At 67.1% G+C, this 54,481-nt stretch carries 54 protein-coding genes and 1 pseudogene (2 of these 55 running past the window's edge); 31 read left to right on the forward strand and 24 right to left on the reverse strand.

Annotated elements, in window-relative coordinates; genetic code table 11:
• Both dapB and AC1Q6V_RS07420 read right to left on the reverse strand, forming a co-directional pair.
• On the reverse strand, window positions 1-224 hold the beginning of the coding sequence (dapB, locus tag AC1Q6V_RS07415; RefSeq protein WP_010813214.1) for a 4-hydroxy-tetrahydrodipicolinate reductase. It extends 574 nt beyond the left edge of the window; 224 of the gene's 798 nt are visible here — the first part of the coding sequence; it begins with the start codon at window positions 222-224; its stop codon lies beyond the left edge, outside the window.
• A 111-nt stretch (window positions 225-335) separates the two neighbouring features.
• On the reverse strand, window positions 336-959 hold the full coding sequence (locus AC1Q6V_RS07420) for an outer membrane protein assembly factor BamE (RefSeq protein WP_454749660.1): 624 nt from the start codon (window positions 957-959) through the stop codon (window positions 336-338).
• A 245-nt stretch (window positions 960-1,204) separates the two neighbouring features.
• Between AC1Q6V_RS07420 and fur the strand changes: the two genes are divergently transcribed.
• On the forward strand, window positions 1,205-1,636 hold the full coding sequence (gene fur, locus AC1Q6V_RS07425) for a ferric iron uptake transcriptional regulator (RefSeq protein ID WP_010813212.1): 432 nt from the start codon (window positions 1,205-1,207) through the stop codon (window positions 1,634-1,636).
• Between the two features lie 93 nt (window positions 1,637-1,729).
• Here fur and AC1Q6V_RS07430 read toward each other — a convergent pair whose 3' ends face one another.
• Window positions 1,730-2,725, reverse strand: a complete 996-nt coding sequence (locus tag AC1Q6V_RS07430) for a LysR family transcriptional regulator (protein WP_037023510.1) — start codon at window positions 2,723-2,725, stop codon at window positions 1,730-1,732.
• A 296-nt stretch (window positions 2,726-3,021) separates the two neighbouring features.
• Here AC1Q6V_RS07430 and AC1Q6V_RS07435 point away from each other — a divergent pair, with 296 nt between their 5' ends.
• A complete protein-coding gene (locus AC1Q6V_RS07435) occupies window positions 3,022-3,633 on the forward strand; it encodes a flavin reductase family protein (protein ID WP_037023508.1) in 612 nt (203 codons plus the stop codon).
• A gap of 69 nt (window positions 3,634-3,702) precedes the next feature.
• On the opposite strand, the gene gap is transcribed toward AC1Q6V_RS07435, so the two are convergent.
• Complete coding sequence (gene gap / locus AC1Q6V_RS07440; protein ID WP_010813209.1) at window positions 3,703-4,701, reverse strand: type I glyceraldehyde-3-phosphate dehydrogenase; 999 nt, start codon at window positions 4,699-4,701, stop codon at window positions 3,703-3,705.
• An 84-nt stretch (window positions 4,702-4,785) separates the two neighbouring features.
• Window positions 4,786-6,819, reverse strand: coding sequence for a transketolase (gene tkt, locus AC1Q6V_RS07445; protein WP_011616013.1), 2,034 nt, complete (start codon window positions 6,817-6,819; stop codon window positions 4,786-4,788).
• Between the two features lie 320 nt (window positions 6,820-7,139).
• On the opposite strand from tkt, the gene AC1Q6V_RS07450 reads away from it, so the two are divergent.
• From AC1Q6V_RS07450 to AC1Q6V_RS07460, 3 genes are read left to right on the forward strand one after another with little or no spacing between them, the layout of a single operon-like run.
• Window positions 7,140-7,568, forward strand: coding sequence for a VOC family protein (locus tag AC1Q6V_RS07450; RefSeq protein WP_010813207.1), 429 nt, complete (start codon window positions 7,140-7,142; stop codon window positions 7,566-7,568).
• The gene (locus tag AC1Q6V_RS07455) at window positions 7,568-8,320 is read left to right on the forward strand and encodes a 16S rRNA (uracil(1498)-N(3))-methyltransferase (protein ID WP_058698820.1); all 753 of its coding nucleotides are present in this window, start codon (window positions 7,568-7,570) and stop codon (window positions 8,318-8,320) included. Before AC1Q6V_RS07450 ends, AC1Q6V_RS07455 begins: the two co-directional genes overlap by 1 nt.
• Before the next feature lie 59 nt (window positions 8,321-8,379).
• Window positions 8,380-8,988 carry a YidB family protein gene (locus AC1Q6V_RS07460; RefSeq protein ID WP_010813205.1) on the forward strand — a complete coding sequence of 203 codons (609 nt, stop codon included), beginning with the start codon at window positions 8,380-8,382 and terminating at the stop codon, window positions 8,986-8,988.
• Window positions 8,989-9,071: 83 nt separating this feature from the next.
• On the opposite strand, the gene AC1Q6V_RS07465 is transcribed toward AC1Q6V_RS07460, so the two are convergent.
• The 3 genes from AC1Q6V_RS07465 to AC1Q6V_RS07475 all read right to left on the reverse strand — a co-directional run bounded on the left by AC1Q6V_RS07465 (window position 9,072) and on the right by AC1Q6V_RS07475 (window position 12,759).
• A complete protein-coding gene (locus AC1Q6V_RS07465; RefSeq protein ID WP_010813204.1) occupies window positions 9,072-9,689 on the reverse strand; it encodes a barstar family protein in 618 nt (205 codons plus the stop codon).
• A complete protein-coding gene (locus AC1Q6V_RS07470) occupies window positions 9,686-10,057 on the reverse strand; it encodes a guanyl-specific ribonuclease (RefSeq protein WP_011616017.1) in 372 nt (123 codons plus the stop codon). Before AC1Q6V_RS07470 ends, AC1Q6V_RS07465 begins: the two co-directional genes overlap by 4 nt.
• A gap of 377 nt (window positions 10,058-10,434) precedes the next feature.
• Window positions 10,435-12,759 (reverse strand): NADP-dependent malic enzyme, encoded by a 2,325-nt coding sequence (locus AC1Q6V_RS07475; protein WP_010813202.1) that lies wholly within the window; start codon window positions 12,757-12,759, stop codon window positions 10,435-10,437.
• 399 nt (window positions 12,760-13,158) lie between these two features.
• On the opposite strand from AC1Q6V_RS07475, the gene thiL reads away from it, so the two are divergent.
• From thiL to AC1Q6V_RS07490, 3 genes are all read left to right on the forward strand, one after another.
• Window positions 13,159-14,139, forward strand: coding sequence for a thiamine-phosphate kinase (gene thiL, locus AC1Q6V_RS07480; RefSeq protein WP_010813201.1), 981 nt, complete (start codon window positions 13,159-13,161; stop codon window positions 14,137-14,139).
• Between the two features lie 125 nt (window positions 14,140-14,264).
• The gene (locus AC1Q6V_RS07485) at window positions 14,265-14,831 is read left to right on the forward strand and encodes a phosphatidylglycerophosphatase A family protein (RefSeq protein ID WP_010813200.1); all 567 of its coding nucleotides are present in this window, start codon (window positions 14,265-14,267) and stop codon (window positions 14,829-14,831) included.
• A gap of 55 nt (window positions 14,832-14,886) precedes the next feature.
• Window positions 14,887-15,384 carry a CinA family protein gene (locus AC1Q6V_RS07490; protein ID WP_010813199.1) on the forward strand — a complete coding sequence of 166 codons (498 nt, stop codon included), beginning with the start codon at window positions 14,887-14,889 and terminating at the stop codon, window positions 15,382-15,384.
• 76 nt (window positions 15,385-15,460) lie between these two features.
• Here AC1Q6V_RS07490 and pyrF read toward each other — a convergent pair whose 3' ends face one another.
• Window positions 15,461-16,279 carry an orotidine-5'-phosphate decarboxylase gene (gene pyrF / locus AC1Q6V_RS07495; RefSeq protein ID WP_010813198.1) on the reverse strand — a complete coding sequence of 273 codons (819 nt, stop codon included), beginning with the start codon at window positions 16,277-16,279 and terminating at the stop codon, window positions 15,461-15,463.
• Window positions 16,280-16,465: 186 nt separating this feature from the next.
• Between pyrF and AC1Q6V_RS07500 the strand changes: the two genes are divergently transcribed.
• Together AC1Q6V_RS07500 and corA are read left to right on the forward strand one after the other, a co-directional pair.
• Entirely contained in the window at window positions 16,466-17,365 is a 900-nt protein-coding gene (locus AC1Q6V_RS07500) for a DMT family transporter (RefSeq protein ID WP_010813197.1), read from the forward strand.
• Window positions 17,366-17,939: 574 nt separating this feature from the next.
• On the forward strand, window positions 17,940-18,905 hold the full coding sequence (corA, locus tag AC1Q6V_RS07505; RefSeq protein ID WP_010813196.1) for a magnesium/cobalt transporter CorA: 966 nt from the start codon (window positions 17,940-17,942) through the stop codon (window positions 18,903-18,905).
• 61 nt (window positions 18,906-18,966) lie between these two features.
• Here corA and mtgA read toward each other — a convergent pair whose 3' ends face one another.
• The 8 genes from mtgA to mpl form a co-directional block, all read right to left on the reverse strand.
• Window positions 18,967-19,617: a monofunctional biosynthetic peptidoglycan transglycosylase gene (mtgA, locus tag AC1Q6V_RS07510; RefSeq protein WP_051398538.1), complete on the reverse strand. Its 651-nt coding sequence runs from the start codon at window positions 19,615-19,617 to the stop codon at window positions 18,967-18,969.
• A gap of 137 nt (window positions 19,618-19,754) precedes the next feature.
• Complete coding sequence (gene aroE / locus AC1Q6V_RS07515) at window positions 19,755-20,642, reverse strand: shikimate dehydrogenase (protein ID WP_010813194.1); 888 nt, start codon at window positions 20,640-20,642, stop codon at window positions 19,755-19,757.
• Window positions 20,642-21,574 carry an energy transducer TonB family protein gene (locus tag AC1Q6V_RS07520; protein ID WP_010813193.1) on the reverse strand — a complete coding sequence of 311 codons (933 nt, stop codon included), beginning with the start codon at window positions 21,572-21,574 and terminating at the stop codon, window positions 20,642-20,644. The genes aroE and AC1Q6V_RS07520 overlap by 1 nt, the downstream gene beginning before the upstream one ends.
• Before the next feature lie 130 nt (window positions 21,575-21,704).
• Window positions 21,705-23,807 (reverse strand): ribonuclease catalytic domain-containing protein, encoded by a 2,103-nt coding sequence (locus AC1Q6V_RS07525; protein WP_454749661.1) that lies wholly within the window; start codon window positions 23,805-23,807, stop codon window positions 21,705-21,707.
• A 252-nt stretch (window positions 23,808-24,059) separates the two neighbouring features.
• On the reverse strand, window positions 24,060-24,800 hold the full coding sequence (gene fabG, locus AC1Q6V_RS07530; RefSeq protein WP_010813191.1) for a 3-oxoacyl-ACP reductase FabG: 741 nt from the start codon (window positions 24,798-24,800) through the stop codon (window positions 24,060-24,062).
• A complete protein-coding gene (locus tag AC1Q6V_RS07535) occupies window positions 24,797-25,459 on the reverse strand; it encodes a chorismate--pyruvate lyase family protein (RefSeq protein WP_010813190.1) in 663 nt (220 codons plus the stop codon). Before AC1Q6V_RS07535 ends, fabG begins: the two co-directional genes overlap by 4 nt.
• The gene (locus AC1Q6V_RS07540; protein WP_011616022.1) at window positions 25,456-26,070 is read right to left on the reverse strand and encodes a YqiA/YcfP family alpha/beta fold hydrolase; all 615 of its coding nucleotides are present in this window, start codon (window positions 26,068-26,070) and stop codon (window positions 25,456-25,458) included. The genes AC1Q6V_RS07535 and AC1Q6V_RS07540 overlap by 4 nt, the downstream gene beginning before the upstream one ends.
• A gap of 18 nt (window positions 26,071-26,088) precedes the next feature.
• Complete coding sequence (mpl, locus tag AC1Q6V_RS07545; protein WP_010813188.1) at window positions 26,089-27,474, reverse strand: UDP-N-acetylmuramate:L-alanyl-gamma-D-glutamyl-meso-diaminopimelate ligase; 1,386 nt, start codon at window positions 27,472-27,474, stop codon at window positions 26,089-26,091.
• A gap of 202 nt (window positions 27,475-27,676) precedes the next feature.
• On the opposite strand from mpl, the gene AC1Q6V_RS07550 reads away from it, so the two are divergent.
• The 10 genes from AC1Q6V_RS07550 to AC1Q6V_RS07595 all read left to right on the forward strand — a co-directional run bounded on the left by AC1Q6V_RS07550 (window position 27,677) and on the right by AC1Q6V_RS07595 (window position 36,506).
• Window positions 27,677-28,366 (forward strand): UDP-N-acetylmuramate--alanine ligase, encoded by a 690-nt coding sequence (locus tag AC1Q6V_RS07550; protein ID WP_439668247.1) that lies wholly within the window; start codon window positions 27,677-27,679, stop codon window positions 28,364-28,366.
• Window positions 28,367-28,403: 37 nt separating this feature from the next.
• On the forward strand, window positions 28,404-28,952 hold the full coding sequence (locus tag AC1Q6V_RS07555; RefSeq protein WP_010813186.1) for a TlpA family protein disulfide reductase: 549 nt from the start codon (window positions 28,404-28,406) through the stop codon (window positions 28,950-28,952).
• A 196-nt stretch (window positions 28,953-29,148) separates the two neighbouring features.
• The gene (gene aroQ, locus AC1Q6V_RS07560; RefSeq protein ID WP_011616025.1) at window positions 29,149-29,646 is read left to right on the forward strand and encodes a type II 3-dehydroquinate dehydratase; all 498 of its coding nucleotides are present in this window, start codon (window positions 29,149-29,151) and stop codon (window positions 29,644-29,646) included.
• 167 nt (window positions 29,647-29,813) lie between these two features.
• A complete protein-coding gene (accB, locus tag AC1Q6V_RS07565; protein WP_010813184.1) occupies window positions 29,814-30,281 on the forward strand; it encodes an acetyl-CoA carboxylase biotin carboxyl carrier protein in 468 nt (155 codons plus the stop codon).
• A 246-nt stretch (window positions 30,282-30,527) separates the two neighbouring features.
• Window positions 30,528-31,880 (forward strand): acetyl-CoA carboxylase biotin carboxylase subunit, encoded by a 1,353-nt coding sequence (gene accC, locus AC1Q6V_RS07570; protein WP_454749662.1) that lies wholly within the window; start codon window positions 30,528-30,530, stop codon window positions 31,878-31,880.
• A 48-nt stretch (window positions 31,881-31,928) separates the two neighbouring features.
• On the forward strand, window positions 31,929-32,831 hold the full coding sequence (prmA, locus tag AC1Q6V_RS07575; RefSeq protein ID WP_010813182.1) for a 50S ribosomal protein L11 methyltransferase: 903 nt from the start codon (window positions 31,929-31,931) through the stop codon (window positions 32,829-32,831).
• Between the two features lie 9 nt (window positions 32,832-32,840).
• A complete protein-coding gene (locus AC1Q6V_RS07580) occupies window positions 32,841-34,310 on the forward strand; it encodes a DUF3426 domain-containing protein (protein WP_454749663.1) in 1,470 nt (489 codons plus the stop codon).
• Window positions 34,311-34,409: 99 nt separating this feature from the next.
• Entirely contained in the window at window positions 34,410-34,910 is a 501-nt protein-coding gene (tpx, locus tag AC1Q6V_RS07585; protein WP_010813180.1) for a thiol peroxidase, read from the forward strand.
• Window positions 34,911-35,053: 143 nt separating this feature from the next.
• On the forward strand, window positions 35,054-36,001 hold the full coding sequence (locus tag AC1Q6V_RS07590; protein ID WP_010813179.1) for a carbohydrate kinase family protein: 948 nt from the start codon (window positions 35,054-35,056) through the stop codon (window positions 35,999-36,001).
• Window positions 36,002-36,038: 37 nt separating this feature from the next.
• The gene (locus tag AC1Q6V_RS07595; protein WP_010813178.1) at window positions 36,039-36,506 is read left to right on the forward strand and encodes an outer membrane lipoprotein; all 468 of its coding nucleotides are present in this window, start codon (window positions 36,039-36,041) and stop codon (window positions 36,504-36,506) included.
• 284 nt (window positions 36,507-36,790) lie between these two features.
• Here AC1Q6V_RS07595 and AC1Q6V_RS07600 read toward each other — a convergent pair whose 3' ends face one another.
• The gene (locus tag AC1Q6V_RS07600) at window positions 36,791-37,360 is read right to left on the reverse strand and encodes a histone H1-like DNA-binding protein (RefSeq protein ID WP_454749664.1); all 570 of its coding nucleotides are present in this window, start codon (window positions 37,358-37,360) and stop codon (window positions 36,791-36,793) included.
• Window positions 37,361-38,887: 1,527 nt separating this feature from the next.
• On the opposite strand from AC1Q6V_RS07600, the gene AC1Q6V_RS07605 reads away from it, so the two are divergent.
• Window positions 38,888-39,352, forward strand: a complete 465-nt coding sequence (locus tag AC1Q6V_RS07605; RefSeq protein WP_010813175.1) for a DUF2147 domain-containing protein — start codon at window positions 38,888-38,890, stop codon at window positions 39,350-39,352.
• A gap of 135 nt (window positions 39,353-39,487) precedes the next feature.
• Here the strand turns inward: AC1Q6V_RS07605 and AC1Q6V_RS07610 are convergent, their stop codons facing one another.
• Both AC1Q6V_RS07610 and AC1Q6V_RS07615 read right to left on the reverse strand, forming a co-directional pair.
• Window positions 39,488-41,611: a TonB-dependent receptor gene (locus AC1Q6V_RS07610; RefSeq protein ID WP_492298215.1), complete on the reverse strand. Its 2,124-nt coding sequence runs from the start codon at window positions 41,609-41,611 to the stop codon at window positions 39,488-39,490.
• A gap of 192 nt (window positions 41,612-41,803) precedes the next feature.
• Window positions 41,804-42,676 carry a LysR family transcriptional regulator gene (locus AC1Q6V_RS07615; RefSeq protein WP_010813173.1) on the reverse strand — a complete coding sequence of 291 codons (873 nt, stop codon included), beginning with the start codon at window positions 42,674-42,676 and terminating at the stop codon, window positions 41,804-41,806.
• A gap of 130 nt (window positions 42,677-42,806) precedes the next feature.
• Here AC1Q6V_RS07615 and AC1Q6V_RS07620 point away from each other — a divergent pair, with 130 nt between their 5' ends.
• The 3 genes from AC1Q6V_RS07620 to AC1Q6V_RS07630 all read left to right on the forward strand — a co-directional run bounded on the left by AC1Q6V_RS07620 (window position 42,807) and on the right by AC1Q6V_RS07630 (window position 45,727).
• Window positions 42,807-43,199, forward strand: a complete 393-nt coding sequence (locus AC1Q6V_RS07620) for a tautomerase family protein (protein WP_454750392.1) — start codon at window positions 42,807-42,809, stop codon at window positions 43,197-43,199.
• A 203-nt stretch (window positions 43,200-43,402) separates the two neighbouring features.
• A complete protein-coding gene (locus AC1Q6V_RS07625; RefSeq protein WP_454750391.1) occupies window positions 43,403-44,794 on the forward strand; it encodes a GntP family permease in 1,392 nt (463 codons plus the stop codon).
• A gap of 99 nt (window positions 44,795-44,893) precedes the next feature.
• The gene (locus tag AC1Q6V_RS07630; RefSeq protein ID WP_454750390.1) at window positions 44,894-45,727 is read left to right on the forward strand and encodes an aldo/keto reductase; all 834 of its coding nucleotides are present in this window, start codon (window positions 44,894-44,896) and stop codon (window positions 45,725-45,727) included.
• Between the two features lie 22 nt (window positions 45,728-45,749).
• Here the strand turns inward: AC1Q6V_RS07630 and AC1Q6V_RS07635 are convergent, their stop codons facing one another.
• A complete protein-coding gene (locus AC1Q6V_RS07635; RefSeq protein WP_011616033.1) occupies window positions 45,750-46,172 on the reverse strand; it encodes a hypothetical protein in 423 nt (140 codons plus the stop codon).
• Between the two features lie 204 nt (window positions 46,173-46,376).
• Here AC1Q6V_RS07635 and AC1Q6V_RS07640 point away from each other — a divergent pair, with 204 nt between their 5' ends.
• Both AC1Q6V_RS07640 and AC1Q6V_RS07645 read left to right on the forward strand, forming a co-directional pair.
• Entirely contained in the window at window positions 46,377-46,955 is a 579-nt protein-coding gene (locus AC1Q6V_RS07640; RefSeq protein ID WP_010813168.1) for a BPSL1445 family SYLF domain-containing lipoprotein, read from the forward strand.
• Window positions 46,956-47,064: 109 nt separating this feature from the next.
• The gene (locus AC1Q6V_RS07645; RefSeq protein WP_454750389.1) at window positions 47,065-47,964 is read left to right on the forward strand and encodes a recombination-associated protein RdgC; all 900 of its coding nucleotides are present in this window, start codon (window positions 47,065-47,067) and stop codon (window positions 47,962-47,964) included.
• 55 nt (window positions 47,965-48,019) lie between these two features.
• Here the strand turns inward: AC1Q6V_RS07645 and AC1Q6V_RS07650 are convergent, their stop codons facing one another.
• Complete coding sequence (locus tag AC1Q6V_RS07650; protein ID WP_454750388.1) at window positions 48,020-48,463, reverse strand: thioesterase family protein; 444 nt, start codon at window positions 48,461-48,463, stop codon at window positions 48,020-48,022.
• A 283-nt stretch (window positions 48,464-48,746) separates the two neighbouring features.
• On the opposite strand from AC1Q6V_RS07650, the gene AC1Q6V_RS07655 reads away from it, so the two are divergent.
• A complete protein-coding gene (locus tag AC1Q6V_RS07655; RefSeq protein WP_010813165.1) occupies window positions 48,747-49,739 on the forward strand; it encodes a Bug family tripartite tricarboxylate transporter substrate binding protein in 993 nt (330 codons plus the stop codon).
• 23 nt (window positions 49,740-49,762) lie between these two features.
• On the opposite strand, the gene AC1Q6V_RS07660 is transcribed toward AC1Q6V_RS07655, so the two are convergent.
• Complete coding sequence (locus tag AC1Q6V_RS07660) at window positions 49,763-50,662, reverse strand: LysR family transcriptional regulator (RefSeq protein ID WP_010813164.1); 900 nt, start codon at window positions 50,660-50,662, stop codon at window positions 49,763-49,765.
• A gap of 246 nt (window positions 50,663-50,908) precedes the next feature.
• Between AC1Q6V_RS07660 and AC1Q6V_RS07665 the strand changes: the two genes are divergently transcribed.
• The 4 genes from AC1Q6V_RS07665 (at window position 50,909) to AC1Q6V_RS07680 (ending at window position 54,124) form a co-directional block, all read left to right on the forward strand.
• Window positions 50,909-51,901: a tripartite tricarboxylate transporter substrate binding protein gene (locus AC1Q6V_RS07665; protein ID WP_011616034.1), complete on the forward strand. Its 993-nt coding sequence runs from the start codon at window positions 50,909-50,911 to the stop codon at window positions 51,899-51,901.
• Window positions 51,902-51,928: 27 nt separating this feature from the next.
• Entirely contained in the window at window positions 51,929-52,699 is a 771-nt protein-coding gene (locus AC1Q6V_RS07670; protein ID WP_010813162.1) for a class II aldolase/adducin family protein, read from the forward strand.
• 36 nt (window positions 52,700-52,735) lie between these two features.
• Entirely contained in the window at window positions 52,736-53,773 is a 1,038-nt protein-coding gene (locus AC1Q6V_RS07675; RefSeq protein ID WP_058698438.1) for a TauD/TfdA family dioxygenase, read from the forward strand.
• A gap of 138 nt (window positions 53,774-53,911) precedes the next feature.
• Entirely contained in the window at window positions 53,912-54,124 is a 213-nt protein-coding gene (locus AC1Q6V_RS07680; protein ID WP_041687519.1) for a hypothetical protein, read from the forward strand.
• A gap of 158 nt (window positions 54,125-54,282) precedes the next feature.
• On the opposite strand, the pseudogene AC1Q6V_RS07685 reads toward AC1Q6V_RS07680, so the two are convergent.
• A pseudogene (locus AC1Q6V_RS07685) lies at window positions 54,283-54,481 on the reverse strand (nuclear transport factor 2 family protein) (its annotated part continues 32 nt past the right edge of the window); the annotation flags it as partial.

Raw genomic sequence — 54,481 nt, forward strand, 5'->3', positions numbered from 1 at the left:
CGGGTGAAATCGATCAGGCAGTCCGCGCCGGCCAGCACCGCTTCCACATCGGAACTGATCGCCACACCGGTCTGCCGGCCCAGCAGCAGGCCCGCATCCTGTCCCAGCGCCGGCGAGCCCGGCACGTCGAGCGCGCCCGCGAGGCTCACGCCCTCGGTGTTCAGCACTTGTTCGATCAGCATGCGGCCCATGCGGCCCGATGCGCCTGCAATGGCGATGTTCATGGTGTCTGGCTCAGCGGAATATGCGCAATGCGCGGAAAGTGATCGAGCCGGCCATGCCTGACCGGCCCGGAAAACTGGTGGCGCGCCGCTGCCGGCGCGCCGTGCGGCCGATCAGTTGGCGGCCGGTTTGGGGGCCTGGGCCGGCGCCGCTGCCTCGGCGGGAGCGGCCGGCGATGCCGCAGGGGCGGGTGCCGCCTCCGGCTGCTGCGCCTGCCGCGGCACAAAGTTCTCCACCGTGGTCTGCGCTTCGGCCGGGGCGGCCGCGGCGGCTGTCGCGCCGGTGGAGATCTTGCCCGGCGTCTGGTCCTTCAGCGCCTTTTTCATGCCGTCGATCTCGGCAATCAGCTCATACTCGGACGGCAGTTCATCGCCACTGAACTTGACCAGCCGGTCGCCTTCGAAAAACACCGTGAAGCGGCGCTGCTGCACCACCGGGGTATTGCCGCGGCGGAACGAGAACACATAGTCCCAGCGGTTGGCGTGGAACACGTCATTCAGCAGCGGCGTGCCGAGCAGGAACTTGACCTGGTCGCGCGTCATGCCTTCGCGCAGTTGCGATACGGCCTCGCGCGAGACGAAATTGCCCTGCACGATGTTGATCCGGTACGGCGTGATGGCGTTGGCTACCTTGCGCGAGGTGGAATCGTAGGCTGAGCAGGCGCCGGCCAGCAGGGCCGCGGCCAGCAGGGAGACAACCAGCGTCGGGCGCATGGCGGACGAACGGATAGAACGCATGTATCTCGCTTCCGGGAGGGAAAGAAAAGTACCGCGGCACGGTACCGCAAAGCGGGCACAAAAACGGCGCAATATGCGCCGATTGCACCACACACGCCTGTTGCGCCTGCCGCGACAACCACATGGGACGGCAACCGTGCCGGGCGCGTGACGTCGACCTGGGACATCACTACCGCGAGCGACTTTTGCTGCCAAAACCCTTATGATTCAACTATCCAGTCATTGTACTCTAGGGAGTCACCCACATGCCGAGTCCGGCGGACCTCAAGAACATCGGCCTGAAGGCGACCGTGCCCAGGCTGAAGATTCTTGAAATTTTTCAGACCAGTGAGCAGCGGCACCTGAGCGCGGAAGACGTCTACCGTATCCTGCTGAACGAGCATATGGACATCGGCCTGGCCACCGTCTACCGCGTGCTGACCCAGTTCGAGCAGGCGGGCCTGCTCTCGCGCAACAACTTTGAATCCGGCAAGGCGATTTTCGAACTCAACGAAGGCAAGCACCATGACCACCTGGTGTGCCTCGACTGCGGCCGCGTCGAGGAGTTCTTCGACTCTGAAATCGAGCACCGCCAGCAAAGCATCGCGCGCGAGCGCGGCTTTACGCTGCAGGAACATGCACTGTCGCTGTACGGCAATTGCACCAAAACAGACTGTCCCCACAGACCCAAACGATAAGCCTGCACGCTCCACCGCGGAGCGCAGACGGGCAACAAAAAAGCGGCGCCTGGCGCCGGTTTTTTGTTTGGGCTGCTCGCCGCAGGATGCTGCTCAGGGTGCCTGCAGGTCTTGCAGGTCCTGTTCGGTGACCACCCGTGCCGGGCGTGCCGGCGGCAGTCCGACAAACTCGCCCACCACCTGGCGGAACAGGTTGCGCGCCCACACCAGCATCGGATGGGTGTTGCGGCTGCGGTGCCAGAACATGTTCAGGCCGAGCGTGGTGTTCAGTTCCGACGGCAGCGGGAAGGCCTTCAGGCCATAGGTCTCGCAGGCCATGTCCTTGGTCAGCGCATTGACGGTGAAAATCATGTCGGTCTGCGAGGCCAGTTCGGCCTGGGCACGCCATGAATGTACCGTCAGCGTCGCATTGCGCTTGAGCCCGCGCTGCTGCAGCGCGTAGTCGAGCGGAATCAGCGACGGCGCCGGGCGGCCGGAGCCGCCGGAATGCGCCATGAAGATATGGCCGCAATCCAGGTATTGCTCCAGCGAGCAGTGGTTCTTGAGCACCGGATGGCTCTTGCGCGCGCAAACCCACAGGTTCAGCGACGTCACCATTTCCTCGACGATTTCCGGGTGGCGTGTCGGGAACGGCGAAAAGGCCAGGTCAAGTTCATTGGCGCGCATCGAGGCGACGTCCGTTTCCCACGAATGGGATTCGACCAGCTTGATATGCAGGTCCGGCGCCAGCTGCTTGATACGCAGCACAAAACGGTTGAATACCGTGTCGCCCAGTTCAGCAGCGAAGCCGATGCTCAGCGTGCCGGTGGCAATGGCCGGATCAAAATTGTCGGCATCGCCCTCGTTGATCGACGACCACAAGTCCAGCATGTCGCGGATCTTCGGGCCCAGTTCCAGCGCACGCGGCGTTGGCGTCAGGCCATGCGGGACGCGGATGAAGAGCGGATCGTCAAAGATTTCACGCAGCCTGCCCAGCGAGTGTGATACGGCCGGTGCGGTCATATGCATCTTTTCCGCTACATAAGTGGCGTTTCGCTTGCTCAGTAGTTCGGTGAAGATCACTAAAAGCTTCGTGTCTACGTTCACCATGATCAGGCCTCGGTCAGATTATTCTTAGCTAGATGGCCCCACCACTTGCACTGGCTGCACATCAGATTTCAACGGCGTCTTAATAGTGTAAGAGGAAAAAACAAGCTCGGAAAGCAAATTCGGCATTTCTGAAATGGCCGTCTACGCCATATTTCTGAAAAATTGCGCTCTTTTTCCACAATTGACCGCATATGTGAACATTTCCCGCGCCGCAACATGCACTCGTACATCCGGGTATAGTGGGTCCGCCGTTCCCATTTTTATCATTCTTTTCTGACGGCTCGATCCCGGCCATCATGCCTGAACATTTCCGCCTGCCCGTATCACTCCCGAAAGCCTACCGCTTGCTGAACCACGGCCCCACTGTGCTGGTCAGCGCCGCCGCCGGCGGCAAGCGCAATATCATGGCCGCCGCCTGGGCCATGCCGCTCGACTTCGCCCCGCCCAAGGTGGCAGTGGTGCTGGACAAGAGCACCTGGACCCGGCACCTGCTGGAAGACAGCGGCGAGTTCGTGTTGCAGGTCCCCACCGTCAGCCAGGTCGACCTGACCGAGGCACTGGGCTCCAGCTCGGGCCTGGCGCTGATGGAGCAGGAAGGCACCGACAAGTTCGACGCCTACGGCCTTGGCACCTTTGCCGGCACGGCGGTGAGCGCGCCGCTGCTGGAGGGCTGCGCGGCCTGGCTGGAATGCCGGCTGCTGCCGGAGCCGGCCACGCAGCAGACCTACGACCTGTTCCTTGGCGAAGTCGTGGCCGCTCATGCGGACTCGCGCGTGTTCAGCAACGGGCGCTGGCATTTCGACGGCCATGATGCGCTGCGCACCATCCACCATGTGGCTGGCGGCCATTTCCTGGTGGACGGCGACGCAATCGACGCGCGCCCACTGGCGCCCCGCCCGGCTGGCTGAATATCACAGCGCCGGAAAATGAGAAACGCGCCCGAAGGCGCGTTTTCCTTTACTGCGGAAGCTGCCGGATTACTTGGCCGCGACGCGGACCATTTCCAGCACCTTGTTCGAGTAGCCCCACTCGTTGTCGTACCAGCTCACGACCTTGATAAAGGTGCCGTCCAGCGCGATGCCGGCTTCGGCGTCGAAGATCGAGGTGCGGGCATCGCCGCGGAAGTCGGTGGCGACGACCTTGTCTTCGGTGTAGCCCAGCACACCCTTGAGCGCGCCCTGGCTCTGGGCCTTCATCTCGGCGCAGATTTCTTCGTACGTCGCCGACTTTTCCAGCTCGACGGTCAGGTCGACCACGGACACGTCCGAGGTCGGCACGCGGAACGACATGCCGGTCAGCTTCTTGTTCAGCTGCGGAATCACCACGCCTACGGCCTTGGCGGCGCCGGTCGACGACGGGATGATGTTTTCCAGGATGCCGCGGCCGCCGCGCCAGTCCTTGTTGGACGGGCCGTCAACGGTCTTCTGGGTGGCGGTGGCAGCGTGCACGGTGGTCATCAGGCCGCGCTTGATGCCCCACTTGTCGTTCAGCACCTTGGCCACCGGTGCCAGGCAGTTGGTGGTGCAGCTGGCGTTGGAGATGATCGCCTCGCCCTTGTACGACTCGTGGTTCACGCCGTACACGAACATCGGGGTGTCGTCCTTGGACGGGGCCGACATGATCACCTTCTTGGCGCCCGCGTCGAGGTGCTTCTGCGCGCCTTCCTTGGTCAGGAAGATGCCGGTCGATTCGACCACCACATCGGCGCCGATCTCGCCCCACTTCAGTTCGGCCGGATCCTTGACCGCGGTCAGGCGAATCTTCTTGCCGTTGACGACCAGGGTGTTGCCGTCGACCGACACTTCGCCGTCGAAGCGGCCATGCACCGAGTCGTACTTCAGCATGTATGCCAGGTAGTCGGGCTCCAGCAGGTCGTTGATGCCAACGACTTCGATGTCCTTGAAGTTGGCGACTGCGGCGCGGAACACCATGCGTCCGATGCGGCCGAAGCCGTTGATGCCGATCTTGATGGTCATGACTGTCTCTCCTGAGGATCGATTGAAACCGGTGGGCGCCGCACGGGCCGCGCGGCGCACCACGCGGCTCCAGCGCCCGGATGCTTAGATAAGGGTGTCCTTTACCGTTCGGACAACGTTGTCGACGGTAAAGCCGAAGTGCTTGAACAGCACGCCGGCCGGGGCCGACTCACCGAAGGTGTCAATGCCCACCACCGCCTGGACCTGGTACTTCCACCAGAAGTCCGTCACGCCCGCCTCGACCGCCACGCGCGGCACGCCGGCCGGCAGCACGCTGGCCTTGTAGGCGGTGTCCTGCTTGTCGAACACGGTGGTCGCGGGAATCGACACCACGCGCACGTGCACGCCTTCGGCGGCCAGTGCATCGGCGGCGCCGACGGCCAGGCCGACTTCCGAGCCGGTAGCCAGAATCACGGCGTCCGGACGGTTGGTCTTCGGGTTCACGCTGTCGCGCAGCACGTAGCCGCCGCGCGCGATATTGGCGCGCGTGACGTCGTCGCGGCGCTGGAACGGCAGGTTCTGGCGGCTGAAGATCAGGCAGCTCGGGCCGTTCTCGCGGCGGATCGCCTCGGCCCAGGCCACGGCGGTCTCGGTGGTGTCGGCGGTGCGCCAGACATCCATGTTCGGGATCAGGCGCAGGCTGGCAACGTGCTCGATCGACTGGTGGGTCGGGCCGTCTTCGCCCAGGCCGATCGAGTCATGGGTGAACACGAACAGCGAGCGGATCTTCATCAGCGCCGCCATGCGCAGCGCATTGCGGCTGTAGTCCGAGAAGGTCAGGAAGGTGGCGCCGTAGGGGATGTAGCCGCCGTGCAGCGTGATGCCGTTCATGACGGCGCTCATGCCGAACTCGCGCACGCCGTAGTTGATATGGTTGCCCCAGGCATCCACGCGCACGGCCTGGCTGCCCGACCAGTTGGTCAGGTTCGAGCCGGTCAGGTCAGCCGAACCGCCGAGGAACTCGGGCAGCACCGGGCCGAAGGCCTCGATGGTGTTCTGGCTGGCCTTGCGGGTGGCGATGGTCTCGGCCTTTTCCTCGCACTTGGCGATAAAGGCCTCAACTGCGGCGTCGAACGAACCCGGCAGTTCGCCCTTCATGCGGCGGCGGAACTCTCCGGCCTCATACGGGTGGCGCTCGGCGTAGGCATCGAACAGCGCGTTCCAGGCACGCTCCAGCGCCTGGCCGTTGGCCTTGGCGTCCCAGGCGTCGTAAACCTCGGCCGGCACTTCGAACGGAGCGTGGGCCCAGCCCAGCGCCTCGCGCGTGGCCAGCACTTCGGCGCCGCCCAGCGGGGCGCCGTGCACGTCGTGGCCGCCTTCCTTGTTCGGGGCGCCCTTGCCGATCTTGGTGCGGCAGCAGATCAGGGTCGGCTTGTCGCTGGCCTTGGCCTGCGAGATCGCCATGTCGACGGCGGTCACGTCATGGCCGTCGATGCCGCGGATCACGTTCCAGCCGTAGGCCTCGAACCGCTTCGGGGTATCGTCATTGAACCAGTGCACCACGTCGCCGTCGATCGAGATGCCGTTGTCGTCCCACAGTGCGATCAGCTTGTTCAGCTTCAGCGTGCCGGCCAGCGAGCAGGCCTCGTGGCTGATGCCTTCCATCAGGCAGCCGTCGCCCAGGAACACATAGGTGTGGTGGTTGACGATGTCGTAGCCGGGGCGGTTGAATTCTTCACCCAGCAGGCGTTCGGCCAGCGCCATGCCGACTGCGTTGGTGATGCCCTGGCCGAGCGGGCCGGTGGTGGTTTCCACGCCCGGGGTGATGCCGTATTCCGGGTGGCCGGCGGTCTTGCTGTGCAGCTGGCGGAAATTCTTCAGCTCTTCCACCGGCAGTTCATAGCCGGTCAGGTGCAAGAGCGAATAGATCAGCATCGAGCCGTGGCCGTTGGACAGCACGAAGCGGTCGCGGTCGGCCCACTGGGGGTTGCCCGGGTTGTGCTTCAGGTGCCGGCCCCACAGCGCCACGGCGATGTCTGCCATGCCCATCGGTGCACCGGGGTGGCCGGAATTGGCCTGCTGGACGGCGTCCATGGCAAGCACGCGGATGGCGTCGGCCATCAGCTTGGCGGGCTGGGAAGCAAAAGGGCTTGTGGCGGGATGGGCAAGGGCGGACATGCGGGCGGTCTTGGACGTGAGCGGGCGTGAGCCTGACGGTGACGGCAGGAAAACCGCAATTTTAGCAGAAGCTAGGGGGTTTTCCGGACTCCCGGACAGCCCCCGCGGCGCAGTCCGCGCGATCACCGCAGGCCGCCTGGCACGGCCCCGCCCACGGCACCGGAACTATCCGGCCCCTCACATGCCTGATGCTTCACCCCGACAGCGCCAGCTTCACCGCTGCGCCGCACTTCGACAGCGTAGCGCGGCACGCGTAAGATGCACTCTCGCACCGCGCGGCACGCCAGCCGCGCCGGGTTTCCCGCACTCAGGAGACGATCATGACCAGACCGGCCAACACCCCCTGGCTCACCCCCTACCTGACCGTCGCCAACGGGCGCGCCGCACTGGACTTCTACAGCCGCGCCTTCGGCTTCACCGCCGGCAACGTGGTCGACGAAAACGGCGTGCCGACCCACGCCGAGATGCACTACCAGGGCCAACTGGTGGTGATGTTCGCGCCCGAGGGCGCCTGGGGCAGCACCGCGCGCACGCCGCGCTCGCTGGGCGTCGAGTGCCCGCAGACCTTCTATGTCTATTGCGACGATGTCGACGCCATGCACCAGCGCGCGGTCGACGCCGGCGCGGTCAGCCTGATGGCGCCGGCCGACCAGTTCTGGGGCGACCGCTACTGCATGGTTGAAGATCCCGACGGCTACCGCTGGGGCTTCGGCAAGCCGCTGGAACAGGCAGCAGGCCAGGCAAGCTGATGGCACCACGCTTCTTCGTCGGCGGCACGGACACCGTCCTGGCCGCCGAATCCGATTTTCCGCTGCCTGAGCCGGTGGTGCGCCACGTGCAGGTGCTGCGCCTGGTGCCGGGCGACGCCATGACGCTGTTCGACGGCCGCGGCGGCAGCCACGCGGCCACGCTGGTCGAGCTGGGCAAGCGCCACGCGCTGGCGCGCATCGGCGCGCATGACGCGGCCGAAGCCGAGCCGCCCTTCCGTGTCACGCTGGCCCAGGGCCTGGCCGGCGGCGACAAGATGGACTGGCTGATCGAAAAGGCGGTCGAACTGGGCGTCACGGCAATCCAGCCGCTGCAGGCCAGCCGCTCGGTGGTGCGCCTGTCGGGCGAGCGCGCGCACAAGCGCCACGCGCACTGGCAGGCGCTGGTGCAGGCCGCCTGCGAGCAATGCGGCCGCAATCGCTTGCCGGAGGTTGCGCCGGTCGCTAACTTTGAGACATGGCTGGCGCAGTCCGCGGCTGGCGGTGCCAGGCTGCTGGTATCGCCGCGCGCCACGCATTCGCTGCCAGCGTTCATCGCCGAACAGCGCGAAAGCTTGCTGGCCGGCGGCGTTACGCTGCTGATCGGCCCCGAAGGCGGCCTGGCGCCCGACGAAGAGCAGGCGGCAAGACAGGCGGGTTTCACCGGCGTGTCGCTCGGCCCCCGCATCCTGCGCACTGAAACCGCCGGGCTGGCATGCCTGGCAACCCTTAACGCCTTGCTTGGCGGATTCTGACGGCGGCGGCCATCCGGTCATCGCGTCAACCTTGCAACCCTGACTGAAAGGAGTCGACCATGGGACTACTCGATAGCGTGCTGGGCGGTGTGCTCGGACAACTCGGCGGCGCGCGTGGCGAGGCAGGCAGTACCGGAGGGCTCGACCCCAAGCTGATGATGGCGCTTGGCCTGCTGGCAACGCTGGCCATGCGTAGCCGCGGACAAGCAGGCGATGCGGCGCCTGTCGATGACGGCCTGGGCGGACTGGGCAGCCTCGGCGGGCTGCTGGGCGGCATGCTCGGCGGCGGCGGTGCCGGCGCAGCGCCCGGCGGCGCCACCGGCGGCCTGGACCTTGGCTCGCTGCTGGGCGGACTGCTTGGCGGCCAGGGTGGCGCCCCGGCCAACAGCCAGGCACTGGGCGCGGCCGCCGGCGGCATCGGCGCGCTGCAGCAGATCCTGGCGCAGGCCGGGCTGGGCGAACAGGTGAACTCGTGGATCGGCAGCGGCGCCAACCAGCCGGTCACGCCGTCGGCGCTGAGCAGCGCGCTGGGCGACACCGGCGCGCTCGAATCGCTGGCACAGACCACCGGCATGTCGCAGGATGACGTGGCCGCGCAACTGAGCGAAGGATTGCCGGAACTGATCGACCGCCTCACGCCGCATGGACATCTGCCGGCGCAGGAATAGGACCAGCACCTCGCCGGAAAGCAAAAAGCCCGCAATTGCGGGCTTTTTGCTTGATTCGCCTTGCAAGGGCTCAGGCAGTGCTCTCAGGCGAACGAATAAAACACCCGGAACTGCACCTTGCGCTCGCCCCAGAACTCGGCAGCGTCGCGGAATACGTCGAGCAGCACCTCGCGCCCTTCCTTGTCGAACTTCTGCGCGATCGGCAAGCCTTCCAGCACGATCACAAAGCCCGGCTGCGGGCCTGCCTTGTAGATCATGTCGGTCAGGCAGTCAGCCAGCGCGTCGAAGTTCTTGCCGAAGTGCTTCGGGAAGGTGAACGACGTGGCGATGGTTTCCAGGACCTCAGCCTTGCTCGCGCAATGGGCGCAATTGGCATAGAGGAAATGCTGCCCGAGATCGGCGGCCGCCTGGGCCAGCTCAGGCACGCGGAAGGCGCGGATCGACTGGACGATGTTCGGACGCACCGTCTTGAACAGGTTCATGGCCCCCTCGCTGGTGCCGTCGTTCCAACCGGGACCGGCGGGCATGGCCACGGGCGCGGTCGCGGGCGGGAGTTTTTGCATGAGCTCCTGGCTCGGCATCATCAGCACGTTGTCGTATAGGTTCTGGGCCTGCTGCTGAGCCCGCTGCCAGCCATCTCCGGCGCCGCGCTCTTCGCGGGCGGCAAGGGCGTCGCCCAATCCGAAAATGTCAGTCATCATTTGAGTATCCGTTTGAAGCTGTTGTAGTGATCTTCCGTGTAGTAACAATCGTTGGCAGCGCGTTGTTCTCCGCCGCAGACGATCCGCTTGGCTCCCCGGTTCCGGCTCCTGGCGCTCTTGACCGTGTATTCGCGGTAATACCCGCGTTCACGTTGAGGCAGGATGCGTTCGTAGTTGCCGAATCTCGATCCGTCCTTGTCATACAGGAACGGGCCGCCGGCTTCGATGCGCTCCAGGGTCTGCCGTGCATCGTTGGGCAACTGCTGCACTGCAATGGTTCCCATCCCTTCGGTCTGCACCTGCCGCGCCAGCGTCGGCTGCGCCAGGGCCAGCACCAGCGCCGCGCCGGTCATGGACCGGGCCAGCATGCGCGATGCGTGCCGCATCAGAGAAACTTGGAAACCCACGTTGCTTGTCTTGGTTGAACCGGAAATCGAGCCTGCCGCTGGTTGGGTAGACGATCTGTCCGGGCCACCCTGGCCAGCGCCCTGCGCCACCCGTAGAGGAGCGCGATGGATGCCGGCCGCACCGGGGCGCTCATGGCGAGCGCCTGTATCAAAGGTGTAAGGTTACGCGCATGCACGCAATTAATCAATCCCGGCCCGGCGGCAGCGGTAATTCTTCAATTGTTTCAATATGTTAAGCGTATGTGTGCGCATACTAACCATGCACATATGGACGCAAAAAAAGCCGGGCGAACCCGGCTTTTCGTCACATTGGCCGGCTACCGGCCATACCAAGCGGTTTAGCGCTTGGCAGAGGCATCCACCACGACCAGCGAGGTCATGTTGACGATGCGGCGCACCGTGGCCGACGGCGTCAGGATGTGCACCGGCGCCTTCACGCCCAGCAGGATCGGCCCGATCGCGACGTTGTTGCCCGCGGCAACCTTGAGCAGGTTGTACGAGATATTGGCCGCGTCGATGTTCGGGCACACCAGCAGGTTGGCTTCGCCCTTGAGCGCGCCATCCGGCACCAGCTGGTCGCGCAGCTTCTGGTCGAGCGCGCTGTCGCCGTGCATTTCGCCGTCGATCTCCAGGTCCGGGGCGCGATCGCGCAGGATGGCGAGGGTTTCGCGCATCTTGCGGGCCGAAGGCGCTTCGGACGAACCGAAGTTCGAGTGCGACAGCAGCGCGACCTTGGGCTCGATGCCGAAGCGCTTCAGTTCCTCGGCGGCCATCAGCGTGATCTGGGCCAGCTCTTCGGCGCTCGGGTCGACGTTGACGTGCGTATCCACCAGGAAGATCTGGCGGCCCGGCAGCACCAGGCCATTCATCGCCGCGTAGACCTTGTTGGTGCCGCCCAGCACCTGGTCGATATAGCGCAGGTGCGCCGCGGTGTTGCTGACGGTGCCGCAGATCATGCCGTCGGCCTCGCCCTTGCTCACCAGCATCGCGCCGATCAGCGTGGTGCGGCGGCGCATTTCCAGCTTGGCGTACTCGGGCGTGATGCCCTCGCGCGCCATCATGCGGTAATAGGCGTCGGAATAGTCGCGGAAACGCTCATCGTGCTCGGGGTTGACCACGGTGAAGTCCACGCCGGCGCGCAGGCGCAGGCCGAAGCGCTCGATGCGGTGCTGCAGCACGGCCGGGCGGCCGATCAGGATCGGGTTGGCCAGCTTTTCGTCGACGATCACCTGCACCGCGCGCAGCACGCGCTCTTGCTCGCCTTCGGCGAAGACGATGCGCTTCTTATCCATCTCGACCTTGCGCGCGGCGGCGTAGATCGGCTTCATCAGCGTGCCCGAGTGGTACACGAACTGCTGCAGCTGCAGGCGGTAGGCGTCCATGTCCTCGATCGGACGGGCGGCCACGCCAGACTTCATCGCGGCCTCGGCTACGGCCGGCGCCACCTTGACGATCAGGCGCGGGTCGAACGGCTTCGGAATCAGGTACTCGGGGCCGAACGACAGGTCCTGGATGCCATAGGCGGTGGCGACGATGTCGCTCTGCTCCTGGCGCGCCAGTTCGGCCAGGGCATTGGCCGCGGCGATTTCCATCTCGCGCGTGATGGTGGTGGCGCCGCAATCCAGCGCCCCGCGGAAGATGAACGGGAAGCACAGGACGTTGTTGACCTGGTTCGGGTAGTCGGTGCGTCCGGTGGCCATCACGGCGTCGGGGCGCACTTCCTTGACCAGCTCCGGCGCGATTTCCGGGTTGGGGTTGGCCAGTGCCAGCACCAGCGGCTTGTCGGCCATGCGCTGGACCATGTCCTGCTTGAGCACGCCCGCGGCGGACAGGCCCAGGAAGATGTCGGCACCGTCGATCACTTCGGCCAGCTTGCGCTTGTCGGTCTTTTGCGAGAAGCGCGCCTTTTCCGGGTCCATCAGCTCGGTACGACCCTCATAGACCACGCCGGCCAGGTCCGTCACCCAGATGTTCTCGATCGGCAGGCCGATGTCGACCAGCAGGTCCAGGCAGGCCAGCGCGGCCGCGCCGGCGCCCGAGGCCACCAGCTTGACCTTCTTGATGTCCTTGCCGACCACCTTCAGGCCGTTGATGATGGCCGCGGACACCACGATGGCGGTGCCGTGCTGGTCATCGTGGAAGACGGGGATCTTCATCTTCTCGCGCAGCTTGCGCTCGACGTAGAAGCACTCCGGTGCCTTGATGTCTTCGAGGTTGATGCCGCCGAAGGTGGGCTCCAGCGCGGCGATGATCTGGACCAGCTTTTCCGGGTCCTTCTCATCGACTTCGATATCGAACACGTCGATACCGGCAAACTTCTTGAACAGGCCAGCCTTGCCTTCCATCACCGGCTTGGAAGCCGCGGCGCCAATGTCGCCCAGGCCCAGCACGGCGGTGCCGTTGGTGATCACCGCGACCAGGTTGCCGCGGGCGGTGTAGCGGAAGGAATTGGCCGGATCGGAAACGATCTCTTCACAAGCGGCGGCCACGCCCGGCGAATAGGCCAGGGCCAGGTCGCGCTGGTTCGACAGCGGCTTGGTCGGCGTGACCGAGATCTTGCCGGGGGTGGGAAACTCGTGGTACTCGAGCGCCGCTTTGCGCAGCGCCTCACGCTGCTGCTGTTTCAGATCGTCTTGGGACGGGGACTGCTGAGGGCTGGTCATCGGCGCATCTTCCAATCGGTGGAGCCGTCATTGACGAGGCGGGGGACGATCGGCGGACCGGCTCCACGTGTCCGCCCTTCTCTTCCTTTGGAACCCAGCATTTTATATAGTGAAATACTATTTCACAATAAGCCTTTTACTTGGGGCACCTTTGCGATTCGGTACAATATGCCCCATCCCCCCGGGCAATACCAGCAAGCGTAGCGCCTGCCGGCAGAAGCGGCGTACCGCGCGATGGTCATGGCTGTCGTGCGCGGCAGTATCTTGCTGAAATGCCGGACGCGCCCCATCCTGACGCGCTGCGCACGCGCCGCGGGATTGCCCCGGATCGCCATTCATCTTCGCGCAACGCGCAGCCCCCGATCCGTCCCACCCGGCGGGCGAATCTTCCTGACGACGATGTCCCACGCCCAGCCAGCCCCGCTTTCCGAGTTCGACCTGATCCGCCGCTTTTTCACGCGGCCGGTGCGCAAGGCCGCGCTCGGCGTGGGCGATGACTGCGCGCTGATCGAGGGCCGCCCCGGCCACCACCTGGCCATCAGCACCGACATGCTGGTGAGCGGCCGGCATTTCTTCCCGGACGTGGCGCCGCGCTCACTCGGCCACAAGGCCCTGGCCGTGAACCTGTCCGACCTGGCCGCCATGGGCGCCGAGCCGCGCGCCTTCACCCTGGCACTGGCCCTGCCCGAGGCCGACCCCGCCTGGCTGGCCGAACTGGCCGACGGCATGCTGGCGCTGGCCGACGCCCACGGCTGCGAACTGGTCGGCGGTGACACCACGCGCGGCCCGCTGACGCTTTCGCTGACGGTATTCGGCGACGTGCCGCTGCGTGCCGCGCTGCGCCGCGACGCCGCCCGGCCCGGCGACGATATCTGGATTTCCGGCACGCTTGGCGACGCCCGCCTGGCGCTGGGCGACTGCCGCGGCGAATGGCTGCTGCCTGAGCCCGAGTTCAGCCAGGTGCGCCCGCGCATGGACACGCCCACACCGCGCGTGGCGCTGGGCATGGCTCTGCGCGGCGTGGCGCATGCCGCACTCGACATTTCCGACGGCCTGGTCGGCGACCTCGGCCATATCCTGGAACGCTCGCAGGTCGGCGCGCTGGTCGACGTCGATGCGCTGCCGCGCTCGGCAGTGCTGGCCAGCCAGCCCGATGCCATCCAGCGCGAATGCGTGCTGGCCGGTGGCGACGACTACGAATTGTGCTTCACCGCGCCCGCCGGCAGCCGCGACGCCATTGCGGCGATTAGCGAACGCCTGGCGCTGCCGCTCGCACGTGTCGGCGCGATCACGCCCGAGCCCGGCCTGCGGCTGGTCGACAGTACCGGCAACCCGACCCGGTACCAAGGCGCCAGCTTCGACCACTTCGCTGCCCCCTGACACCGGGTCGCGGGCATGTCATGATGCCGGCATCGGCGCGCTGCGCGGGCACGGGAGTCCCGCAAGCATGGCAGCGCAAGCCGGCCATAACCATAAGCAGTATCTGCACACACGAGCCAATTTTGATGTCCACCTTGCCTCCCGGGGCCGCGCCGCGCGACCCCGCCCTGACCCTGGAAGCCGGCCAGACCGTCAAGGTCACGCGCCCGAGCGCGCGCTTCATGCTGGCCCATCCGGCCCACCTGATCGCCTTCGGCTTCGGCTCGGGCCTGTCGCCCGTTGCGCCGGGCACGGTCGGCACGCTCTACGCGTGGCTGTCCTTCGTAGTGATTTCGCTGTGGATCGAGCCCACCACCTGGCTGTGGATCATCGCCGGCGGCTTCCTGGTCGGCCTGTGGGCGTGCGCGCGCACCGCGCGCGACATGGGCGTGCACGACCATGGCAGCATGGTCTGGGACGAGATCGTCGCCTTCTGGCTGGTACTGGCCTTTGTCATGCCGACCGGCTTCTGGGGGCAGTTCGCCGCCTTCCTGTGGTTCCGGCTGTTCGATATCACCAAGCCGGCGCCGATCGGCCACTATGACCGCACGCTCAAGGGCCCGGGCCTGCGCGGCGGCTTTGGCGTGATGTTCGACGACATCTTCGCGGCCTTCTACACGCTGCTGGTGTTTGCGCTGTGGCGCTCGTTCTGAGCCCGTTTCGCCAGCCATTGCAAGCTGATTCCCCTCAAAACTACCTGTATCCACCATGTCTGTCAGCCGCCTGCTCGACCAGCTCGCCATCCAGGCCGGCGTCGCCCTTGCCGACAAATCCCTGATGCTGGCCACTGCCGAATCCTGCACCGGCGGGCTGGTGGCTGCCGCCATTACCGATGTATCCGGCTCGTCCGGCTGGTTCGAGCGCGGCTTCGTCACCTATTCCAATGAGGCCAAGTCCACCATGCTGGGCGTGCCGGCCAAGCTGATCCGCGACCACGGCGCGGTCAGCGAGGAAGTGGCGCGCGCCATGGCCGAAGGTGCGCTGCTGAACAGCCGCGCCCAGGTGGCGCTGTCGATCACCGGCGTGGCCGGGCCCAACGGCGGCACCCCGGAAAAGCCGGTGGGCATGGTCTGCTTCGGCTGGAGCAACCGCATCACCACCCATACCGAGACCCAGCGCTTTCGCGGCGACCGCGGCCAGATCCGCCGGCAGGCGGCCGAGCATGCCATGCGGGGACTGCTGGAGCTGATCCGGAACGAGGCCTGAGGCCGGCGCCCGGCAACCTCCGCCCAATAAAAAACCGCGCCGTTTCGGCGCGGTTTTTTATTGTCTACGCCCGGTTTCAGCCGTGGCGATAGCGATTGATGGTCTCCCGCGTCTGCAGCGCGACATTGCGCGCCGCCGCCGCAAAATCCTTCTCGCGGCTGGCGTAGAGGATGGCGCGCGACGAGTTGATCATCATGCCGGTGCCGTCCGCGGTGCGCCCCGCCTTGACCGTGGCCTCGATGTCGCCACCCTGGGCGCCGATGCCCGGGATCAGCAGCGGCATGTCGCCGACGATCTGGCGCACCCGCGCGATCTCGTTGGGGAAGGTTGCGCCGACCACCAGGCCCATCTGGCCGGTGGTGTTCCAGCGCTCGCGCGCGGCCTCGGCCACCAGCTGGTACAGCGGCTTGCCGTCAACCTGCAGGAACTGCACGTCCGAGCCGCCCGGGTTGGAGGTGCGGCACAACACGATCACGCCGCGGTCCGGATAGGCCAGGTACGGCTGCATCGAATCGAAGCCCATGTACGGGCTGACCGTGACCGCGTCGGCATGGTAGCGCTCGAAGGCCTCCAGCGCGTAGTGCTCGGCGGTCGAGCCGATGTCGCCGCGCTTGGCGTCCAGGATCACCGGGATACCGGGGTGGGCGTCGTGGATATAGTGGATCAGCTGCTCGAGCTGGTCTTCGGCGCGCTGCGAGTGGAAGTACGCAATCTGCGGCTTGAAGGCGCAGACCAGGTCGGCGGTGGCGTCAACGATCTCGCGGCAGAACGAAAAGATGGCGCCGCCCGCCCCGGTCAGGGACAGCGGCAGCTTCTGCGGGTCAGGATCGAGCCCGACGCACAGGAGGGAATCGTTGCGCTGCCAGGCGGCAGCAAGCTGCTCGGTGAAAGTCATGGGTACTCGGAATATCCTGGTGGCGCCGGCGCCCCATTGGCCCGGCCGGCGCGGTTGGCCACAGCGGCGTGAAAACCTTTCATCCCTGCAGCATATGTCGCTTCCGGCAATTTTACCCGCTACGTGCTATGGTTTTGCGCTTCCTCTCAAAACAAAGCGCGGCATGACGCACAGCCGCGTCCCGTCATGTCTCTCGATCGCCGCGGTATCTTCCTGCTTGTCGTGCTCACGCTTGCCTGGGGCATCAACTGGCCCATCATGAAGGTAGGCGTAGCGCACTTTCCGGCACTGGGCTTCCGCCTGCTGTGCATGGCGGGCGGGCTGGTGGCGCTGGGGCTGGCGTTGCGGCTGCGCGGCGATTCCCTGGCCGTGCCGCGGCGCGAATGGGGCACGGTGGTCCGCCTGGCCATTCCCAACATGGTGGTCTGGCACCTGTTTGCGATCTGCGCAGTCAAGATGCTGTCCTCGGGCCGGGCCGCCATCCTGGGCTACACCATGCCGATCTGGGCAGTGGTCTGGGGCCTGGTGTTCTTCCGCGAGCGCATCGGCGCCTGGGCCTGGCTGGGCATCGGCTGCGCGCTGGCCGGCACGGTGCTGCTGCTTTCCGGCGAGCTCGCCGCGCTGACCGGCAGCCCGGCCGGCACGCTGCTGATGCTGCTGGCCGCGGCCGGCTGGGGCTTCGGCACCCAATTGATAAAACGCACCCCGACCGACGTGCCCATCGGCGCCATGACGTTCTGGATGCTGGCCGTGACCCTGCCCTTCCTGGCGGTCGGCTCGCTGCTGCTGGAAGACGGCTGGCGCATGCCCACCGCCGTCGAATGGGGCGCCATCGCCTACAACGCGGTGGTGGTCTTCGCCTTCTGCCACCTGGTCTGGTTCGGGCTGGCGCGCAGCCTGCCGCCGGTGGTGTCGAGCCTGTCGATCATGTTCATTCCGGTGGTCGGCGTGTTCTCGGGCATGTGGATGCTGGGCGAGCAGCCGCACTGGCAGGACTACGCCGCGATCGTGCTGATGTTCCTGGCGCTGTCCTCGGTGATGCTGGCGCCGCTGCTTTGGCGCCGGTTGCAGGGCGCGCCGGGCTGATCGCCGGGTGGGCGCGCCGCCGGTCGTGAGCGGGCAACAGCGGGCCGCGTGCGCGGAGATTTCACTTAACAAGCCACCCTACGTTGGGCTACACTCGCGGCCATCACAATCCCGGAGAAATTACGTGGGCAGTAGCATCGGGTGTTCGAGTTGCCGCAGCAGCGCTGCGACCTCTGCGAATGCCATGTCACTGCGGGCTGCGTAACGACGACCCGCCCGGAGCACCCGGCTCCGCGCCTCGTCGGCCTCGCCCGCAGCAGAACACTGCGGGCGAGTGTCTTTCCGTGCCACCGGCGGCGCCATCCATGCGCGCCGCATCGCGTGCGGATCTTCCCTCTCCCGGCTAGCCAGCCAACCCAGGCAAACGCCATCGCCTTGTACCGCCGTGCCGAACGGCAGCCGCGGTACAGCGCGATCACGCTTGCCCGTGGCCCGGCCCTGGCAGGGCGCCTTCCGGCGTCTCGCCAGGCCATGCAGGGCATGACGGACTACCTGGGAATGCGGCGAGCCGCCTGCGCTTGTCTTCGCGCTTGTCTTTGTTTTTCGTCGCAATCAGCAATAAGGAATCCCGGGGATGATCAACCTGTTCGTCCTGCAGAAAGGCCGGCTTGCCCAGGAGCAGGTCGACGAGCGCAATGAGCTGCTGCAGCACAAGCCGATCTGGATCGATGTCGTCAATCCCGACGACGAGGAACTGAACTGGATCAAGGAAGCCTATGGCGTCGCCCTTCCCGAACTGGAAGACCTGGGCGACCTGGAAGCGTCCGCGCGATATTTCGAGGGCGAGGACGAGAATATCCATATCCGCACCGACTTCCTGCTGGACGAGGAAGAGGCCTTGTCGCGCAACGTGCGCGTGGCTTTCGTGCTGACGCGCGACGTGCTGTTCTCCATCCACGACGAAGACCTGCCGGTGTTCCGGCTGGTGCGGCTGCGCGCACGCATGCGCCCGGGCTCGGTGCGCAATGCCAAGGACGTGCTGATGGACCTGTACGCGACCGACGCCGAGTATTCCGCCGACTCGATCGAGGAAATCTACGAGCGGCTCGAAGAAGCGAGCCGCCGCGTGCTGGCCGAGAACGTGACCGATGCCGCCGCGGCCGACGTGCTGGAAACCATCGCCCGCGAGGAAGACTTGAACGGGCGCATCCGCCGCAACGTGATGGACACGCGCCGCGCGGTGTCCTTCCTGATGCGCAGCCAGCTGCTGTCGGCCGAGCAGCAGGACGAGGCCCGCCAGATCCTGCGCGACATCGACTCGATCGAGAACCACACCGCGTTCCTGTTCGACAAGATCAACTTCCTGATGGACGCGACCGTCGGTTTCATCAACATCAACCAGAACAAGATCATCAAACTGTTCTCGGTGGTGTCGGTGGCGCTGATGCCGCCCACGCTGATCGCCAGCATCTACGGCATGAACTTCAAGTTCATGCCGGAGCTGGACTGGGGCGCGGGCTATCCGTGGGCGATTGCGCTGATGGCGGTGTCGGCGGCGATTCCGCTGGTGTATTTCCGCAGGAAGGGGTGGCTGAGCTGAGGCGCTGAATCTGCCGCTGCCTTGCTCCCTTCTCCCACAAGTGGGAGAGGGGAGCAAGCCCTCAGTCGGGCAGCGTGGCTGCCCCCATCCGCCGCGCGATGATTCCCGCCTTGGCGCGGAAATTCACGCGCACGTTGGCGCAGTATTCCTTCTTGTCGAAGCACTTGGGCGCCGGCAGCGCCGCGGCCAGGCGCGCGGACTGGCCCACGCTGAGCTTGTCGGCGCTGGTGCGGAAGTAGTGCTGCGCCGCGGCCTGCGCGCCGAACACGCCCTCGCCCCACTCCACCGAATTCAGGTAGATCTCGTAGATGCGCTGCTTGTCCAGCCAGAACTCGAGCATCCACGTGATGGCCAGCTCCTGGCCCTTGCGCAGGTAGTGCTGCTCGGACGACAGGAACAGGTTCTTGGCCAGCTGCTGCGTGATGGTGGAACCGCCGCGCACGATGCGCCCGCGCTTCTTGTTGCGCTCCCAGGCATCGAGCATGGCATCCAGCTCATAGCCCGGATGGTTGACGAAGTCGGCGTCCTCGCTGGCGATCACCGCGCGCTTGAGGTTGCGCGAGATGCGGTCGTACGGCACCCATTGCCGGTCGATGCCGCAGTTCCAGACGTTGATGCCGCACAGGCGCCAGCGCTCGGCGCGCATGAACGTGGTCGTCGTAGGATTGATGTATTGCCAGCTTGCGATCTGCATGAAGAAGTACAGCTGCATCGCCACCACGCCCGCCGCCACGCAGCCCAGCAGGTAGCCGAGCCAGCGGACCGGGTTGAACACCGTGCGTGCGGGGGCTGCGCCGCGGCTGGCGCTGGCTGCGCGGTTGCGGTTGGCCACGGCTGGCGGCGCCCCGGTCAGCCCTTGCGTTCGGCCTGCAGCGCGGCGCGCAGCTCGGCCAGCACAGGGGCGGTGCGGGGGCGCACGCCGCGCCAGATGTAGAACGCTTCAGCCGCCTGTTCGACCAGCATGCCAAGGCCGTCGCTGGTGCGCGCGCCACAGCGCGCGGCGAACTGCAGGAACACCGTGGGCTCGGCGCCGTACATCATGTCGTAGGCCAGCACGCCTTCGCCCAGCAGGAACTCGGGTACCGGCGGCACTTCGCCATGCAGGCTGCTGGACGACGCGTTGATCACCACGTCGACGGCTTCGTCCTCGGACAGCCCGTCGAGCGCATCGAGCCCGCCGCCCCACAGCTCCACGCCGTACTGGTCGGCGGCTTCGACAAACTCTTCCAGCATGTCGCTCGCGCGCGACGCGGTGCGGTTGGCCACCACGATGCGCGACGGCCGGCATTCGATCAGCGGCAGCATCGCGCCCATGGCGGCGCCGCCGGCGCCCAGCAACAGCACGCGCTTGCCTTCGATCAGCGTGTCGAGGTTGTCCTGGATATCGCGCACCAGGCCGATGCCGTCGGTGTTGTCGCCGTGGATCAGGCCCTCTTCGATCCACAGCGTGTTGACCGCGCCGGCGGCCTCGGCGCGCTCGGTCAGGCGGTCGGCCAGGTCATAGGCCTCCAGCTTGAACGGCACCGTCACGTTGCAGCCGTAGCCGCCCTCGGCAAAGAACTGGCGCACGGCATCGGCAAACCCGTCCAGCGGCGCCTCCAGGCGGTCGTACTGCACGGCTTCGCCGGTCTGGCGCGCAAAGGCGGCGTGGATCGCCGGCGAACGGCTGTGCGCAACCGGGTTGCCGATCACCACATAGCGGTCGGAAGTGGCTTGGGAAGAATCAGTGGATGTCATCAGCGTGCCTGCAAGCGGGTTTCCAGCCCGCTGCGCGAAAACTTGAAAGTGGAAATGACTTCGAGGATGTCCTGGCGCGACGCCATCTCGGCGGTAAAGGGGCCGAACGGCGCGGCCGCGCGCACGATCGCCACGGCCTGGCGGTCCAGCGCGGGATCGCCCGAGCTCTTGACCACGTCGATGGCATCGACGTTGTAGCCGTCGCGGTTGTAGCCGAGCTTGCCGAGCCGGTTGACGTTGATCACCAGGATCAGCTGGCCGTACAGCGGCTTGCCGTTGCGTTGCGGGAAGTCAGTGGTGCCGCGCGCCTCGATCTTGTGGCGCAGGCGGTCGTAGTACTGCGCGTAGTCGACCGCCTGGGCACTGGTGGCGGTCAGCTGGAAGCGCTTGGGTCGCTTGGCGTAGTGGTCCAGGTTGCGGCCGATCTCGGCCTCCAGCCTGGCCATCTCGTCGGTCGAGGTGCGCTCGTCCTGGCCGCGCTGCGGGGTGTCCTGGCGCTTCTCGCCGGGCTTGAGCGGCTGGTTGCGCACCGACGGCGCGGCCTCGCGCGACTGGGTCAGCAGGCGTTGCTGCTCCTGTTCCAGCTGCTCGACGCGGCGCTGCACCTGGCGCACCAGGTCGCCTTCCTGCGTCTGGGTCTGCGCGGGCAGCGGCGTGGTGGCGCGCTGCAGGTCATGGTCGCCGCCGCCGTCCAGGTTGGCTTGCGCCAGCGCGGTCGGGTTGCGCGGCTTCTGCGCCGACTTGGCATTGACCAGCACCACGTCCAGCGCGGCATCGCTGCGCTTGATCTCGAACACCTCGGGCGCGGCCACCCGCACCATCAGCAGCAGCACGTGCACGGCCACGGAAATGGCCAGCGCCTTGGCCAGCGTACTGCTGTTGTGCCACCTGGCATGCCACCAGTGGCGGGGAGCGGCGAGTGTGGCGTTCACGATGGATGGAGGGTGGCTGAAGGGTGGGCGGCGGCCCGAACCGGTCCGGGCCGGCGGCCTGGCAAGACCGGGGCCGCGGACCCCGGATCAGACAGGCATTGTAAGTGAGCGCCGCCGATTTCCGAAGGCTTCAGCCGACCGCCGGGGTGCCGGTGTCGCGCTCGCCCGACGCCGCGCCGACATCGTCGTCGCCCGCTTCGGCCGGGGCTTCGTCCGAGACCCCGGCGGCCTGCTCGGCCGCTTCCTCGGCGGCCGCGTCGGCAGCGGCTTCGGCGGACAGCTCCGCGGCTTCCTCGTCGCTTTCCAGCTCTTCCTCGGGCACTTCGCCTTCACCGGCGAAGATCTCCAGCACCCGGCACGACACTTCCAGCGTGATCTCGTCGGTCTCGCCGATCTCCAGCAGCACCTGCGTGCCGCGCTGCGCCTGCACCAGTTCGGGCACGCGCGTGACCAGCGGGATCTCGGTAAAGCGCACCGCGCCTTCCTTGAGCACCGAGGCCACCATGCGCTCGCGCTTTTCCTGCTTGAGCCAGCGCAGGCACCAGTAGCGCTCCATGGTCGACTGGTGGTCGGCGTAGGCGGCGTAAGTGCCTTCGAAGTCCGCCACCGCGGCCAGCAGGTCGGCGTCCTTGGGCTTGAACGGCGCCACCAGCTTGGCGGTCACGCCGTGCTGGGCCACCGCCAGGATCTGCCACTGGTTGACCAGGTCGACATAGCGGCGCAGCGGCGAGGTGCTCCAAGCGTACTGCGCCACGCCCAGGCCCTCGTGCGGTGCCGGGTAGGTCTGCATGCGGGTGCGGTGCATGCCCCACGCCTTCTGCGTGCGGTAGATGCCCGGCACGCCGTTGTCGGCCAGCAGCTTGCCCCAGGTGCTGTTGGCCAGGATCATCAGCTCGGCAACGATCTTGTCCAGCGGCGAGCCGCGCTTGCGCTGTTCGATGCGCACGCGCTGGCTGCCGTCGGCCTGGTCGTCCAGGTAGAAATTGAAGTCGGCGCGGTTGTGGGTCTCGGGGCGCAGGCCGCTGGCCAGGCGCGCCTTCTGGCGCTCGTCGTACAGGTAGCCGGCAAAGTGCCACAGCTGCGTCAGCGCGTCGCGGAACGGGTAGTCGCCGGTGCCCGCGGCAAGCGCAGCCTCGGTGATGACATCGTCGAGCAGGTTGTGGCGCAGGTTGGCGGCGATCGGCACCATCTCGGCGCGGGTCTCGCTGCCGGTGATCAGCCACACGGTCGGGTCCACCGTCACATACAGCGACAGCGCCGGGCACGTGCGCCCTTCCTGCAGCGTGTAGCGCTCCACCACGGCGTCGGGCAGCATGGTGATCTTGTCGCCCGGGAAATAGACCGTGGACAGCCGCTGGCGCGCGACCGCATCGAGCGGTTCGCTGCGGCGGATGCCCAGCGCGGGCGCGGCGATATGGATGCCGATGCGCAGCTTGCCGTCGGGCAGCCTGGTCACGGACAGCGCATCGTCGATCTCGGTGGTGGTGACGTCGTCGATCGAGAATGCCTCCACGTCGGCCACCGGCAGGTCGGCGGGCGGCTCGGGCACGTCGGTTTCCGGAAAGCCCGTGCCCTTGGGGAAGCACTCGGCCAGGAACTTGGCCTCATGCAGCGCGCGCGCACTGGCGACGCCGCCGGCGGCCACCATCAGCCGCATCGGGGTCATGCCCAGCGCGGTGCAGGCGGCGTCCATGGCCTTGTATTCCAGGCTGTTCTTGTCCGGCTTGAACAGCAGCTGCAGCACCTTGTTGCGGAAGGTCTCAGGCAGCGTCAGCGCCTTGAGCTGCTCTTCGTACTCGGCCTGCACCAGCGCCTGCTGGCGCTTGCGCTCGAGCGCGGCCAGCGCCGCCTTGAGCTGGTCTTCGGGCGCGCGCTGGTAGCGGCCGCGCCCCTTGCGGCGGAAGTACACCGGGTTGCCGTGCAGCGCCATCGCCAGCGCCGCCTGCTGCACCGGGCCGGGCTCGGCGCCGTAGTACTCGGCGGCCAGCTCGGTGAAGCCGAATTCAGCCTCGGGCGCGCATTCCCACAGGAAGTCCAGGTCGATCTCGGCCATCATGTCGCCGGTCTGGCGCACCAGCTCGATTGCCGACGGCTGCGCGAACTGCAGCAGCACGTCGCGCGACTTGACCTTGGTACGCTTGCCGGCTGGCAGCTCCACCTGGTAAGCCTCGCCCTGCTGGTTCAGCACGGTGCCGGCGCGGATTTCGCCGCCTTCTTCGAACAGCAACTGCATCGATCGGTACTTTCAGAAATGCGCGGAACCGCGTCTGGCCGCCAAGAGGCAGCGCCGGGGCGGGTCCTGTGGGAGAAATGGTGCAACCGGGCGCAAATGCGTGCGAACGGAAGCGAGTGCGGCGCGCGGCGTGCAAATCGCTGGCCGCGGGCCACGCCGTATCGATACGGCCTGAGACGTGGAATGATACCGCACCCCGCTCCGGCGCCTGCGGGGGCCGGCGCCCCGGCGGGGTGCGTGCACCCACGCAGTTCAGAGCGACATGCCGCCGCTGGCCTCGATCGCCACGCCGTTGACGTAGCTGGCGTCGTCGCTGGCCAGGAAGGCGTAGATGCTGGCGATCTCGGCCGGCTCGGCCAGGCGGCGCAGCCAGCACGACGATTTCATGCCGTCCAGCACCTTTTCCGGCACGGTCTGCAGGATCTCGGTATTGACGAAGCCCGGGCACACCGCGTTCACGCGCACGCCCTTGGGGCCCAGCTCGCGCGCCCAGGTCTTGGTAAAGCCGATCACGCCGAACTTGCTGGCGGCGTAGTTGGTCTGGCCGAAGTTGCCGTACAGGCCGACCACGCTGGAAGCGTTCAGGATCACGCCCTTGCCCTGCTCGCTCATCAGGCCGGCCACGGCCTGCGCGCAGTTGAACACGCCCTTCAGGTTGACGTCGATGACGGCATCGAACTGGGCCTCGGTCATCTTGCCCAGGCGTGCATCCTTGGTGATGCCGGCGTTATTGACGAGGATGTCGACGCGTTCGTGCGCGGCCAGCACGGCGGCCACCATGGCATCGACTTCGTCGCGCCGGGTCACGTCGACGCGGTAGGCCGACACGGTGGCGCCGGTGGCGGCCAGCTTGTCGGCGGCCTCGCGCACGCGCGCTTCCTGCACGTCGCACAGGACGACAATGGCGCCGTCGGCGGCAAAGCGCTGCGCGGTGGCAAACCCGATGCCGGCGGCGGCACCGGTGATGATGGCAACCCGACCCTGCAGTTTCATCTCGTGGTCTCTTTCTTGGTTTCGGTAGTGTGTGTAGAGGGGCTTCGGTCTGTAGTCCGCAAATACCTGGGATGCGGAATCGCCTCGGTCCCCGGGGATGGCCGCGACAGCAGGTCCGGCAGGAACACTTCTGTCACGAGCATGACGCCGTCGCCGCGCCGGAACACCGAGCGCCGCGCCGGCAGCATGGGCAGTGGCGCCATGGCCGGCAGCACACGCTGCAAGGCCTGGCGCAGCGGATGGTGCGGCAGCAGCCGCGCAAACTGGAACGGCTCGCGCGCCACCGCCGGGTCGACAAACAGCCGGCCGCCCAGCGGGCGCTCGCCCAGCCCGCGCAGGAACGGCCAGTCGCGGCGCGCATGGCGCTGGCGCACCACAGTATGGGCAAATATGGCGGGAATATCGTCGCAGATCAGCAGCACCTCGCGCGTCAGCGCGGGGGTGCGGTCGTGCTGGCCCAGCACCTGCCATTCATCGGCGAGCGGGCGCTGCGGGCGCTGCAGCAGGCGCGCCACGCGAAAGCGCTCCGATGCTGCCACCAGGCGCGCGGTCAGCGAGCCGTCGTCACCGGTCACCCAGCGCCGCAGGTTGGGCGTGATGGCTGCATCAAAGGCCAGGTGCGGGCTCCAGCTGCAGCGGCGCGCGGACTGCGCGCTCATGCCGGGCCTGTGCCCGCCGGCACCTTGCCGCCGGGGCCATAGCCGCAGAAGGCGAGCACATCGTCGACGTAGTCGGCAAATTCGCTGATGCCGTGGTCGCTGCCCTCGATCACGCGGATGTTTGCGCCCGGGCAGGCCGCGACCATCTCACGGTAGTCCAGCACTTCGTCCCCGGTGGCGGCGAGCAGGTAATAGCGTCCGGGATCGGTAATGGTGTCCACGCGCAGGTCCAGCAATTCCTGCAGATGGCGGCGCTCGACCGTGACCGAGCCGCCGCCGTGCCACAGCGGCTGCTCGCCCAGGTACGCTTCCAGGTCGGTCCAGGGATGGATGGCCGGATTGAGCAGCACGGTCCTGCAGCCATGGCGCTCGCCCAGCCAGCGGGCATAGAAGCCACCCAGCGACGAGCCGACGATGGCGATCTCCTGGTCGCCGCCGGCCTGCGCGGCGCGGATCGCGGCCTGCGCCTGGGCAATGGCCATTTCGGGCGAGACATTGAGCGTGGGGCAGGCGTAGTAGCGGCCCACGCCCCACTCGCGCATGCGCTCCTGCACCAGCCGGGCCTTGAACGACTGGGGCGAGGAGCGGAATCCGTGCAGGTACAGCAGCATGGTGGTCCTTCCCGCCGGTCAGCTTGCGGCGCCCTGGCCCAGGGCGTCCAGCAGCTTCTGGTGCACGCCGCCGAAGCCGCCGTTGCTCATCACCAGCACGTGGTCGCCCGGCTGCGCCGCGGCACGCACGGCCTGCACCAGCGTGCCCAGGTCCTGGAAGGCGGCGGCCTTGTCGCCCAGCGGCGCCAGCGATCCGGCCAGGTCCCAGCCCAGCGCGTCCTTGCCGGCCGGGGCGCCGTAGCCGAACACCAGGTCGGCCTGCTCCAGGCTGGCCGGCAGTTGCGCCTTCATCACGCCCAGCTTCATGGTGTTGGAGCGCGGCTCCAGCACCGCCAGGATGCGGGCATCGCCGACGCGGCGGCGCAGCCCGTCCAGCGTGGTCTGGATCGCGGTCGGATGGTGGGCGAAATCGTCATAGACGGTCACGCCGCCCGCCACGCCGCGCACTTCCATGCGGCGCTTGACGTTGGCAAAGCGGGACAGCGATTCGATCGCCTGCGCGGCCGGCACGCCCACATGGCGCGCGGCGGCGATCGCGGCCAGCGCATTCATGCGGTTGTGGGTGCCCTGCAGGTCCCACACCACGGTGCCCTGAACGGCGTCGCCAAACCAGACGTCGAAAGCATCCTTGCCGGGCGCCGCAGTGGCGGCGGCATCGCTCTCGCGCCAGTCGCCCACGCCAAACTGCTCGACTTCGCTCCAGCAGCCGCGCTCCAGCACGCGTGCCAGGCTTTCCTCCACGCCGTTGACGACGATCCGGCCCTGGCCGGGCACGGTGCGCACCAGGTGGTGGAACTGGGTCTCGATCGCCGCCAGATCCGGGAAGATGTCGGCGTGATCGTATTCCAGGTTGTTCAGGATCGCGGTGCGCGGGCGGTAGTGGACAAACTTGCTGCGCTTGTCGAAGAAGGCGGTGTCGTACTCGTCGGCCTCGATCACGAAAAAGTCCGATTCGGTCACGCGCGCCGAGATGCCGAAGTTCTGCGGCACCCCGCCCACCAGGAAGCCGGGGTTGTAGCCGGCATCCTCCAGGATCCAGGCCAGCATCGACGTGGTGGTGGTCTTGCCATGCGTGCCGGCCACCGCCAGCACCCACTTGCGCGCCAGCACGTGCTCGCCCAGCCATTGCGGACCCGACACATAGGGCAGGTTGCGGTCGAGGATGGCCTCCATCAGCGGATTGCCGCGCGAGACCACGTTGCCGATCACGAACAGGTCCGGCTCCAGCGACAGTTGCGCGGGGTCGAAGCCTTCGATCAGCTCGATCCCCTGGGCCTCGAGCTGGGTGCTCATCGGCGGGTAGACATTGGCATCGCAGCCGGTGACGCGGTGGCCGGCCTCTTTGGCCAGCACCGCCAGGCCGCCCATGAAGGTGCCGCAGATGCCAAGGATATGAATATGCATGGGTTCCCGGAAAGACTTGAAGCCCGCAGGCGTGGGGATTCGGCACCCGGCGTGGCGCGGCGGCACGGCGGCTGTTTCAGGCCGTGTCTTGCGGTGCGGTGGCCGGGCAGGAAGCCTCCGATTGTACCCGAGCGCCCGCGGCCTTCGCTGCACTGCGGCAGCGCGCGCACCGGTTGCGCGGGAGCGTCCGGTATCATGGGGCATGACCCGACGCACCACCCCCGACCCCACCCGCCTGCGCGAGGAAATCGCCCAGGCTGCCGCCCGGATGATCGCCGAGGACGGTGCCGACTACGCCACCGCCAAGCGCAAGGCCGCCCGCCAGGTGCTGGGCGAGCAGCGCGTGCCCGGCGAATGGCTGCCCGACAACGAACAGGTCGAAGCCGAAGTGCGCGCCTACCAGGCGCTGTTCCACGCCGACAGCCAGCCCCGCGTGCTGGCACTGCTGCGCCGGCTGGCGGTGCTGGCCATGGAAGACCTGGCGCCGTTCCGGCCTTACCTGGTCGGCGCCGTGCTCAACGGCACCGCCACCGAGCACTCCGATATCTATCTGCAGTGCTTCTGCGACAGCGCCAAGGACGCGGCACTGTACCTGATCAACGCCGGCGTGGACTTCGAGACCAGCGAGAGCCGGCATTTCGGCGGCCGCGGCGAGGTCGAGACCCTCAGCTTCCTGTGGAAGGGCCAGTGGCCCGACCGCCGCGAGGCGCGGCTCCTCGCCGGCGAGGTGCGCGCGGAACTGGGTGCCCCAGTCGGCATTCATATTGCACTGTATGATGCCGTCGACGAACGCGGCGCCGTGCGTGCCGACGCCTCGGGGCGCCCGGCCCGCGCCGACCTGCAGGCGGTACGGGCGCTGGTGGACGCGCCCGGCGATGCCGACCCGGCCTGACGGCCCGCCCCCCACTTCACTGGTCCAAGCCATCCCCATGACTGAAACCGTTTCCTCGCCCGCCCGCCGCTCCCGCCTCTGGCTGTGGATCGCCGTGGCCGTGGTCGCCTGCGCCGCTGGCGCACTGGCCGGCCATTTCGTGTTCTCGCCCAAGCCCGCCAGCGACCAGGCGGTGGAAACCTTCTTCCAGACACGCCTGCCCGACGCCGCCGGCGCCGACCTGGACCTGGGCAAGCTGCGCGGCAAGACCGTGGTGATCAACTTCTGGGCGCCCTGGTGCGGGCCGTGTGTCGAGGAAATGCCGGAGCTGACCGCGCTGCATGAGGAATACAAGGACCGCCAGGTGGAGTTTGTCGGCATCGGCATCGATTCAGCCGCCAATATCCAGCAGTTCACCACCAAGGTCCCGGTGGCCTACCCGCTCGCCGTGGCCGGTTTTGCCGGCACCGAGCTGTCGCGCAACTTCGGCAACAGCGCCGGCGGCCTGCCCTACACGGTGGTGATCAACCCGGACGGATCGGTCAAGTACCGCAAGATGGGACGGGTGACGGCCGAGGAACTGCGGGCCGTGCTGCCACGAGCCTGAGCTATTCTTCCGCCAAATTCGCTGAATTTCGTTTTTCTTCAGCGATTTGTTTCGCCGGGGCGCCAAAACTGCCGGAAAGTGCTTAAAGGGCCGCCAAAGCGCCGCGCAAGGTCGCCAAGCCTTGTATCGCGCGCTAGACAAATCCCTCTAAGCTACGGTAATCTCCGCGCAATTTCGTTGATCTGGTCGAGCCGCCGTGACTGCAACCCGCTCTATCCGTCGCTCAGCCCGCTACCGCAAGGTGCTGGTCCTGCATGGGCCGAACCTGAACCTGCTGGGCACGCGCGAGCCGGAAACCTACGGGCACACGACGCTTGCCGACATCGACGCGGCCCTGGCCGAACGCGCGGCAAAAGCCGGCGTTTCGCTGGATACGTTCCAGTCCAACCATGAGGGGGCACTGGTCGACCGCATCCACGCCGCACGCGCGGAAGGGGTCGAGTTCATCATCATCAACCCGGCTGCCTACACGCATACCAGCGTGGCACTGCGCGATGCCCTGGCCGGCGTGGCGATCCCGTTCGTCGAGGTGCACCTGTCCAACGTGCACCGCCGCGAAAGCTTTCGCCACCACTCCTATTTCTCCGACGTGGCGGTCGGAGTGATCTGCGGGCTTGGCTGGCAGGGTTACCTGCTGGCGCTGGACTATGTGCTGGGCCAGGAGCAGCCGCCACCCGAGAGTTCGGGGAGCTGAACTCCCAAGATTTTTTCAACAACCTGCGCGCGCCGCCCGGCGGCCTGCGCCCGTTGGCGTGCCTCGGCACGGCGGGCGCGGATTTCCGGTGGCCGGCAACACGATTCTTCCGCCGCGGCCCGTCCCGGGCAGCGCGGCCGGATAACCCGATTCAGGAGGATAAAAAGATGGACCTGCGCAAGCTGAAGACGCTTATCGACCTGGTGGCCGAATCCGGCATCTCCGAGCTGGAAGTCACCGAAGGCGACGGCAAGGTACGCATCGTCAAGCAACCGCCGCAAATCGTCGCCGCGCCGATGGCCATGCCGCAGATGCAGGCGCTGCCGCCCGCCGCGGCCGCCGCACCGGCCGCCGGTGCCGTGGCTCCGGCTGCAGAGCCCGCCGCCGCCCAGCTGCCCGCCGGCCACGTGGTGACCTCGCCGATGGTGGGCACGTTCTACCGCGCGCCGTCGCCGGGTGCCGCGCCGTTCGTCAACGTCGGCGACTCGGTCAAGGAAGGCCAGACCGTCTGCATCATCGAAGCCATGAAGCTGCTCAACGAAATCGAGTGCGACAAGGCCGGCGTCATCAAGGAAATCCTGGTCGAGAACGGCCAGGCCGTCGAATACGGCCAGCCGCTGTTCGTGATCGGCTGATCCTGACCGGCATGCCACGCCGCACGCTGCCACCGGCCACGCAAGTGGCCCCCGCAGCAGCGCCCGCGCGGCATGCCATGGCGTTGTTTGGCGCCAGGGACGTTGTGGGCTTCGCGGCCCGTTCCGTGCAGTTCCATGCAGTTCCGCGCAGTATGGCGGCCGCGGCGGCGACAGCCCCCGGGCCGCGCGCCCGGCGTGCCATTGCGGCGCGCAGCGGGACCGCTACTGTTCTCGCAGAGAGAGACCATGTTTGAAAAAATTCTGATCGCGAACCGCGGCGAAATCGCTCTTCGCATCCAGCGCGCCTGCCGCGAACTGGGCATCAAGACAGTCGTGGTGTACTCCGAGGCCGACAAAGAGGCCAAGTATGTACGCCTGGCAGACGAAGCCGTCTGCATCGGCCCGGCCCCGTCGCCGCTGTCGTACCTGAACATGCCGGCCATCATCTCGGCCGCCGAAGTGACCGACGCGCAGGCCATCCACCCCGGCTACGGCTTCCTGTCCGAGAACGCCGATTTTGCCGAGCGCGTGGAGAAATCCGGCTTTGTCTTTATCGGCCCGACCGCCGACAGCATCCGCCTGATGGGCGACAAGGTGTCGGCCAAGCAAGCCATGATCAAGGCCGGCGTGCCGTGCGTGCCCGGCTCGGACGGCGCCCTGCCCGACGACCCCAAGGAAATCCTGGCCACCGCGCGCCGCGTGGGCTACCCGGTGATCATCAAGGCCGCCGGCGGCGGCGGTGGCCGCGGCATGCGCGTGGTGCACACGGAAGCCGCGCTGATCAACGCCGTCAACATGACGCGTGAAGAAGCCGGCCGCGCCTTCGGCAATCCCGAGGTCTACATGGAGAAGTTCCTTGAGAACCCGCGCCATGTGGAAATCCAGATCCTCGCCGACCAGCACCGCCAGGCGATCTGGCTGGGCGAGCGCGACTGCTCGATGCAGCGCCGCCACCAGAAGGTGATCGAGGAAGCGCCCGCACCGCACATTCCGCGCCGCCTGATCGAGCGCATCGGCGACCGCTGCGCCGAGGCCTGCAAGAAGATGGGCTACCGCGGCGCCGGCACGTTCGAGTTCCTGTACGAGAACAACGAGTTCTACTTCATCGAGATGAACACGCGCGTGCAGGTCGAACACCCGGTCACCGAGATGATCACCGGCATCGACATCGTCCAGGAGCAGATCCGCATCGCCTTCGGCGAGAAGCTGCGCTTGCGCCAGAAGGACGTGCAGTTCCGTGGCCACGCGATCGAATGCCGCGTGAACGCCGAGGATCCGTTCAAGTTCACGCCGTCGCCGGGCCGCATCACCGCCTGGCACATGCCCGGCGGCCCGGGTGTGCGGGTCGACTCGCACGCGTATGATGGTTACTTCGTCCCGCCCAACTACGATTCGATGATCGGCAAGATCATCACTTACGGCGCCACGCGCGAGCAGGCCATTGCCCGCATGCGCATCGCGCTGTCGGAAATGGTGGTGGACGGGATCCTGACCAACGTGCCGCTGCACCGCGAGCTGATGATGGACGCCAACTTCGTTGAAGGCGGCACCAGCATCCACTATCTCGAGCATCGCCTGGCGGAGCGCGCGAAGGCCTGACGCAACGCAACGTTATCCGCAATACACAAGCAGCAAGCAAGGAAGCCCGTGGCATTTCAGGAATGTGTGATCGAAGTGGCGCAGGACCAGGCCGAAGCCTGGTCTGATGCCCTGTTCGACCTCGGCGCGCTGTCGGTCTCGGTGGAAGACGCCGATGCCGACACGCCCGACGAGCAGCCGCTCTTTGGCGAGCCCGGGCTGGAACCGAAGCAACTCGCGTGGAACCGCTCGCGCGTGGTGGCGCTGTTCGGCGACGATGCCGATCCGGCCGTGGTGGTGGCGGCAGCCGCCAACCAGCTCGGCATCGACCCGGTGCCGGCCTACCAGCTGCGCGCGGTCGAGGACCAGGACTGGGTGCGGCTGACGCAATCCCAGTTCGAGCCGATCCGCATCGGCGAGCGCATCTGGGTGGTGCCGTCGTGGCACGATGCACCCGAGCCCGATGCCGTGGTGCTGGAACTGGACCCCGGCCTGGCCTTTGGCACCGGCAGCCATCCCACCACGCGGCTGTGCATGCAGTGGCTGGAGCAGAACCTGAAGCCGGGCGAAACCGTGCTCGACTACGGCTGCGGCTCCGGCATCCTGGCCATCGTGGCACGCAAGCTGGGCGCCGGCGATACCGTCGGCATCGACATCGATCCCAACGCGGTGGAAGCGTCGCGCTACAACGCCGAGCGCAACCGCGTGGAAGCCTCGTTCGCGCTGCCCGAATCGGTGTCCGAGGCCAGCTATGACCTGGTGGTCGCCAACATCCTGTCCAATCCGCTCAAGCTGATGGCCGCCATGCTGAGCGCGCGCGTGCGCGCCGGCGGACGGCTGGTGCTGTCCGGCGTGCTGGAACGCCAGGCGGATGAAGTCGCCGCGGCCTACGCGCCCTGGCTGCCGCTGACGGTGTGGCGCAGCGAGGAAGGCTGGGTGTGCCTGCATGGCACCCGCGGCGCCCAACCCTGATTCACACCGATGGCCGCCGTCAAGCTAGTCACGCGCTGCCCGGCCTGCCGTACCGCCTTCCGGCTGGTCGCCGACCAGTTGCGCCTGCGCCAGGGCCTGGTGCGCTGCGGCCAGTGCGAAACGGTGTTCGACGCGCGCGAGCACCTGATCGAGATTCCGCTGCCGGCCGGCGCTGCATCATCGGCGTCATCGGCGTCATCTGCGGCTGCTTCGCCGGCCACCCCTCCCGCCCCCTCGGCGGCGCCCGCATCGGCTAAGGCCGCGCCTGCGCCGCAGCCTGCCTTCACCCCGACCATCGACCCCGGCTATGACGTGCCGGCGCTGGATGCGCCGACGATGCTGATGTCGTCGCCGGAGGACATGGCCATGCCGGCACCCGCCGGCATGGAAGACGCAGAGATCGAGCAGGCGCTGCGCGAAGCCAACGAAGCCGTCGCCCATCGCGATGCGCGCGAGGCGGAACGCCAGGCTGCCGGCCCGGAGGCGGCCGGGCCCGCCCCCGTCACGGCACCGGAACCCGCCGAGGATGCGCCGGCACAGCCGGCACAAGCGGCGTCCGCGTCCGCCTGGCCGGCACTCGATCACGGCGCGCTCGATACCCCGGCCGCTGCGGCGGCACCGGCAGCACCGCAACCGGCTGATGCTGACGCCGAGCCCGTGCCAGTGGCACCCGCTGCCAACATCCCCAGCGCAAGCGAGTTCCTGCGCGCGGCATCAGCCGATGCCGGGTCCGAGCCGACCGCATGGCCGGATGAGGCATCGGCCCGCCTTGCCACCTCGCCTGCCGCGCCCACCTCACCCACCGTTGGCGACGACGACAACGCCCCCGACACCGGACAGCCGTCCAGCGTCACCGGCGGCGCCGTCGCGCGCGAGCAGACCACGCGCCGCTGGGCACGCACCGAAGCACCGGCCGGCCCGGTCTTCGCCCCCGACTTCCTGCGCCACGCGCGTGAGCGCGAGCGCGAGCGCGAACGGCAGCCCCGCAAGCCCGTGACGGTGCCCCGCTCCGCCTGGCGCGTGGCCGCCGTGGTGCTTGCCATCGCCGCTGCCGTGCAAGTGGTCTACCTGGCACGCAGCCAGCTGGCCGGCCAGTTCCCGATGCTGCGCCCGGCACTCGAGGCCGCCTGCGCGCCGCTGGGCTGCGACGTGCCGCCATGGCGCGACATCGATGCGCTGCGCATCGAGACCTCGCAGCTGCAGCGCCAGGATGAAGACGGCGACACCTACCTGCTGTCGGTCACGCTGCGCAACCTGGGCCGCGCCAGCACCGCCCTGCCCGCGATCGAGCTGGTGATGACCGACCTGCAGGACCAGCTGCTGCTGCGCCGCGTGCTGCAACCCGCGGAGTACCTGGAGCCGTCGCAAAAGGCCTTTGCCGCGCAGGGTCTTCGCGCGGGCATGGAGCTGCCGGTTCGGGTACGATTCCGGACGCAGCAGGCGCCGGCCAACTATCGCGTGCTGATTTTTTACCCCTGAATCCCTGGCCCGCCGCCGGACCGGATCCGAGTCCGGCGGCAGGCCGCGCCCCCCGCTCCGGACACGAACCGGAAATCCATCAGACAACAAGGAGTAGACATGAGCAACGTCACCCTCGGCGGCAACGCCATCGAAGTCGCAGGCAAGTTCCCGCAAGCCGGCGACAAGGCCCCCGCCTTCTCGCTGGTCGGCAAGGACCTGAAGGACGTCACGCTGGCTGACTTCGCCGGCAAGCGCAAGGTGCTGAACATCGTCCCGAGCCTGGACACCCCGGTGTGCCAGGCCTCCGCGCGCAAGTTCAATGAAGCCGCCAGCGGCCTCGCCAACACCGTGGTGCTGACGATCTCGGCCGACCTGCCGTTCGCCATGGGCCGCTTCTGCACCGCTGAAGGCCTGGCCAACGTGGTGCCGCTGTCGACCATGCGCGGCGCCGAGTTCAAGGGCAACTACGGCGTGGACATCAAGTCCGGCCCGCTGGCCGGCGTGACCGCACGTGCCGTGGTGGTGCTCGATGAGAACGACACCGTCAAGTACAGCCAGCTGGTGCCGGAAATCAAGACCGAGCCGGACTACGACGCCGCCCTGGCCGCGCTGAAGTAAATCAGCGACACGCCCGGGAACCCGCGGGTTCCCGGGCGGCAGCGGCCGCCCGCATCCCGGGGCGGCCGCTTTTTGTTTTCTGCCCGACCGATACTGCCCGCAAGGGCTCCGTTCCACCAATCACCCCAACACCTGGAGAGAGCATGGCCAGCCTGATCTGCGGCTCCGTCGCCTACGACACCATCATGACGTTCGACGGACGCTTCCGTGAACACATCCTGCCGGACCAGATCCACATGCTGAACGTCTCGTTCCTGGTGCCCGGCATGCGCCGCGAGTTCGGCGGCTGCGCCGGCAACATCGCCTACACGCTGAAGATGCTGGGCGGCGATCCCGTGGTGATGGCCACCGTCGGCGCCGATGCCGAACCCTATCTGGACTACCTGCGCAAGCTGGAGATCCCCACCGGCCACATCCGCGTGCTGCCGGAGACCTTCACGGCGCAGGCCATGATCACCACCGACCTGGACAACAACCAGATCACCGCCTTCCACCCTGGCGCAATGAGCCAGTCGCAGCTGAACCACGTCAAGGATGCGCTGGGCGGCGCCAGCGCGCCGGGCCTGGGCATCGTCGCGCCCGACAGCCGCGAGGGCATGCTGCACCACGCGCGCCAGTTCGCCGAGGCCGGCGTGCCGTTCATCTTTGATCTGGGTCAGGCCATGCCCCTGTTCAACGGGGAAGACCTGCGCGAGTTCGTTGAACTCGCCAGTTACGTGACAGTCAATGACTACGAGGCGCAGGTCCTGCTGTCCCGCACCGCCTGGACCAGCGCCGAGGTTGCCGCCAAGGTTCGTGCCTTCATCGTCACGCACGGCGAGCGCGGCGCCAGCATCTTTGCCGATGGTCGCCAGTACGCGATTCCGGCGGTTGCGGCCGAGCGCATCGTGGACCCGACCGGGTGTGGCGATGCCTTCCGTGGCGGCCTGCTCTACGGCATTGAAAACGGATTAGACTGGGAAACGACTGGCCGCCTGGCATCGCTGATGGGTTCGGTCAAGATCGCGCAACAGGGTCCGCAGAATCACTGGTTGTCGCGCGAGGAAATCGGCAACCGGTTCCAGTCTGCATTCGGGTACCGCTACGCCTGACCTGCGGCCAGCGCGTGGCTTCTTCTCGGGAAACGACATGAACAACAAGCTACGTGGCGGTGCCGTTGCCGTCCTTGCCGTCACCGCCCTGGTTGCCGGCTGCGCTACCCAATCCAACTCCAACAGCGTCTATGGCACGGGCCAGGCGCAGCGTGAACAGACCGTGCGCTACGGCGTGGTCGAAGGCATCCGCGAGGTCACCATCCAGGGTGGCCAGAGCGGTGCCGGCACGCTCGCGGGCGGTGCCATCGGCGGCATTGCCGCAGGCAGCACCATCGGCGGCGGCAACGGCGCGGTGGCGGCCGGGATCCTTGGTGCGGTGCTCGGCGGCATTGCCGGCAGCGCGGCCGAGAACAAGATCAACCAGCGCCGCGGGCTGGAAATCACCGTGCGCCTGGACAACGGCGAGATGCGCGCGATCACGCAGGAGGCCGACGAAGCCTTCCGCCCTGGCGAACGCGTACGGCTGCTGTCCTCGGGCGGCGTGACCCGGGTCACGCACTGAGCCCTCGCGGCCCCGCAGGGCCGCGCCAGGGCGCAGCAGAACGCGCCGCACCTGCAAGGGTCGCGGCGCTTTTTTTCGGCTTTGCAATTCCGTAACATTGCGACGGACCGCTCCGCGCGCGGGCGCGCGCCCATGAAAAAACCCGCCGGGCGGATGCCATCGGCGGGTCGGCAAGACCTGGTGTCTTGCGGACCGGATACGCAGTATCCGGTCATGCGGGCACGCGCTGCGTGCCGGTGCGGTTCCTTGCGGAACGTGTAAGGTCCACTCCGTGGCGGAGCAGCTTACGGACGGTTGCCCGTCGGGAACGGCCAGGCAGCAGCCGGGTTCAGCGCGGTCTTGGCAGCCGAAGCGGGAGCAACGGCAGGGGCCGCGGCAGGCTTGGCGGCAGCCTTCTTGGCAGCCGGCTTCTTGGCAGCAGCCTTCTTGGCAGCCGGCTTCTTGGCGGCAGCCTTCTTGGCCGGCGCAGCCTTCTTGGCAGCAACCTTCTTCACTGCAGCCTTCTTGGCCGGAGCCTTCTTGGCGACAGCCTTCTTGGCCACGACCTTCTTGGCGGCTACCTTCTTCACCGCGGCCTTCTTGGCCGGAGCCTTCTTGGCTGCAACCTTCTTGGTCGCGACCTTCTTGGCGGCTACCTTCTTCACCGCGGCCTTCTTGGCCGGGGCCTTCTTGGCGGCGGCCTTCTTGGCCGGCGCCTTCTTGGCTGCGACCTTCTTCACAGCGGCCTTCTTGGCCGGTGCCTTCTTGGCGGCCGGTGCTGCCTTCTTGGCGGCTACCTTCTTCACAGCAGCCTTCTTGGCGGCCGGCTTGGCGGCCTTCTTAGCCGCCGGCTTTTTCTTTGCAGCAGTTGCCATGGATAACTCCTTCACTAGAGAGTGAATATCGAATGACCTAAGTTGGCGACCCGACCGACCCGAGGCGCACTACAGCAGCGCGGCCCCAGTCGAGCGAGCGATTCATCGGCGTGCGGCCCGACCACTGCTGCACGCTAATGAATTTGGTTGCAGGCGCACCGCCCCTGGCGGTGACTTGGCGGCCGGAGCGAGCCCGCAAGCGGGTCTCGGGCACGTGCCGCGCCCTGGAATATTCGATCAGCCCGCACCGCCCGTTGAGCCGGCGCACGGCCAGAAATGAGGAGATATCGGACAGCTGGCCCGCGGTGCGGGCTTGGCCTCGCGCACGGCAGACGGCATTCATTCGGTGGTAGCGGGTCCAACCCGTTAATGGACCAAGGGAGACTGCACGCGTTTTAAGAAGCCGGTCCGGCCTGGTCTGCGTCAAAGTTCTCGTGCTCCTCAGCTACTACCTTCGTCACTGCATCGAAGCGCGCATCGCGCTCGTCGTTCCATCTTGCTTCCTGCTTCTCTGCAATGAAGTGAGACTCTTGTCAAGGCGAATCATAATTCGTTTGCACGATGATGTTAAGAAAAAAGTGCAAAAAAACTTGCCTGCATGTATCGCTCGAACTAGTTCTCACGCGCAGGGTCACGAAGACGTTGCCGATAGCATCGCAACGCGTCGCTCGCACGCTGGTGCCGACGCTCGTTTCGCACGCTCGCACATGCAGCGCGACACCCCATCGCACGCACCGCGCATCGCAGCTTTTACACGCCGCGACAAACCCTGACGACCAGCATCGCAACGCGCGCCTGACGACTGCGCAATGCCGCTGCGCGCGTCATCGCGTTTTCCGAAAAGCCGCATGGACAAAGGCTTTGCGGGCGATGCACCGATACGCGTGCGGCAGCCTTCGACTGGCGCGGACACGTTCCTGATCGCGCGCGCGCCGCGCTGCGCGACACACGCCCTGCATGCTTTACACAGTCGGCAGCGCACGCACGCGCCGTTATGCGACCAGGCCTCGGCCATGCTCGCTTCGCGCTTCGCGCGACACCGTCGCACACACCATCCAAGAGTGATGCGTGCACGCAACGGTTTGCATCGACGCAACAGCGCGAAGGCATCGCGAGGTCATCAAAGCGTTGCGATCGAGCCAAGCCGCGACGCTCGCGAAGCATCGCGGCAACACTTCGGCAGACGCTTCGATCAAGCCATCGGCATGCGTGTTCGATCCGCGCGCTTGCCGAGCGATCCGGATCGCGCGCGCCGTGCCTCGCGTGTTCGCGCTCTCACCCTCGCGACTCTGCGCGCCACTCGCCTCGCCCTGCCGGCAGCTCGTCGTACGTCCGCTTAGAGGATTGCTTCAGCGCCCGCCCGCCGGCGCCTTTTGCTGCATCACAATAACCCGCAAACGGCGGCTGCATGCGGCTTTCCGGGTAGCAGGCAATGGCCGCGGAAAGGCGCGCGCCGCGCCGCGCCGGATTGCGGCGCGCCCCCGGCGCCAGTAGATTGGCGTGGCTACGAACCTCAAAGGAGACATCATGCGCATCCATTCCCCCCTTGCTTCGACCCTGCGCGCCGCCGTGATCGCCGCAACCCTGCTCGGCAGCGCCGCGGCGATGGCGCAGGCCACGCCCAGCGGCATGTGGAAGACCATCGACGACAACACCGGCAAGCCGCGCGGGCTGGTGGAGATCACCGAGAAGAACGGCGTCTTCAGCGGACGCCTGGTCAAGACCTTCGTCGAGAGCGACGGCAAGCCGCGCGTGTGCGACAAGTGCACCGACGCACGCAAGGACCAGCCCGTCATCGGCATGACCATCCTCTCCGGCCTGCGCAAGACCGGCGACAACGAGTGGAGCGGCGGCGAGATCCTCGATCCGGAGAACGGCAAGGTCTACAAGAGCAAGATGTCGCTGGCCGAGGACGGCAACAAGCTCAACGTGCGCGGCTTCATCGGCATCAGCCTGATCGGCCGCACCCAGACCTGGGAACGCGACCACTGACCCTGCCGGCACGGCGCGGGACTCAGGGTTTCTCCGGGGCATGCCGTTGCGTGTCCCCGCCGAACGAGAAACGGCAGTCGAAAAAAAACCGGGCGGTTCATCACCGCCCGGTTTTTTTGTCCACGATGCTGCGCTTTACATCCGGTAGCGCAGGGTGGCCATCACGCTGCGCGGGGCACCCGGCATGTTCAGGTTGGGGCTGGTGCCATGCGCGGACACGATGTAGCCCTTGTCGAACAGGTTGTACAGGTTCAGCTGTGCCTCGAAGGCGCCGCGGCGGTACCAGGCCATCGCATCGGCGGTGACATAGCCGGGCAGCGTCACGGTGTTCAGCGGGTCGGCATAGCGCGCGCCCACCAGGTTCAGGCCGGCGCCAACGCCGAAGCCGTGGCCCAGGTCCTTGGTCAGCCACGCGTTGCCGGAGTGGCGCGGCGTGATGGTGGCGCGCTTGCCCTGCAGCGCGGCGGTGGACTTGGTGACGGTGGCATCCAGGTAGGCGTAGCCGGCCAGCATGCGCCAGCCGCCGCCGAGTTCAGCCGCGCCGGAGATCTCGATGCCGTCGGTGCGCTGTTCGCCGATCGGCAGCAGCGCCGTGTTGGTGGCGTTGGCGATCTTGATATTGCTGCGCTCCAGCCTGAACACCGAGATCGTCGTGCTCGCCTTGCCGTTCAGCCAGTCGTACTTTGCGCCCACCTCGGTGTTGTTGGTGGTCTCCGGTGCCAGGTCGGCATTGTTGGCCGCCAGCGCGAAAGCCTCGCCGGAGGGCTGGAACGACTTGCTCCAGGACACGTAGTACGACTGCGACTTCGACGGCTGCCACACCAGGCCGGCGCGCGGGCTCCAGGCGGTGTCGGTGCGCGACAGATTGCGCTGGCCGGCGATGCGGGTCTGCGTCTCCTGCTGGAAGTTGTCGTAGCGCACGCCCAGCAGCGCCTTCCACTGCTCGCTGAAGGTGATCATGTCCTGGGTGTAGAACGCCAGGGTATTGAACACGCCAAGGTTCGACGTGCCCGGCGTGCCGGGTGCCTGGCGCGGCAGCGCCACCAACACCGGGTTGAACAGGTCGAAAGCGATCGGCAGGCCGTTGGCGCCGACCACCGGCTTGGTGTTGTTGACCTGGTCCTTGTTCTGCTGGCCGATCTCCATGCCGTACAGGATCTCGTGCTTCATGCCCAGGAAGGTGGCCTTCTGGGTCAGGTCGGTCTGGTTGAACCAGCCATGTTCCTCGCGGCGGACATTGCCGTGGTTCATGGTGAGGGTGCGCGCCGCCTCGTTCACCGTGTTGGTCAGCGTGTTGTTGCGGTCCAGCGAGTAGTGGTAGTAGCGCGTAGCGTTGCGGATCGACCAGTTCTCATTGAAGCGATGGTTGACCGTGGCGGTGCCGGAGAACACGCGCGACTGCGAGTAGTCGGCATCGCGCGCGTTGGCCGCGCCGTAGTAGCGCGAGGCCGGCACGTCCACCGGGCGTCCCTTGTAGGCCGGGATGCCGAAGTCGGTCACGCGGCGGTCTTCCAGGTAGTCTGCCTGGAACAGCACGGTGGTTTCGGGAGCGATGCGCAGCTCCAGCGACGGCGCGATCGCCGAGCGGTCCAGGAACTGCTGCGAGCGGTAGCTGTTGGCCTTCTCCACCGCGCCGGTCACGCGGAAGGCGGCGGCGCCGTCGGCAAACACGCGGCCCACGTCGGCTTCGGCGCGGCGGTCGGCCCACATGCCGTAGCTGAGTGCGAAGTCGGTGACGTCGATGCCCGGCTTCTTGGTCACGCGGTTGATCAGGCCGCCCGACGAGCCGCGCCCGTACAGCACCGCCGCGGGACCCTTGATGACTTCGACGCGGTCGACATTGGACATGTCGCGGAAGTACAGCGCATCGTCGCGGATGCCGTCGACGAACTGGTCGGCGATGGCGGAAAAGCCGCGGATCGACACCTGGTCGCGCTGGCCGTCGCCGTGCGAGAACGACACGCCCGGCACGTTCTTCAGCGCATCCTGCATCGAAGTGGCGTGCTGGTCGCGCATGACATCGGCGGTGACCACGTTGACGGTCTGCGGGATGTCGCGCAGCGGCGCCTCGGTCTTGGTCGCGCTGACCGCATTGGGCGGGTTATAGCCGGTGCCAAGCTCGCGGCTGACATCGGCCCTGACCGTGACCTCAGGCAACTGCGCCGAAGCGCCTGGCGCGGCCTGGGCCCACGTCAGAACCGGTTGAAATACGAAGCTCCCCGCCACCGCGGCACAGATCGGGTGAAGTTTTATTCTCATTTCCCTGTAATCGGCTGTAATAGTTTTGAAAACGCGGGCGCATTATCGATTACAGGATTGCCAGGGTCAACGAGATTGCGAATTATTCCTATTCGCGATCAATATATGTTGCTTTCGGCACAAGTAGCGGTTGCCACAGTCCGTCTTGTGATCCATTCCCCGACTTGAGGTGTCGTACTGAATGCCCGTCTCTTAGCCCAGCTGCCCGGCAAGCGCATCGCGCGCCTCGGCTACAAACGCTGACTCCCCGCGCCGCGCGGGCAGCAGGAAGAACTCCGCCTCAGGCAGCCGCGGCAGCCCCAGCCGTGCAATGGTGGCGGCGTCCAGCGGCGCCACGCCGGGGCCGATCGCCGAGGCGTTCAGGCACGACATCCCAAGCCCCGCCGCCAGTGCCAGATGCAGCCCCGCCACGCCTGACGCGGAGTGCGCAATCTCGAACGGAAGCCGCTTGCGCAGCAGCAGCTGCACCACGTACTGATGCAGCGAGCAGGTATCGGGCAGCAGCACCAGCGGCAGCGTCGCGGACAGGCTGTCGGCCTCGGCCGGCGCGGCTACCCAGGCCAGCGGCTCACGCCGCAGCACAGTGCCGCGCGTGCCCTGCCCGCGCGTGCCCGGCAGGCGCATGCTGAGGCCGATATCGAAGGTGTCCATCTCCGCGGCGGCGTCGATCGCCGCGCTCTTCATCACCGTCACGTGCAGGCGCAGGTAGGGGTAGCGCTCGCGCAGGCGCCGCAACATGCCGGCGATCTCGCCCGGGCGGAAGTAGTCGGTCACGGCCAGCCGCAGTTCGCCCGCCAGCGCGTGGCCGCGCAGGTCCTGCAGGGCCAGCTCGTTGAGCGCCAGGATGCGCCGCGCGTGTTCCAGCAGCCGCTCGCCCGCCGGCGTCGGCACCGCGCCATGCCGGCCGCGCGACAGCAGCGGCACGCCGGCGCGCTCCTCCAGCTTGCGCAGCTGCTCGCTGACCGACGACTGCGACAGGAACAGCCTGGGCGCGGCCGCCGACAGGCTGCCGCTGTCCGCGACCGTGACAAAGGTGCGTAACTGGTCGGTTTCGAATCCACGCATGGCAAGGCTCCGGCAAGGGTGGCATTACTTCGGATAATCCGATGTTACGCATCGAATATTCCCGCTTTTCCGATACTACACCACCCCCTACCATGGCATCACCAACCCACGAAAAACCAAGGAGCCAGCCATGCCCCACATCGTCCTGCACCTGTCCGGCCAACCCGATGCCGACCTCACCCGCCGCAGCGCCAGGGCGATCGCCGACCTGACCGAGCGCGTGCTCGGCAAGAAGCGCGAGGTGATTGCCGTCACGGTCCAGTACATCCCGCACGACAGCTGGATCATCGCCGACGTGCCGCTGTCGGAGCACGGCCGCAACGCCTTCCACCTGGACATCAGCGTGACCGATGAAACCAACACCAAGGCGGAGAAAGCGCAGTTCATCGAGGCCGTGTTCGAGACCATGTCGGGGCTGCTGGGCAAGCTGCATCCGGTGTCGTACGTGCACGTGATCGACGCCCGCGCCGCGGCCTATGGCTACGGCGGGCGCACGCAGGAGTACCGCCACCAGCACGGCTGAAACGGCGCATCTCCTTCATGCCGGCAACTGTCATCCCAGTGCCCCCGCGGCGAGACCGGAGGTTACGCCGCGGGCCAAGCTGTGGCAAAGTCGCCGGCTGATCCCTTTTCCTGACGGACTGACAGAGACAAGGCGCCACAAGCGCCAGGCCCCGCGCGGCAACGGACCGCACCTCAGGACAAGGCAACCCTGAAGGAGATCCGATGTCGTTTCTGATCGTGCTGGCAGCCCTTGCCTTTCTGATGTTCGCCGCGTACCGCGGCTACAGCGTGATCCTGTTCGCGCCCATCGCCGCGCTGGGCGCGGTGCTGCTGACCGACCCGTCCGCGGTCGCGCCGGTGTTCACCGGTATCTTCATGGAGAAGATGGTCGGCTTCGTGAAACTGTATTTCCCCGTGTTCCTATTAGGCGCGGTATTCGGCAAGGTGGTCGAGCTGTCCGGCTTTTCCGAGTCCATCGTCGCCGCGGCGATCCGCTATATCGGGCGCTCGCGCGCCAATGCGGTGATTGTCACGGTATGCGCGCTGCTGACCTATGGCGGCGTGTCGCTGTTCGTGGTGGTGTTCGCGGTCTATCCGTTCGCGGCCGAGCTGTACCGCCAGAGCAACATCCCCAAGCGGCTGATGCCGGGCGCGATCGCACTGGGCGCGTTCTCGTTCACCATGGATTCGCTGCCGGGCACGCCGCAGATCCAGAACATCATCCCCACCAACTTCTTCAACACCACCTCCTGGGCCGCACCGGTGCTGGGCGTGGCCGGCTCGCTGTTTATCCTGGTGGTGGGCCTGAGCTACCTGGAATGGCGCCGCCGCGCCGCCGCTGCGCGTGGCGAAGGCTACGGCACCAACCTGCGCAACGAGCCCGAGCGCAGCCAGTCCGGCAAGCTGCCGCACCCGCTGCTGGCGCTGCTGCCGCTGGTGGTGGTGGGCGTGGCCAACTTCTGGCTGACGCGGATGATCCCGCTCTGGTATGGCCCTTCCAACAGCGTGGCGCTGCCGGGCCTGCCCAAGCCGGTGGAAACCAAGATCGCCAGCGTGACCGCGATCTGGGCAGTGGAAGGCGCGCTGCTGCTGGGCATCGCCGTGGTGCTGGTGACCGCCTTCGGCGCCCTGCGCGAGCGCTTTGCCGAGGGCACCAAGGGCGCCGTCGGCGGCGCGCTGCTGGCGTCGATGAATACGGCATCGGAATACGGCTTCGGCGGGGTCATCGCCGCCCTGCCCGGCTTCCTGGTGGTCAGCGACGCGCTGCGTGCGATTCCCAACCCGCTGGTCAATGCCGCGGTCTCGGTCAGCACGCTGGCCGGCATCACCGGCTCGGCCTCGGGCGGCATGAGCATCGCGCTGGCGGCGATGTCGCAGACCTTTATCGCGGGCGCGCAGGCCATGCAGATCCCGCTGGAAGTACTGCACCGCGTGGTGTCGATGGCCAGCGGCGGCATGGACACGCTGCCGCACAACGGCGCCGTGATCACGCTGCTGGCGGTGACCGGCCTGACCCACCGCGAGTCCTACCGCGATATCTTCGCCGTCACTCTCATTAAGACCGCCGCGGTGTTCTTCGTCATCTCGGTGTATTTTCTGACCGGACTGGTCTGAAGCAATCCCGGCCCGCGCGGCTTGTACATTCCAGGTGTTGTTAACTAGTGTGGTTGGGTGCCGCCCGGCACCTGACCCGGCAAACCAGGAAGCCGACACATGAAGCAAGTCACCCTGCCCGACGGCGAGCGCGTCCCGGCGCTCGGCATGGGAACGTGGAATATGGGCGAGTCGCGCGCCGCGCGCGCCGAAGAAATCGCCACGCTGCGCCTGGGCCTGGACCTTGGCCTGCGGCTGATCGATACCGCCGAGATGTATGGCGAGGGCCAGTCCGAGGAGATGATCGGCGAGGCCATCGCCGGGCGCCGCGACGAGGCCTTCCTCGTCAGCAAGGTCTATCCCTTCAACGCCAGCCGGCGCGGCACCGTGCAGGCCTGCGAGCGCAGCCTGAAGCGGCTGCGCACCGACCGCATCGACCTCTATTTATTGCACTGGCGCGGCGGCGTGCCGCTGGAAGAGACCGTGAAGGCCATGGAGGCGCTGCAGCGCGACGGCAAGATCCGCCGCTGGGGCGTGAGCAACCTGGACCTGTCCGATATGCAGGAGTTGTGGGACGCACCGGGCGGCGACCGGCTGGCCATCAACCAGTTGCTGTACAACCTGGGCCGGCGCGGCATCGAATGGGACCTGCTGCCGTGGCTGCGCCAGCGCGGCGTGCCGGTGATGGCCTACTCGCCGATCGAGCAGTCACGCCTGCTGGGCAACCCCGGTCTGAAGCGCTTTGCGCGCGACCACGGCATGACGGCGGCACAGGCGGCGCTGGCCTGGCTGCTGGCGCAGGACGGCGTCATCGCCATCCCCAAGACCAGCCGGCGCGAGCGCCTGCTGGAGAACCTGGGCGCGCTGTCGCAGACGCTGTCGGCCGCCCAGCTGGCCGAGCTCGACCGCATCTTCCCGCCGCCCGACGGCCCGGGCCCGCTGGAAATGCTTTGACCAGGCTGCCGCGCGCGTGCCCTCAGGGCACGCGGGCCACGTAGCGCTCGCGCTCGACGTAGCGCACCAGGTAGCTGCGCGCCTTCTCGCGGGTGTCGGTGGTCACGCGCGCCGCTGCCTGGCGCGCGCTGCTCTTGCCGTGCGACGACGACATCTGCCCATCCAGGTAGGTGCGGAAGGAATCATGCATGGCGCCCAGCTCAGGCTCGCACGCGGCCAGCGCCAGGTTGGCCACGTCCTTGGGCTGGCCCTTGGCCGACAGGTTATCGTTGGCCTTCTTCTGGGCGCAGTCCATGTATTTGGCGCGCAGCGCCTGCCAGCCGCTGCTGTCGACGGCCGACTGCGATCCGGCAGCCGCGGCGCCGGCGTCATTGGAAGAACCCGAAGGATGTGAAGCGCACGCGGCCAGGAAGGCCAGCGGCAGGGCTGTCAGGAGTTTTTTCATGGCTGGATGATGCGGTCACGGCGCATTGGGCCGTCCCATGTTCAGCCATGGGACGTTCCGGGCGCAAGACTGGCTATTCTTGCCGCGAATGGCCTCCCGGCACCACCTTCGTCACAAATGGAAACGTCTCTGCGCGGTCCGGCATTTGCCCGGGTGCTTCCGGCGCCTATGCTTCAAAGACGACAACAACACCAAGGAGACGAGATGAAACGTCGAACCTTCCTTTCGGCCAGCGCGGGTCTGGCCCTCGGCAGCCTGGCCCTGGGTGCCTGCACCACCACCAAGCCCGATGCCCCCACCGACAAGGCCGCGCGCCGGCGTGAGCTGGACTCCGGCGTGGACGGCACGCTGTCGCGCCTGTACAGCTCGGTCCAGGGCTCGCGCGAGCTGGGCAACCGCGCGCGCGGCATCCTGGTGTTCCCGAAGACGCTGTCGGCCGGCTTTATCGTCGGCGGCGAGTATGGCGACGGTTCCCTGCGCTCAGGCGGCGCCACGCGCGGTTATTACCGCCTGGTCTCCGGCTCGGTCGGCTGGCAGATCGGTGCGCAGTCCAAGTCCGTGATCCTGATGTTCCTGACGCAGGACGCGTATGACAAGTTCGTGCGCAGCGAAGGCTGGGTCGCGGGCGTCGATGCCACCGTGGCGGTGGCAACGGTTGGCGCCAGCGGCGTGCTGGACACCAAGACCGCCCAGCAACCCATCGTCGGCTTCGTCATGACCAATGCGGGCCTGATGGCGGGCCTGAGCCTCGAGGGCAGCAAGATCACCAAGCTCGACCTGTAAGGGCGGGCCTCTCGGTGACCGTCGCGCGGTCGGCGTGCCGCGCGGCGCCCTCCTTTTTCGCGGCCGTGCGCCGCGAGAGGATAGAATTCGTCCCTTTGGCCGAATTCCCATGTGGTTCAAGAATCTGCAGGTCCATCGTTTCTCCGCCCCGTGGTCGCTGAGCGCCGACGAGGTCGAAGCCAGCCTGGCGAAGCACGCCTTCTTCCCCGGTACCAGCCTCGAAATGCAAACCCAGGGCTGGGCCTCGCCGCGTGACAACGGCCAGCTGGTCCATACCGTCGGCGGCCAGATGCTGCTGACGCTGCGCACTGAAAAGAAGCTGCTGCCCACCACCGTGGTCAACCAGGTCACGCGCGCCCGCGCCGCGGAAATCGAAGAGCAGCAAGGCTACAAGCCGGGCCGCAAGCAAATGAAGGAACTGAAGGAGCAGGTCACCGAAGAACTGCTGCCGCGCGCCTTCAGCATCCGCCGCGACACGCGTGTGTGGATCGACCCGGACAACGGCTGGCTTGCCATCGACGCCGCCGCCACGGCCAAGGCCGATGAAGTGCGCGGCATGCTGTTCAAGGCACTGGATCCGCTGCCGCTGATCAACCTGCACGTCAACCAGTCGCCGGTGGCAGCCATGACCGAATGGCTGGCCGGCGATGCGGCACCGGGCGGTTTCAGCGTCGACCAGGAAATCGAGCTGCAGTCCGGCGCCGAAAGCAAGGCCACCGTGCGTTACGTGCGCCACCCGCTGGACCCGGAAGACCTGCGCCGCCATATCGCCGCCGGCAAGCGCTGCACGCGCCTGGCGATGACGTGGAACAACCGGGTCTCGTTCGTGCTGACCGACGGGCTGGTGGTGAAGAAGGTGGTGCCGCTGGACGTGATCAAGGAACAGGCTGACGGCACGGCGCACGATGAAGACGAGCGCTTCGACGCCGATTTCACCATGATGGCCGGCGAACTCTCCGGCATGCTCGGCGACCTCACCGAGGCGCTGGGCGGCGAGCGCAAGGCGTAAGCCGAACCTCTTGCAGGAACCGTGGCGCTGTTGACGGACAGCGCCACGCAGGCGATTACTCCATCCAGTTCACCTTCGGGAACCGCTGGGCGAATCCCTCCGGCATCGCCACCACTTTCTTCCCCACGTAGTCGAAGAAGACAAAGCCCGACTTGGCCATCGCGATCAGCGTGCCGTCGGCCGGCCGCGTGATGCGGAAGATGATGTCGCCGCCGTACTTGTTGAAGTCCATCACCCCCACCTCGAACTGCAGCTGGTCGCGCGCATGCGCCTCGTTGCGGTACATCGTGGCCAGGTCGGTCACGATGATGCCGACGCCTTCCTGCCGCACATCCTCGCTGCCGAATTCATACAGGAAGCGCGCCCGCGCCTCGGAGATCATCGAGATCATCGAATCGTTGGCCAGGTGGTTGGCCGAGTTGATGTCGGTCACGCGCACGGTCAGGTGCGTGGCGTAGCAGAACTGGTCGGCAGGCAGGTCGAGTTTGAGGCGGGCCATGATGGAAAAGCAAAAAATGGATCGGACGCCGCACGGGATCAGGCAGGCAAGCAGCAGAGACAGCGGCGGCGCCCATCATAAGGGAAACGTCGGCTCGGATTGCGGCACTGCCGCAATAACCCTCCCGCACAGGCCCCCGGGTAAGTACTCCCCACTCTTTTCGTCCATCCCGCCGATGCCCCGCCATGGCGCTGCCTCGTAGGCTGCGGGTTGCCGTGGTCACTGGCGCCCTGGCGCACCCGTACCGCGCACCGACACGATGTCAACGACTGGAGGAAACACCATGCAAGCCGACCGCCGCAAAGCCCTGCACTGGCTGGGAGCAGGTTCCCTGGCAGCCACCGCCTCGACTCTTGGAATCAGCCGGGCGTGGGCCCAGCAGGCTTACCCGTCGCGCCCGGTACGGGTGGTAGTGCCCTACCCGCCCGGCGGTGCCACCGACGTGCTGGCGCGCGCGCTGGGCGATCCGCTCAGCAAGCTGTGGCAGCGCCCTGTGATCGTCGAGAACCGCCCCGGCGTGGGTGGCATGATCGGCGCCGACGTGGTCGCCAAGGCGCCGGCGGACGGCTACACGCTGCTGCTGGGCTTGCCCAGCCTGGTGCAGACGCCCTATATGGTGGCCAAGCCGCCGTTCGATCCGCTGCGCGACCTGACCGCCATCTGCCAGCTGTGCACCTCGAGCCTGGTGCTGACTGCCAGCAGCGCCATGCCGCGCACGCTGCCGCAGATGGTCAGCCTGGCCAAGTCCCAGCCCGACAAGTATTCCTATGGCACCTATGGCATTGGCACCGGCGCCCATCTCTATATGCAGGTCTTTCTCAAGGGAGCTGGCGCCGAACTGGTCCATGTCCCGTACAAGGGCGAAGCCCCCATCGCCACCGACCTGATCGGCGGCCAGATCTCGCTGGGAACGCTGTCGCCGATGACGGTGCGCCAGCATGCGCGCACCGGCAAGCTCCAGCCGCTGGCGGTCACCGGCAATACCCGCGCGCCGATGCTGCCGGATGTGCCGACCTTCCAGGAACTCGGCTACAAGGGCCTGGACGGCCCGGCCTGGCTGGGCCTGTTCACCACCGCCGGCACGCCGCAGGCCATCGTCGACAAGGTCTCGGCCGATGTGGAAACGGTGATGGCCGCGCCGGACATCCGCCAGCGCCTCGCCGAGCTGGGGCTGATCGTCAAGACGACGCAGCCGGCGGCGTTCGCGGCGACGGCCAGAGCGGACCAGGCGTACTGGGGTAACGTGATCAAGGAAAACAATATCCGGCTGGATTGAGGCATGGTGTTGCCGGCATCGGCTCAGATGCCGGCTTCCCCGCACCAGCGCACCAGCGCGTCGCGGAAGTCGCGGCACAGCGGCGACAGGTAGGCGCTGGATCGCCAGAACACGGCCAGCTCATACTGCCAGCACATGCCATCGCCCTCCACGGCTTCCAGGCCCTGCGCCACCGCCTGGCCCAGCAGCCGCTGCGGCATGATGCCGAGCAGGTCGGTGTTGCGCAGCAGGTCCGCGAAGGACACTGACGAACTGGTGCTTTCCACGGTCACGCGCGGCGGCGGCAGGCCCCGGCTGGTGAAGCGCCCCTCGAAGCCGCTGCGCACATAGAGCGAGGTGGCGGGCGCCACCCAGTGCTCGTCCACCAGATCGGCCAGCGAGCGGAAGCGCGCGCGCCGCGGATGCCCCGCGCGCGCCACCACCTGCAGCGTCAGCGCGCCCAGCGGCAGGTACTCGACGCCATCGGTTTCGCCGTCCGGCATGGCGGCGCAGACCAGGTCCACCTCGCCGCCCTGCAGCGCGGCCATCAGCTGCGGGCTCAGGTGCGTGGTGATCGAGAACCTGGCCAGCGGCCGGCTGGCCAGGAACTGCTCAAGCAGCGGCGAGAACAGCGACGGCACCACGTGCGGCAGCGTCGCCACGCGCACCTGGCCGACGCGCGCCTGGCGCTCGTCGTTGATCTCGTTCTCCATATCGTCATTGGCCAGCACGATGCGCCGCGCGTGCGCCAGCAGCTTGTGGCCCACCGGCGTCAGCATGACGCCGCGCGGCATGCGCTCGAACAGCTGCAGTCCGGCCTCGCCCTCCAGCCGCGCCAATACCTTGGACAGCGACGACTGGGTCAGCCCCAGCGTGCCGGCAGCCTTGTGCAGGTTGCCGTGCTCGGCCACCACCAGGAACAGTCTGAGGTCTTCGGTCTTCATGCAGCGATTCCTGTGGTTGGCCGATATAGCGCGATGTTGCGACGGTGGCCGGGGCATTTTAGTCCGCGATTCCGGTTCGGAATCGGTTTGCCGGGCGCCGGCATCAATGCGCGCCGACATGCGCCATAGACTTTTCCGCATGCAGCACAGGACGGCGATCGCGCAGAGCCCGGACCACACGGGACGCTTCGAACGCATCCGGCAACCAGCCCGCCCGCGCTGCCGCAGACCAGACAAGGAGACCACATGCCCCGCCCACCCGACGCCCGCCGGCGCACACTGCTCAAGGCCATGCCGGCCGCCGCGCTCTTCCCTGCCATGCTCAGCCTGCCCGCCACCGTGCGCGCCCAGGCCTGGCCCGCGCGCCCCATCACCCTGATCGTGCCCTTCACCGCCGGCGGCGCCACCGACGTGCAGATGCGCGCGCTGTGCCTGGCGGCATCGAAGACCCTGGGCCAGCCCATCGTGATCCAGAACCAGCCCGGCGTCAGCGGCACGCTCGGGCCCGCCGCGATGGCGCGCAGCGCGGCGCGCGACGGCTACACGCTGGCGCTGATCACACCGGCGTTGTTCCGCCTGCCGCACCTGCAGCCGGTGAACTACGACGCGATCAAGGACTTCACCTACATCATCGGCCTGACCAGCTATGTGTACGGGATCTCGGTGCCAGCGGGCTCGCCTTGGAAGCGCTTTGGCGACTTCGTCGAGCACGCGCGCGCCAACCCTGGCAAGGTCAACGTGGCATCGGTCGGCACCGGCTCGCTCGGCCAGATCACCGTGCGCCGGCTGGAACAGCAGGCCGGCATCAAGCTCAATTTCATCCCCTTCAAGGGCGGCGCCGATGCGTTGTCCGCGCTGCTGGGTGGCCATGTCGACGTGATGATCGAAGCCGGCTGGGGCGCCATGGCTGAAGCCGGCAAGGTACGCCTGCTGGCCGTGGCCGAGCCGCAGCGCCTGAAGCGCTGGCAGGCCGTGCCCACGCTGCGCGAGCTGGGCTACGACATCACCGTGCAGTCCGAAATCGGCATCGCCGGCCCGCGCGCGCTGGACCCCGCGGTGGTCGCCACGCTGCACGATGCCTTCCGCCAGGCCACATCGGACCCTGCCTACCTGCGCGCGCTCGAATCCGAATCGATGCCCAACCGCCATATGAATACCGCCGACTACCAGCACTACGCCGCTTCGCAATTCGCCAGCGACAAGCGGCTGGTGGCCGAGCTCGGCATCCGGCTGGACTGAGCCCTACGCACGCAAAGGAGCCATCGCATGAGCGAAACCGATCCCATCCGTCCCGCCGCCATTTCGGACGCCGAGTGGGCCACCCGCATCGAGCTGGCCGCGCTCTACCGCGCCATCCACCGGTACGGCATGACCGACCTGATCTACAACCACATCACCGCGCGCGTTCCGGGCGAGCCTGAGCACATCCTGCTCAACCCCTACGGGCTGCTGTACCAGGAAGTAAACGCGTCCAGCCTGTACAAGATCCACCTGAACGGCGACATCGTCCACCGGCCCGAGCGCGATGCCGGAGAGCTGGGCCTGAACCCCGCCGCCTACGTGATCCACACCGCCGTGCACGCCGCGCGCCATGATGCGCTGTGCGTGCTGCACACGCATACGCGCGCATCGTCGGCGGTATCGGCCATGGCCTGCGGCCTGCTGCCGGTGTCGCAGCATGCGCATATGTTCTACGGGCGCATTGCGTACCACGACTTCTCCGGCCCGGTAGTCGACCTGGCCCAGCAGGGCCAGCTGGTGCAGGACCTGGGCCAGCACAACGCGATGATCCTGCGCAACCACGGCCTGCTGGTATGCGGGCGCACCATCGCCGAAGCCTTCTTCAACATCTACTGGCTGGAATCGGCCTGCAAGATCCAGGTCGATGCCATGGCTGGCGGCGAACTGGTGATGCCGTCACCGGCATCGCTGGAAGCCAGCCGCAAGGCCTTCGGCCGCGTAGCCATCCGCGGCGACCGCGAATGGGCGGCGGTGCGGCGCGAGCTGGACCACATCGACCCGTCCTACCGGCACTGACCCCGCCTTCGACCTGAGCACAAGACTGGAGACAACATGACCCAAGCCACCGCCGCCGATGCGGCAACCTTCGCAGTAGCCGTTCCCGCCCTTGGGCCCGATGTGCGCTGCCACGTGCTGCAGCCCGGCCGCCCGCCGCTGTTCATCGAACCGGCCGGCGAACGCCTGCTGGACCGCGCGCAGTTCCGCCAGTGGTCGCGCACGGTGCGCCCGGCGCTGGACGCGCTGATCCTGGAACATGGCGGGATCGTGCTGCGCGGCTTCCCGACCGCCGGCACGGAGGACTTTGCCGACTTCATCGAGCAGTTTCCGGCCTTCGACGGTGGCTACGCCGGCGGCCGCGCCCCGCGCGAAACCATCAGCGGCCGCGTGATGGAAGCCACGCGGCTGTCGGCCAGCGTGCGCCTGGCGGTACATTCCGAAATGGCTTACCGCCGCGACTACCCGCGCCGCATCGCCTTCTTCTCGCGCAAGACCGCCGAGGTGGGCGGCGAAACCCTGATCACCGATGTGCGCCACCTGGCCGAGCGCATTGACCCAGAACTGGCCGGCAGGCTCGCCACGCTGGGCAGCCGCACCGCGATCAACTTCGGACCGCGGCGCGATGCCGACGATGCCTCTTACGCACATATGGACGAGCGCGGCTGGAACCAGTCGTTCCATACCGAGGACCCGGCCGAGGTGAACCGGCTGTGCGCCGAGCGCGGGCTGGAACCAGTCTGGCATGAAGACGGCAGCCTGACCGTGCTCAATGCGCTGGAGCCGTTCGTGGTACATCCGCAGACCGGACGCAAGCTGTACCGGTCGATCCTGCATATGCTGCCGCAGGTGGAGAACCCCGAGCAGGACCTGGAACGGCGCAAGCGCCAGAAGTACCCGACCGGCGCCACGCTGGGCAATGGCGAACGCCTGACCGATGCCGAACGCGCGCATATCGACCAACTGTGCGACCAGACCACCTATAGCTGGCCCTGGCGCGATGGCGACGTGATGGTGCTGGACAACCTGCAGGTCTGGCACGGCCGCAACCCGTACCAGGGCACGCGCGACGTGCAGGTGGCGCTGTTGGATTAAGGCGCGCGGGCCGAGCCTGTTGCAGCGGGCAGGCGTCGATATAATCAGCCGCGCAACGCCATAAATTAAGACATTAAAACAATAAGCCATCAGGCGGACGGGGTGCAGCGTCTTCCTGACTTACGCTGCGAGGGAACCATGACCAGCGCTGACCACGCCCTGTCCGGACGGCTGTCCGCGACCATCCCTGCCCGCCGTGCCGCAGGCAGTTCCGTTTCTGCGCCAGCCGCGCCGCACACCCCGCTGCTGCAAGGCGTGCATCGTCGCGCAGACCAGCTGATGACGGCCATGCTGTGGGTGCTGGGCCTGCTGTCGCTGATCGTCGGCATCACTATGGGTCGACCGGGCTGACGCTGACACTGGGCTTGCCGATGGCGCTGCTCGGCACGCTGATGGCGGTCACCCTGCCCGCCCGCCTGGCGACGCGGCTGGCGATGGCCGTGCTGCTGATCGCTGGCCGGCACCTGTACGCGAAAGCGCATGATGGCCAGATCACCGGTGTACTCAAGCTTGACGTCCGACAGCACCGGCGCATTGGCCTTGTCTGCAAAGAAGCGCTGCTTCAGGTAGTCCGTGGCGGCAGCCTTGCCGCGCACAACCAGGCCATGCGGGTCGGATTCGCCGGTGGGCAGGGTCCAGACGAACTCATCGTCCAGGCACGCGGCGATGCGCTCCATGTCGGCGCGGGCAATGGCGGCGAAGAACTCG

It is taken from the genome of Cupriavidus sp. GW823-FHT07B10 (assembly GCF_058794355.1).

Bases quoted from the DNA above. Each gene is read 5' to 3' on its own strand.
- AC1Q6V_RS07435 (WP_037023508.1), top strand. From the start codon at position 3,022: ATGCCTGAACATTTCCGCCTGCCCGTATCACTCCCGAAAGCCTACCGC.
- AC1Q6V_RS07500 (WP_010813197.1), top strand. From the start codon at position 16,466: ATGTCTCTCGATCGCCGCGGTATCTTCCTGCTTGTCGTGCTCACGCTT.
- AC1Q6V_RS07625 (WP_454750391.1), top strand. From the start codon at position 43,403: ATGTCGTTTCTGATCGTGCTGGCAGCCCTTGCCTTTCTGATGTTCGCC.
- AC1Q6V_RS07465 (WP_010813204.1), bottom strand. From the start codon at position 9,689: ATGATGACTGACATTTTCGGATTGGGCGACGCCCTTGCCGCCCGCGAA.
- AC1Q6V_RS07655 (WP_010813165.1), top strand. From the start codon at position 48,747: ATGCAAGCCGACCGCCGCAAAGCCCTGCACTGGCTGGGAGCAGGTTCC.
- AC1Q6V_RS07635 (WP_011616033.1), bottom strand. From the start codon at position 46,172: ATGAAAAAACTCCTGACAGCCCTGCCGCTGGCCTTCCTGGCCGCGTGC.
- AC1Q6V_RS07540 (WP_011616022.1), bottom strand. From the start codon at position 26,070: ATGCTGCTGTACCTGCACGGATTCCGCTCCTCGCCCCAGTCGTTCAAG.
- mtgA (WP_051398538.1), bottom strand. From the start codon at position 19,617: ATGCAGCTGTACTTCTTCATGCAGATCGCAAGCTGGCAATACATCAAT.
- AC1Q6V_RS07485 (WP_010813200.1), top strand. From the start codon at position 14,265: ATGTCCACCTTGCCTCCCGGGGCCGCGCCGCGCGACCCCGCCCTGACC.
- mpl (WP_010813188.1), bottom strand. From the start codon at position 27,474: ATGCATATTCATATCCTTGGCATCTGCGGCACCTTCATGGGCGGCCTG.
- AC1Q6V_RS07620 (WP_454750392.1), top strand. From the start codon at position 42,807: ATGCCCCACATCGTCCTGCACCTGTCCGGCCAACCCGATGCCGACCTC.
- AC1Q6V_RS07450 (WP_010813207.1), top strand. From the start codon at position 7,140: ATGACCAGACCGGCCAACACCCCCTGGCTCACCCCCTACCTGACCGTC.
- AC1Q6V_RS07590 (WP_010813179.1), top strand. From the start codon at position 35,054: ATGGCCAGCCTGATCTGCGGCTCCGTCGCCTACGACACCATCATGACG.
- AC1Q6V_RS07490 (WP_010813199.1), top strand. From the start codon at position 14,887: ATGTCTGTCAGCCGCCTGCTCGACCAGCTCGCCATCCAGGCCGGCGTC.
- AC1Q6V_RS07455 (WP_058698820.1), top strand. From the start codon at position 7,568: ATGGCACCACGCTTCTTCGTCGGCGGCACGGACACCGTCCTGGCCGCC.
- AC1Q6V_RS07430 (WP_037023510.1), bottom strand. From the start codon at position 2,725: ATGGTGAACGTAGACACGAAGCTTTTAGTGATCTTCACCGAACTACTG.
- AC1Q6V_RS07645 (WP_454750389.1), top strand. From the start codon at position 47,065: ATGTGGTTCAAGAATCTGCAGGTCCATCGTTTCTCCGCCCCGTGGTCG.
- AC1Q6V_RS07580 (WP_454749663.1), top strand. From the start codon at position 32,841: ATGGCCGCCGTCAAGCTAGTCACGCGCTGCCCGGCCTGCCGTACCGCC.
- AC1Q6V_RS07525 (WP_454749661.1), bottom strand. From the start codon at position 23,807: ATGCAGTTGCTGTTCGAAGAAGGCGGCGAAATCCGCGCCGGCACCGTG.
- thiL (WP_010813201.1), top strand. From the start codon at position 13,159: ATGTCCCACGCCCAGCCAGCCCCGCTTTCCGAGTTCGACCTGATCCGC.
- AC1Q6V_RS07605 (WP_010813175.1), top strand. From the start codon at position 38,888: ATGCGCATCCATTCCCCCCTTGCTTCGACCCTGCGCGCCGCCGTGATC.
- AC1Q6V_RS07640 (WP_010813168.1), top strand. From the start codon at position 46,377: ATGAAACGTCGAACCTTCCTTTCGGCCAGCGCGGGTCTGGCCCTCGGC.
- AC1Q6V_RS07555 (WP_010813186.1), top strand. From the start codon at position 28,404: ATGACTGAAACCGTTTCCTCGCCCGCCCGCCGCTCCCGCCTCTGGCTG.
- AC1Q6V_RS07420 (WP_454749660.1), bottom strand. From the start codon at position 959: ATGCGTTCTATCCGTTCGTCCGCCATGCGCCCGACGCTGGTTGTCTCC.
- corA (WP_010813196.1), top strand. From the start codon at position 17,940: ATGATCAACCTGTTCGTCCTGCAGAAAGGCCGGCTTGCCCAGGAGCAG.
- AC1Q6V_RS07470 (WP_011616017.1), bottom strand. From the start codon at position 10,057: ATGCTGGCCCGGTCCATGACCGGCGCGGCGCTGGTGCTGGCCCTGGCG.
- AC1Q6V_RS07595 (WP_010813178.1), top strand. From the start codon at position 36,039: ATGAACAACAAGCTACGTGGCGGTGCCGTTGCCGTCCTTGCCGTCACC.
- fur (WP_010813212.1), top strand. From the start codon at position 1,205: ATGCCGAGTCCGGCGGACCTCAAGAACATCGGCCTGAAGGCGACCGTG.
- AC1Q6V_RS07600 (WP_454749664.1), bottom strand. From the start codon at position 37,360: ATGGCAACTGCTGCAAAGAAAAAGCCGGCGGCTAAGAAGGCCGCCAAG.
- AC1Q6V_RS07460 (WP_010813205.1), top strand. From the start codon at position 8,380: ATGGGACTACTCGATAGCGTGCTGGGCGGTGTGCTCGGACAACTCGGC.
- accC (WP_454749662.1), top strand. From the start codon at position 30,528: ATGTTTGAAAAAATTCTGATCGCGAACCGCGGCGAAATCGCTCTTCGC.
- AC1Q6V_RS07630 (WP_454750390.1), top strand. From the start codon at position 44,894: ATGAAGCAAGTCACCCTGCCCGACGGCGAGCGCGTCCCGGCGCTCGGC.
- pyrF (WP_010813198.1), bottom strand. From the start codon at position 16,279: ATGACTTTCACCGAGCAGCTTGCTGCCGCCTGGCAGCGCAACGATTCC.
- fabG (WP_010813191.1), bottom strand. From the start codon at position 24,800: ATGAAACTGCAGGGTCGGGTTGCCATCATCACCGGTGCCGCCGCCGGC.
- AC1Q6V_RS07535 (WP_010813190.1), bottom strand. From the start codon at position 25,459: ATGAGCGCGCAGTCCGCGCGCCGCTGCAGCTGGAGCCCGCACCTGGCC.
- AC1Q6V_RS07670 (WP_010813162.1), top strand. From the start codon at position 51,929: ATGAGCGAAACCGATCCCATCCGTCCCGCCGCCATTTCGGACGCCGAG.
- AC1Q6V_RS07475 (WP_010813202.1), bottom strand. From the start codon at position 12,759: ATGACCAGCCCTCAGCAGTCCCCGTCCCAAGACGATCTGAAACAGCAG.
- AC1Q6V_RS07660 (WP_010813164.1), bottom strand. From the start codon at position 50,662: ATGAAGACCGAAGACCTCAGACTGTTCCTGGTGGTGGCCGAGCACGGC.
- aroE (WP_010813194.1), bottom strand. From the start codon at position 20,642: ATGACATCCACTGATTCTTCCCAAGCCACTTCCGACCGCTATGTGGTG.
- AC1Q6V_RS07610 (WP_492298215.1), bottom strand. From the start codon at position 41,611: ATGAGAATAAAACTTCACCCGATCTGTGCCGCGGTGGCGGGGAGCTTC.
- AC1Q6V_RS07615 (WP_010813173.1), bottom strand. From the start codon at position 42,676: ATGCGTGGATTCGAAACCGACCAGTTACGCACCTTTGTCACGGTCGCG.
- AC1Q6V_RS07675 (WP_058698438.1), top strand. From the start codon at position 52,736: ATGACCCAAGCCACCGCCGCCGATGCGGCAACCTTCGCAGTAGCCGTT.
- AC1Q6V_RS07680 (WP_041687519.1), top strand. From the start codon at position 53,912: ATGACCAGCGCTGACCACGCCCTGTCCGGACGGCTGTCCGCGACCATC.
- AC1Q6V_RS07650 (WP_454750388.1), bottom strand. From the start codon at position 48,463: ATGGCCCGCCTCAAACTCGACCTGCCTGCCGACCAGTTCTGCTACGCC.
- AC1Q6V_RS07550 (WP_439668247.1), top strand. From the start codon at position 27,677: ATGACCCGACGCACCACCCCCGACCCCACCCGCCTGCGCGAGGAAATC.
- accB (WP_010813184.1), top strand. From the start codon at position 29,814: ATGGACCTGCGCAAGCTGAAGACGCTTATCGACCTGGTGGCCGAATCC.
- tpx (WP_010813180.1), top strand. From the start codon at position 34,410: ATGAGCAACGTCACCCTCGGCGGCAACGCCATCGAAGTCGCAGGCAAG.
- AC1Q6V_RS07665 (WP_011616034.1), top strand. From the start codon at position 50,909: ATGCCCCGCCCACCCGACGCCCGCCGGCGCACACTGCTCAAGGCCATG.
- tkt (WP_011616013.1), bottom strand. From the start codon at position 6,819: ATGTCCGCCCTTGCCCATCCCGCCACAAGCCCTTTTGCTTCCCAGCCC.
- gap (WP_010813209.1), bottom strand. From the start codon at position 4,701: ATGACCATCAAGATCGGCATCAACGGCTTCGGCCGCATCGGACGCATG.